Below are 47,845 nucleotides of genomic sequence, written 5' to 3'. Positions count from 1 at the left end.
CTTTTCGGCAACGTCGGTGGTTTCCGAAATCTCATTCTCGTGCCGCGCGACCAGCACGCCGTCTTTTGTCAGCACAAGGTCAGGCTCAATATAATCCGCGCCCTGTTCAATCGCGCGGGTGTAGCTTGCGATGGTATGTTCGGGCCGCTCACCCGATGCGCCGCGATGCGCGATGATGATGGCTTGGCCGTTTAAGGGTTTTTCCATGGCGTGGCTCTCCGGTGTCGCGCAGGCGGGCAATAAGAATAAGGCGATGAAGAGGGCGCGCAGGTTTTTCATACCGCCTTCATGGCCGCGCAGCATTTCATTATTGCGACAAGACAGGTTCCCATTCGGATTCCTTGAACCCAACCAGCAAAGTCGGGCCGCCTTCGACCACGGGCCGTTTGATCATCGACGGGTTGGCGACCATCAACGCGATGGCTTTGGCCTCGTCAATGTCGGCCTTGTCGGCGTCGGGCAATTTCTTGAAGGTGGTGCCGGCCTTGTTCAGCAGCTTTTCCCAGCCAACTTGGCCCACCCAGCGCGCCAGATGCGCTTCGGTCACCCCTGCCTTTTTATAATCATGAAAGACAAAGCCAACGCCGCGCGCATCCAAATATGTCCGCGCCTTTTTGACGGTGTCGCAATTGGGAATGCCGAAGAGGGTGATGTGTGACATGGGTTTCTTTCTGGTTCGCGATGGTTTGGTCGCAAAGCGCCCTTTAGTTTTTCTGTGGGGATTTCGCCTCAGGAAACAATGGCCACGCCAATTGTTGGCCTAAAGTCGCGTCTGGCAGATTCTCTACCCCATAGCTTTGCGGATAGCTGCGGGTGATTTTCGCTGTGCCGAACAGAACGTCCCAAAAGAACAGCAGATTTCCGAAATTGCCTTTATAGTTCACGGCAGGGTCGCTGTAATGACGCCCATGATGGGCATGGTGGGTAGCAGGCGTCGATATCGTGCGTTCGACCACCCACATGACGGGCGAAAGCCATTTGATTTTGAGCAGCTTCGCATCCCAAGCCACATCGCTATGCGCCCCGATGATCACAAGTTGTTTGACCACAACATAGCCAGCATAGACCCAGCCCAAGCCCATGTAGACCAATACGGCCGAGAACCAGATGCTTGGCATCAGCGCGTAATAAAAAATGTTGTTCCGGTAGACCAACCGGATGCTCATATAGCGGGCGTTGTGGTGCGCGCGGTGCATGTTGTAGAGCCACGCGAAGCTATGCGATGCACGGTGCTGCCAATATTGCATCATATCGTCCAGGATCAGGAACAACCCGATCGCCAAAAATATATTTATACCCGACAACATTCCACGCCATTCGGGACGCAGCGCGCCGAGCGCATAGTCGACAAATATCAAAATGGCGGGCTGGGTGAAAACCAACAACAAAACGGTGCTGACCACTTCGACAATGCCGTCGTCGCGGGTTTGCTCATTCTTCGAAAAAAGGCGGGTGCGAAATAATTCAAGCAGGCCAAAAGCCACATAAATGGCCAGAACGGCGTAGGTTGAAGTCGGCATCTTAGTCGTGCTTTCTTGGAATGATTACGGTCTAGGCCCAGCACCCATGCACGGACGCAGAAGGCAATAGCAACAGCGATGCGGATGACCAACAAAAAGGCATCATACAAGCCAACATAGGTTTTTGATCACCCACAAGGGCGCAGATCAATTTGGTTGCCGCAAGAGGGTGATGCTCGCTCTGGCGCGCCTTCATTGGGGTGGTGAAGCGTCATCGCATATTGTCTAGGCTGGCTCGATGACCGCTGTGCGCGCAATCGTCAAAAAAGCAGCCTGTCGGGATGTGCCCAATTGCCGACATGTGCCTGTCGGTATAGCTACGCGATATGCAGACCATCAGACCCGCGACCCAACATGATGCCGCAGCGCTGCCGGACATTGAGCGATCGAGCGGTGCGGCGTTTCGCCAAATTCCCCATCTTGCATGGATTGCAGATGACACGGTGACATCTCAGCAGCGTCATGAGGCGCTCATTCGCTTGGGTGCAGCATGGGTCTCGCACGATGCCAGCAATATGCTCACCGCGTTCCTGACCGCTGAAGTGCGTGAGGACGTGCTGCATATCTGGCAGATGTCGGTGCGGTCCGACCAACAGAGAAAAGGGATTGGACGAAATCTCATCAAGGCAGCGGAGCATTGGGCACGGTCGCGACATCTCGCCGGGCTGAGCCTCACCACGTTTCGTGATGTTCCCTGGAATGCCCCATTCTATCGGTCCTGCGGCTTTCACCATGTTGATCCGCAGTTTTTTCCGGCGCTGCAGGCGACGCTTGAGGCCGAACGACAGGCGGGCCTGCCGATAGAGCAACGATGTGCTATGATATGGCTGTTTTAAGCACGCTTAAGGTAAAAGCAGAATGTCCGGGACGCTCCGACTTCCTGACATTCCCCCCGATCTCCCGCTAGATAGGCAAGCAGCCACGGCAATCGCCCTCGCTGCATAGGCGTCACTTATAATGTTCGCGCCGGTCGCCGAAATCGCGCACGCGTTTGCGCCATGCGCGGTAGCTGCCGGGTTTCAGCTGCGTGCGCATGATTGCTTTTATCTCGTCGGGTGTAACGCCATGCTGCGCCGAAATCTGTGTGAAACTGATATGGTCGGACAGCGCCATCTCGACGATTTCGCTGAGCGCCGCGGGTGATAATTCTGCCGCCATGCGTTCAGAGCCCGAACAGATTCTGCCAGCGCGGGTCCGACTTTGCGACCTTTACCAGAAACGAACAGGTCGGCCGCGCTTTGACGCCCATCGCCTCGATCTGTTCGAACACACCCGTGGCCAGCCGCGCCCCCGCGCCCGTCCCGCGCAAGGCGGATGGCACTTCGGCGTGCGGCAATATCATGACGTCATTGTCCCAGCGGATGGTGACATAGGCATCGCCCGCGTCCGTCGGCATGTTGAATCGGTTGCGTTCGGGTTCGTAGGCGATGGTCATGGCTGTGTAAGCCTTATTCCCACTCAATGGTTCCCGGTGGCTTTGATGTATAATCATAGACCACGCGGTTGATGCCCTTGACTTCGTTGATGATGCGCGTCGACACACGGCTGAGGAAGGCGCTTTCGAACGGGTAGATGTCGGCGGTCATGCCATCGGTGGATGTGACCGCGCGCAAGGCGCAGACATTGTCATAGGTGCGGCCATCGCCCATCACGCCGACGGTGCGGACGGGCAGCAGCACGGCAAAGGCCTGCCAGATCGCGTCATACAGCCCGGCGTTACGGATTTCTTCGAGATAGACCGCGTCCGCCTTGCGCAACACGTCGCACCGTTCCTTGGTGACTTCGCCGGGAATGCGGATCGCGAGGCCGGGGCCAGGGAAGGGGTGGCGGCCGACAAATTGGTCATTCAGGCCCAATTCGCGGCCCAAGGCGCGGACTTCATCCTTGAACAGTTCGCGCAAGGGTTCGACCAATTGCATGTTCATCCGTGCGGGCAGGCCGCCGACATTATGGTGGCTTTTGATCGTAACCGATGGCCCGCCGGTGAAGCTGACGCTTTCGATCACGTCGGGGTAGAGCGTGCCTTGCGCCAAGAAATCAGCGCCGCCGATTTTCTTCGCTTCTTCCTCAAACACGTTGATGAATTCGCCGCCGATGAATTTGCGTTTCTTTTCGGGGTCAGTGACGCCCGCCAATCCCGCCATGAAGCGTTCTTCGGCGTCCACCACGACGAGCGGGATGTTATAATGGTCGCGGAACAAGGTTTCGACCTGTTCACGTTCATTCATGCGTAGCAGGCCGTGGTCGACAAAGACGCAGGTCAATTGCGCGCCAATCGCTTCGTGAATGAGGATCGCGGCAACCGAGCTGTCGACGCCGCCCGAAAGCCCGCAAATGACGCGGCCCGAACCAACCTGCGCGCGGATTTCGGCAATCTTGGTCGCACGGAATTCCGCCATCGTCCAATCGCCGGCAAGTCCGCAGATTTTGTGTACGAAGTTGGAGATTAATTTCGCGCCATCGGGTGTGTGCACGACTTCGGGGTGGAATTGGATGCCATAATATTGCCGCGCTTCGTCGGCGATGAAAGCATAGGGCGCGCCATCGCTGGTGGCGACAACTTCAAAACCGGGGGCAAGGCTGGTGACCTTGTCGCCATGGCTCATCCACACCTGATGCTTGTCGCCGGTCGCCCATAATCCGTCAAACAATGCGCAGGGTTTTTCGACCTCAATAAAGGCACGGCCAAATTCGCCGCCGTCGCCTTCGCTGACATGGCCGCCCAGCTGCATCATCATGGTTTGTTGGCCATAACAGATGCCCAATATGGGCAGCCCGCTGTCGAAAACACATTGCGGTGCACGCGGCGAATCGGCTTTGGTCGTCGATGCAGGGCCGCCCGACAATATGATGCCCTTTGGCTTCATACGTGCAAATGCGGCTTCGGCGGAATTGAACGGCGCGATTTCCGAATAGACCCCGGCCTCGCGCACGCGGCGGGCAATCAATTGAGTCACTTGTGACCCGAAATCGATGATCAGGATGGAATCGGAAGGGTGGGCGTGTGTTTTGGATTCAGGCATGGCCAGCCGATAGTGATTGCCGCCGCCGCTGTCCAGTTACCCCGATGACTTTGCCCTTTGCCCTGATGTGTTTCGGTGCGCTATAGTGTCAGCGTGATAAAACCTGACACCAAACGCGCAGATATCATCCAGCGATTGACCGCTTATGTCCTTGCGCAAGGGCTTTCGGCGTCGAGCCTGCGTCCGTTGGCCAAGGCTGCGGGCACCAGCGACCGGATGCTGCTATATTATTTCAAGGATAAGGCCGAGATTATCACCGCGGTGTTGGAACAGATTTCGGCGCAGCTGGTGGAAATAGTCGGGACGCACGCGGCGGCCGAGCCGCTGCCCGTGGACGCGCTGCGCCGCAAATTGGCGGGCATTGTTTTTGAAGACGCGCTGTGGCCCTATATGCGGATCTGGCTTGATGTTGCCGCCCGCGCGGCGATGGGCGACCCGTTTTACCGCGCGGTGGGCGAACAAATTGGCCGCGGATTTCTCGAATGGGGCAAGGCGCAGTTGCAGTCCGACAGCGAAGCGCAGCGCGACATTGATGCCGCGCGGCTTCTGGTCAGCATCGAAGGGATGCTGTTCCTGAAAAGCATTGGCCTTGACGATATAAACGCCAAGGCGCTTTAGCGCGCGCGTGCTGCCCGCGACGGTCCGAGCAACATGGCGGCAACATCGCCTTTGGTGCGATAGCTGTGGATCAGCAGATAGCCTGCCAAAAACGGCGCGCCAAGATTAAAGGCCGCAAATCCCAGAGCCAACCCCGCCACGGTAAATTCGTGCCGCCATGCGACCCAGAATCCGGAAAAGATCAGAAAGAATAAAAAGTCGAGATTGAACTGCCCGGGCCACGCCATTTCGGCGATGTCGCCGAAAAATATCGGATACAGCCCCATGCCATGGTTGGCGATGGTGACGGACGTATAAGCGCCGACGATGGCAATGACGGCAACGAGGAAAAGGCGAAACAAGGTCATGACAAACTCCCCATAAAGTGTGGGAACTTGATACCAAAATGTAGCGACTGCTACAATATCTATTTTCAGGTCTGGTGGCGACGTAAAAAAACCGACCTTCGTCATCCTGAACTTGTTTCAGGATAACAAACAACGGTGGCGCGTTATCCTGAAACAAGTTCAGGATGACGATTCTTTGGTGTCGGGGATGACGACTCTTTCGTGTTGGGGATGCCTTAGTCCGTCAGTTCGACCCAGGTCGGCGCGTGGTCGCTGGCCTTTTCACGGCCGCGATGGTCCTTATCCACACCGCATGAGGACAAGCGGTCGGCGACAACGGGGCTCAGCAACAGATGGTCGATGCGAAAGCCATGGTCGCGTTGCCATGCGCCGGCCTGAAAGTCCCAAAATGTCCAAATGCCGCCTTGCGGATAATGCGTCGCCAGCGCGTCGGTCCAGCCTTGGCCCAATAAAGCGCGATAGGCGGCGATGCTTTCGGGTTGGCGCAAGGCATCGTCCAACATCGCTGCGGGCGCCCAGATATCATGCGTGTGCGGGATGACATTATAGTCGCCCGCCAGAACGGCAGGGATTTCCGCCGCCAATAATTCCGCGGCGCGGTCGTACAAGCGTTTCATCCAAGCAAGCTTATAGTCGAATTTCGGTCCGGGCAGCGGATTGCCATTGGGCAAATAAATGCTCGCAACGCGTATACCGAAAACATCCGCCTCCAGATAACGGGCATGTTCGTCTTCGGGGTCGCCGGGCAAGGTGCGCTGTGCTTCGACAGGCTGTGCGCCCTTGGCGAGGATGGCCACGCCGTTGAACGATTTTTGCCCGTGCCAGATCGCGCCATAGCCAGCGCGTTCAAATTCTTCGATCGGAAAGCCCTCGTCCTGTGACTTGACCTCTTGCAGGCAGGCAATGTCGGGTTGGGTTTCTTCCAGCCATTCGAGCAGTCGGGGGAGGCGCGCTTTGACGCCGTTGATGTTGTAAGTCGCTATACGCATGCCCGCGACCCTAGCCGCGCATCGCTATTGCATCAAACCGAAAAGCTGGAGCCGCAGCCGCAACCGGCCTGCGCTTGCGGATTGGTCACCTTGAAGCTTTTGCCGCCAAGCGATTCGACGAAATCCACCGCAGAGCCACGCACCAGATCGAGGCTTATGGGATCGACGACCAAAGATGCACCTTCGCCTTGCGCGGTGATGTCATCCGCCTCAACACTGTCGGCGAGGCCGAAACGATATTGAAAGCCCGAACAGCCGCCACCTTCAACCGACAACCGCAGCACCGGATCTTTTCCAAGCTTGGTTGCGATTTCGGCCACGCGGCGCGCGGCATTGGCGGTCATGGAGATGACTTCAGTTTCGCTCATATCGGATATGTAGGCCATGCAGCAGTTAAAGAAAAGGGGCGGCGCAGTATCCCGCGCCAGCCCCCAAGATTACACCCTCTCCCAAAGGTGATGCGTTTTGGCCTGTCTGCTTACTCGCCTTCAGCAGGGCCACCGATAGCCGTGCTATCAACAGTTTTTGCAGCAAGCAAGATTTTTGCGCCGCTTGGGTCAGATTTCATGGGCGACAGAAATGCCGTTGGGTTGATCGCTTCACCGGCAATGCGCACTTCATAATGCAGGTGGCTTCCGGTTGAGCGGCCAGTCGAGCCCATATAGCCCAAAATGTCGCCCTTGCGGATGCGCTGACCTGGCGTAACATTCATCGCCGACAAATGGCCGTAACGTGTCTGCACCGCGCTGCCGTGGTTGATTTCTACGAATTTACCGTAACCGCCAACCCATTCCGCGCGGCCGACAATGCCATCTGCTGTTGCGAAGATCGGTGTGCCGATTGCGCCGGGAATATCGATGCCCTTGTGGTTGCGGCTGGCGCCACGCGTCGGTGCGCTGCGATATCCATAGCCGCTGGAGAATTTCATGATTTCAACTGGGTTGATCGATGGAACGGCAACTGCAACCTTGGTTGCGGTGCCGTTGATGCTGCCCCAGCTGTCATTCAACGCACGGAATTCAGCGTCCGCAACGCCAAGCGCGCTCTGGTTCGCGCGCAAATCTTCTGCCGAAATACGGAAAGTGTCTGATGAGGCGGCGGCTGAGTTGGCAAATGATGGTGTTGCTGCGGTGAAAGCGGCGACCATTACCAAAGCAGATACAGCTTTAAGGATCAGTGATTGGCGATGTGCCAAAGCGCTGGATGCCATATTGTGTACTACCTTAAAATGCGACCCGCGCTTTTACGCAGTTCAGAAGTTTGACCAAGACAGAGGATCTGCCCACTCATTACGAAAATGGTGGTGTCCGATGGCTCAAACGAATGCAACATGCCTGTCATAATCGCGGGACAAACCGCCGCTCAAACGCGTTGAGTCGTTGAATGGAGGGTTCAACGGCGCATTAAAATGGCGGTTTACCGACAATTTCCAAACTGGCTTGGGCAATATCTGGCGCTGTGAACAACGCGTCATACACCCGTTTGTTCCCGCCAAGACCCGCAAAATTTCGTTATTATAGATGCGATTGACCGTCCGAGCGGTGACCGAATCGGTTGCAGTTCGAATCGTCCGCTTCAACTCCCGTCACCCTGAACTTGTTTCAGGGTCTTACTTCTTCAATCCGTCCGAAATTAAGACCCTGAAACAAGTTCAGGGTGACGGATGTGAGAGAAAATCGTGCGAGGGCACGAACTGCCCGTTCAAAAAAACCGTAGCCCTGAGCAGCAGACGCGCAGCGTATGCGACCGTCGAAGGGCGGCTCTCGACAGCAGCGCAACACCGGTAACCGCCCTTCGACAGGCTCAGGGTTTCGGTTTTGTAATAGGATTCGCGCGGTTTAGCCGAGCGCTTTGGCCGCGGCCAAAACCTCTGCGGCGTGGTCCTTTACCTTTACCTTGCGCCACACTTGCGCAACCTTGCCATCTTTGCCGACCAGATAGGTTGACCGGTCAATGCCCATATAGCTTTTGCCGTACATCGATTTTTCGACCCACGCGCCCATTTGCTCGGTGGCATCGCTGGCTTCGTCGGACAGCAAAGTGACGTTAAGTTCATATTTCGCCGCAAATTTCGCAAGCTTGGCGGGCTTGTCCTTGGACATGCCGTAGACGGGGCAATGGAGCGCGGCGAAATCCGCCGACAATGCGGTGAAATCCTTGGCCTCATTCGTGCAACCCGGCGTGTCGGCCTTTGGGTAGAAATAGAGCACCAGCGGGCCTTTGAGCGCCGCCAGATTGACCGCATTGCCTGCGCTATCCGCCACATTGACGTTGGGCAGGGTGTCGTTGATATCGGTCATCATGGGTTCCTTTTAAAAATCGCGTGGTCCAAATAGCCGCTGCCATTCGGTCATGACAACCCCGCGATAATCCCTAATCGCCGCCATCAAGCCATCCCAATCGGCAAAGCCAAGGCTGCCCGCAATCAACGCCTGCGCGGCCACTGGCGGGGTGGCGCAATCGGGCGCGATGAGGCGCACCATGACCAACAGGCGCGCGAACAATGCATAAGCGGCGGCAAAGTTTGCAGGCAGATGTCCGGCTGTCACTAGCGCATCAATGGCGGGGCCAAGCTGCGGCACCAAACCGTCATGTGTTTCCAACTGAAGCCGGTGAATGATAAATTCCATGTCGACCAAGCCGCCGGGCAACAGCTTCACATCCAGTTCGCCCTTTGGCGGTTTATGCGCGGCCATGTCCTTGCGCATGCTGGCGATATCGACGCGCAGTTTTTCAGGGTCGCGCGGGCCATGCAAAACGTCCGCAACAATAGCGCCCACCTGCGCACGGGCATCGGCGGACCCGAAAAGCACGCGTGCCCGCGTCAACGCCATATGCTCCCACGTCCAAGCATTTTCGCGCTGATATTGGTCAAAGCTTTTCACCGACGCACACAACAGGCCGTCGGCGCCCGATGGCCGAAGCCGTGTGTCGACCTCATATAAAGCGCCCGATGCGGTGGGCACCGACATGGCGGCAATCACGCGCTGCGCCAGCCGGTTGAAATATTGCGTCGCGCCTAAGGCACGCGGCCCATCGGATTCGGCGAGATGGTTGCCCGTGAACAGCAATATCAGATCAAGGTCCGACGCATGCGTCAACGCTTCGCCGCCCAATCGGCCCAATGCCAAAATGACCAGCTCGCCGCCGTCAATGCGGCCATGCGCCTTTTCAAATTCGGCGACCGTCGCGGCGGTGAGCGTCTGCAACGCTGCCTCCGCCAAATGGGCGTAGCTGCGTGCGATGTCGCTTGCGTCGCTTCGGCCCTCAATCAACTGCACGCCCAGCGCAAAGCGTTTCTCGCCGACATAATCGCGGACAATATCAAGCATCGATTGATAATCGGCATCGCCAATCCGGCGCGCCATCGCGTCGTGCAAAGCGGCCATGTCGCCGGGCAAGTTCATCGCGCTCGTGTCAATCAACGCGTCCAGATACCGGCTCTGTCGGCCAAGATCGTCGGCCAGCGTCGGCGCATAGCTCAATATGTTGGCGACCAATTGCAACAGCCCGGGCCGCGCCTCCAGCAAGCGGAAGACGTTGATGGCACTGGGTATCGCCTCGATCATATTTTCGAACCGCGCGATGGCACGGTCGGAATCTGGGGCCAGCGCCAATGCTTTCATGATCGCGGGCAGAACGGCTTCAAATGCGTCACGCGCCGATGCGCTGCGGATCGCGCGAATCTTGCCGCTGCGCCACCGGGCCATGCGCTGCATGATGGCGGCCGGGTCGGTATAGCCCAAATCGGTCAATTGTTCTTCAAGCGGCAGGCCTTCATCGGCCATGCGCGGCCCTTCGCTGCCGCCCGCGTCCACCATCCGGTCGTAAATCGCAGCGACTTGCGCGGTGATCGGGCGGATCGCGTCAATCAACGCGTCGGCGTCCGCCAGCCCATGCAAGCGCGCGACGGCATCGGCGGTTTCGCGGTTCTGCGGTATCTCGTGCGTTTGCCGGTCGCTGTGCATTTGCAGACGATGTTCAAATGTCCGCAACTGTTCATAAGCGGAGGACAAGGTCTCCGCCTCTTGCGGGCTAATCGGCCCAGCCGCCGCCAGCCGTTTCAGCGCCTCGCGGGTGTCGGGCACGCGCAGCACCGGATCGCGTCCGCCATGGATCAGCTGATGCGCCTGCGCGAAAAATTCACATTCGCGTATCCCGCCATGGCCACGTTTCAGGTCGAACCCAAGGCCCATTTTCTGACCCTTGGCATAATGGTCACGAATTTGCGCGGTCATTGCGGTAATGTTCTTCAACTGCCCAAAATCGAGCGATTTGCGCCAGATGAAGGGTTGAATGGCATTCAGGAAATATGCGCCCAGCGCGCGGTCGCCTGCGCAGACCCGCGACCGGATGAATGCCGCTTGCTCCCACGCCAGCGCGCTCGATTCATAATAGCCGATGGCCGCTTCGACGGGCAGGGCGATGGGGCTGACCTCCGGCGATGGCCGCAGCCGCATGTCGACGCGAAAGACATATCCGTCGCCGTCCAATGCGGACAAAAGTTCGATAACGCGGCGGCCATAGCGCACGGCGGCCTCCGCCACATCGTCGCGTTCGCGGTGGGGTAGGGTTGTGGGATCGAACAGGAAAATCGGGTCAATGTCCGACGAATAATTCAGCTCGCGCCCGCCATGTTTGCCCAGCGCAATGACGGCAAAGCCTTGGTTGGGCGCGCCGGGCACGCGTTCTGCGATGGCGGCGGATATGGCTTGGTCGAGCGCATGGTCGGCAAAGTCGGACAGGATGCGCGTGACGCGGCTGAGGTCCCAAACGCATGCGAGGTCCGCAATCGCGGTGACAAGCGCGACGCCCTGCCGCTGTTGGCGCAAGGCGGTGCCGACATTGTCCGCCGTTCGGGCAAGGGATTGCGCCAGCGCCGCGTCAAATTCGCCCGCCTCTACCATCGCCATCAGGTCGGGGTTGCGGTCCATCAATCCGGCAAGAAACGGACTGTTGGCCTGTGCGCGTGTGATGGCTTCTGCGACGCGCGTCATGATTTCAACCCTGATCTTTTCCGCGGACATAATCCCGCCGGAAATCGGAGGCGAATGCCGCGAACCGTCCTTGCGATATCGCCGCGCGCATGCCTGCCATCAGCATTTGGTAATAATGCAAATTGTGCTGCGTCATCAGCATCGCGCCCAGTATTTCGCCCGACCGGATCAGGTGATGGACATAAGCGCGGGTCCATGTGGCGCACACCGGGCAGGTGCATTGGTCGTCAATCGGCCCTTGGTCTTCGGCAAATTTCGCATTGCGGATGTTGATCGGGCCATAATGGGTAAAGGCTTGGCCATTGCGGCCAGAGCGGGTGGGCAGGACGCAATCGAACATGTCGATGCCGCGCTCAACCGCGCCCACCAAATCGTCGGGCTTGCCCACACCCATCAGATAACGTGGCCGGTCGGCGGGCAATTGATCGGGTGCATAATCGAGGCAACCAAACATCGCCTCTTGCCCTTCCCCCACCGCAAGGCCGCCCACGGCATAGCCATCAAAGCCAATGTCGATCAACGCATCGGCAGACCGCTTACGCAATTCTTCGTCCAATGATCCTTGCTGAATGCCAAATAAGGCCGCGCGCGCGGCATGTTCGCCGCCGCTGTCGAAGCCGTCGCGTGAGCGCTTGGCCCAACGCATCGACAATTCCATCGACTTGATCGCTTCGTCGCGGCTGACGCCATTGGCGGGGCATTCGTCAAACGCCATGACAATGTCGGAACCCAATAGCCGCTGGATTTCCATTGAGCGTTCGGGCGACAGCATATGTTTCGACCCGTCGAGATGGCTTTGAAACGCCACGCCCTCTTCAGTGATTTTGCGCAACGCCGAAAGGCTCATCACCTGATACCCGCCGCTGTCGGTCAATATCGGCCGGTCCCAGCCCGAAAACTGGTGCAGCCCACCCAGCCGCGCCACACGTTCCGCGCCGGGCCGCAGCATCAGATGGTAGGTGTTGCCCAATATGATGTCCGCACCCGTTGCGCGCACTTCGGCAGGGCGCATCGCCTTGACCGTGGCAGCGGTGCCGACGGGCATAAACGCCGGCGTGCGAATTTCGCCGCGCATCATCTGAATGCTGCCGGTGCGTGCCTTGCCATCAGTGGCGGAAATTGAAAACTGGAATCGCGTGGTCATTGGGCGGCTTTAGGGGGGTTATGCGCTGGAGAAAACCAACTTTTCTGAACGGGACATCGTCCTTACATAAACCGAAGCCCTGAGCAGCGGGCGCGCAGCGCCTGCGACCGTCGAAGGGTGTCCAAAGTGAAGGCGCTGTGCCGATGGGCGCCCTTCGACAGGCTCAGGGCTGCGGTGATGATGAATGTGTCAGTATGGGCCCGTCCACCCATCGTCATCCGAACCCAAACCCATCGTCATCCAAAGCCAAACCCATCGTCATCCTGAACTTGTTTCAGGATAACAAACGAATGTTGCCTGTTATCCTGAAACAAGTTCAGGATGACGAGGCGGAGAGGATTTGCGCATCATTGATACAAATTACGCTTTCAACCGCCGCCACATCGCCCCATATACACGGCATGACTTATACCGATCCCCGCTCATATCTTTACCAATCCGGCCTTCTCGACCCTGACGCCGCGCAGCGTATTACGCGTGATGCGTTGAAGGCGTGCGATGATGGTGAGCTGTATTTGCAATATAGCGCGACCGAGAGCTTTGGTTTTGATGATGGCCGATTGAAAATGGCGGATTATTCGACGGGTTCGGGCTTTGGCCTGCGCGGTGTGTCGGGTGAGATGACCGGGTTCAGCCACGCCAATGACATGAGCGAGGCCGCGATTCGCCGGGCAGGGGAGACGTTGAAGCTGCTCGATCCCGCGAAGGAGCAACCCGCCCCGCCGCCGCGCCAGAACAACCGGCATTTATATACAGACGGCAATCCGCTTGAACTCGTGCCGTTCGCGCAAAAGGTCGCCTTATGCCAACAAATTGACGCCGCCGCCCGCGCCCGTGACCCACGCGTCGCGCAAGTGAGCGTCAGCCTTTCGGGCAGCTGGAGCGTCGTCGAAATCGTGCGCGCCGATGGCTTTGTCGCCACCGACGTTCGCCCCTTGGTGCGCCTCAATGTATCCATCGTCGCGCAAGACGGTGACCGCCGCGAAACCGGCACTTATGGTTTTGGCGGGCGTTATCTCTACGACAAATTGTTTGAAGATCATGAATGGGAACATGCCATTGATGAAGCATTGGCGCAGGCGCTGACCAACCTGCGTTCGGTCGCCGCACCCGCTGGCGAAATGACCGTGTTGCTAGGGCCCGGCTGGCCCGGCGTATTGCTGCATGAGGCCGTCGGCCATGGTCTTGAAGGCGATTTCAACCGCAAGGGCAGCAGTGCCTTTTCCGGCAAGATTGGCCAGCGCGTGGCCGCACCCGGCGTGACCGTTGTCGACGATGGCACCATGATGAACCGCCGCGGTTCGCTGTCGATTGATGATGAAGGCACGCCGACGCAGGAAAATGTCCTGATCGAAGACGGCATCTTGCGTGCCTATATGCAGGACCGCATGAACGCCCGCCTGATGGGCGTTGCACCGACGGGCAATGGTCGCCGCGAAAGCTATGCCCATGCACCGATGCCGCGCATGACCAATACATTCATGCGCAGCGGCAATGACGACCCTGCCGAACTGTTGAGCCGCGTCAAAAACGGTATCTTCGCCAAAAGCTTTGGCGGCGGGCAAGTCGACATCGTGTCGGGCAAATTCGTGTTCAGCTGTACCGAGGCCTATTTGGTCAAGGACGGCAAGCTTGGCGATCCCATCAAAGGCGCGACATTGATTGGCGACGGCCCAACCGCGCTGAACAAGGTCATCGGCCTTGGCAACGACATGGCATTGGATGATGGCATCGGCGTGTGCGGCAAAGGCGGGCAAAGCGTTCCGGCGGGCGTCGGGCAACCCACAACTTTGGTCAGCGCGCTTACGGTAGGCGGCACGGCGGGTTGATGGGCGCATATTTCGGTCCAAATTGCGATATGGCCGAATGAACCGCATGACCCCGATATGAGCCACGCACTCAAGGTTGCGACCTATAATATTCGCAAGGCGGTTGGCCTGGACCAACGGCGCAACCCCGAACGTATCTTGGCGGTGCTCAAGGAAATCGACGCAGACATTATCGCGCTTCAGGAAGTGGACCGCCGGTTCGGCGCGCGTGTCAGTGCATTGCCGCTGGCGATGCTGGAGGCGGAGACATCGTGGATGCCCGTGCCGCTGGCTTTCCGTCCTGCCGCCATTGGCTGGCACGGCAATGCGATTTTGGTGCGCAAGGGCATGGAGGTGCGCCTTTGCCACCCGATTGACATGCCAACGCTTGAGCCGCGCGGCGCGGTGATGGCGGAACTGTCGGTTGCCGGACATGCATTGCGCGTCATTGGCGTGCATCTCGATTTGTCGGGGCTGTGGCGGCGCAAGCAAATCCGCGCGTTGCTGGCGGCGATTGATGGCAGCCCGCGTCATATGCCCACCGTTCTGATGGGCGATTTCAATCAATGGTCGGACAGCGGCGCATTGAACGAACTTGCGTTCCACCATCACCGGCTGGTGCAAACGCCCAAAAGCTTCCACACATCGCGCCCAGTCGCGCGATTGGACCGGATCATTGTCAGCCATGACGTGAACGTCACCGCCGCCGACAGCCATATTTCAACATTGTCCAAACAGGCGTCGGACCATCTGCCCTTATGGGCATCGATCCGCATTGGTTGAATGCCTAATATTTAGGCAGTGATAATATGCTGATTAAATTTTAGGCAGTATGGAAGGTGGTGGCGCTTATGTCGGCTGTCCCTATCGCCTGTAATCGGCCTATTTAGGTGCATTTTCCGTTTCTGGCACGACGTTTGCATATTGCATTGCACAACCAATATTGGGGGCGTGCATGAAATATATTATTGCCATTATTAAGCCGCACAAGCTGGACCCGGTGCGCGAAGCGCTCACGGCGCTGGGCGTGTCGGGTATGACCGTGACTGAGGTCAAAGGCTTTGGCCGACAAAAAGGGCAGACCGAAATTTATCGCGGTGCCGAATATGCAACCAACATGGTGCCCAAGGTGAAAATCGAGGTCGCATGCGCGTCCGATCAGGCCCCTGCCGTGGTCGAGGCCATTCAGCAGGCCGCCGAAACAGGCGCCATTGGTGACGGCAAGATATTTGAATTCGAACTTGCCGGTGCCCTGCGCATCCGCACGGGCGACACCAACGAAACCGCGCTTTGACGCGATAATAGCAAGCTAGGGGAACCAGAAAATGTCCAAGACACTCAAGTTTCTAGGCGCGGCGGGGGCGACATTGTTCGCCGCTTTGCCCGCCTTCGCACAGGAGGCAGCCGAAAAAGCTGCTGATGGCGCGGCAGCGGTGGCGGTTGCCGTCGCCGACGGCCCGATTAAGGCACCGACCGTTGAACAAATGGCGGGCATGGTCGACAAGGGCGATACGACGTGGATGCTGATTAGCTCTGCATTGGTATTGCTGATGTCGATTCCGGCGCTCGCGCTGTTTTACGGCGGCCTTGTCCGCACCAAAAATATGCTCAGCCTGCTGATGCAGGTGTTCATGATCGTGTCGGTCGCGGCGCTTGTCTGGGTCACTTATGGCTACAGCCTGGCCTTCACCAGCGGTAACGCCTTCATCGGTGGCTTTTCAAAGATATTCCTTCAGGGCGTTGATGCGACAACCTATGCCGCCACGTTCAGCAACAATGTCTACATTCCCGAATATGCCTTTGTCGTGTTCCAGATGACCTTTGCCTGCATCACGCCGGCGTTGATCGTCGGCGCATTTGCAGAGCGTATCAAGTTCACACCCTTGATGATCTTCACGGTGCTTTGGCTGACGTTCGCATATTTCCCGATCGCACATATGGTGTGGTACTGGGCTGGACCAGACTTTCTGGTTGATGCACCGACCGACATGGGTCTGCTGTGGGGCTGGGGCGCACTTGACTTCGCTGGCGGCACTGTCGTGCACATCAATGCCGGTATTGCTGGTCTTGTCGGTTGCCTCATCGTTGGCAAGCGTGTCGGCCATGGCAAAGAAGCAACCCCGCCACACTCGATGACCATGACGATGATTGGTGCGTCGCTTCTGTGGGTGGGCTGGTTCGGCTTTAACGCTGGCTCGAACCTCGAAGCCAATGGCCTTGCTGCCCTTGCCTTCATCAACACCTTTGTCGCCACGGCTGCTGCTGCGGTTGCATGGTGCCTGATTGAACAGTTCCACCATGGTAAGCCTTCATTGTTGGGTGCGGTTACCGGCGCGGTTGCGGGTCTGGTTGCGATTACGCCGGCCAGCGGATTTGCAGCGCCCATGACATCTATCCTCCTCGGCTTTGCAGCATCGGGTCTGTGCTATGTCTTCGTCGCCTATGTGAAGAACAAGCTTGGCTATGACGATACGCTTGACGTCTTCGGTGTTCATGGCGTTGGCGGTATTGTCGGCGCGATCGCCACCGGCGTGGTCGCTGACCCCGCATTGGGCGGTCAGGGCTGGATCAATTACACCGTCTTCCCCGCCATCCCCGGCGAATATGACATGGCTGGTCAGGTGATGACGCAGGTTTGGGCCGTCGGCACGACAGTCTTGTGGACGGCGGTTGTCTCGGCAATCCTGTTCTACGGATTGAAATTCACCACAGGCCTGCGTCCCGCAGAAGATGCAGAACGCGAAGGCCTGGACATCACCGAACATGGTGAGCGTGCTTACAACTATTGAGTTTTACAGCTTGGCGGCGGGGCGTTCTCTCCTTTCCTCATACGCTCCGCCCCCTCCCGATGTTCCTCCCGCGAACATCCAACTCATGGCCCGAACCCGCGATGGTTCGGGCCTTTTTTGTGCGCGGGTGAAAAGTACTTTCCTACAAACCTCCTCCTGTCTCCCTCCCACTCGTCATCGTCCACACCCACCGTCACCCTGAACTTGTTTCAGGGTCTTAATTGTCGACGTTGAAAAAGTAAGATGCTGAAACAAGTTCAGCATGACGACAGGGGGTTGGGGGGGTGTGCAAAAACCACTTTCCTACAAATAACCATATCGGTTATTCGAGTCGCGTCAGTCAGGCGGCGGTCCGGAACGCTGGTCGGGATGACGGGAACGCTGGCGGGGAAATCCGTTGGCACGGTCGGCGCGATAGGGTGCGTGCTTCAGCTTGAAAAAGGGCCTGTTGCATCAAGCTCTGAACAGCGCGAACATGGTTGGATGTGGCGGAAAACCGTCCTGTCCGTGCGGACAGCCTTTGGGGGTTTACGAACCTTTCCCCCGATGGACAGCATGCCAGCCAGCAAAGGCGGCCCGGGGGCATTAGCCTGATGGAACAAGCGGGCCTTAATCAACCAACACCATCAGCCGGAAGCACGCACCAGCGCTTCCGCGCCGGCCGTCCCCCTTTTTGAACGCAGCAGGACCGCGTGCAGTTTTTGTAGGAAATAATCTTGCCGATGTTGGAAATCGTTTAGATGACTTTGGATTCAACCCCAAGAACCAATGGTTCGACTGGCTTGGCAACATTGGCGGCCGGGCGCGCGGTGGTTGGCGCTCCCTTCGATGATTTGTGCCGGAACTTGCCGTCAATCTGACCGCCGGGGGCGATCGTCAGATTGCTGTACACGACATCGCCCACGATACGCGCGGTGGATTCGATCACCAGATCATTGGCCTCGATCGAACCTTCGACATGGCCGGACAGCTTGGCCGATTCGGCAATGACCTTGCCTGCGATAATGCTGCCTTCGCCTTGCACCAAATTGCCGCATGTCACGTCGCCCTGCACCTTGCCATCAACGTGCAGATCGACGCGGGCGGTGAGGTTGCCGACGATTTCAACATCGGAAGCTATGACGGAAAATGTATGACCCGAACTATTGCGCACGTTGTTATAATTCCTTTGCGGCGTTGCCGGCGCGGTTTCCGGCGACTGTTTGGACTTTGAGAACATCAGGGTTGGCCTCCAAAAACTTTCTCGGGTTGATCGCCCGACCATTCAGGCGGACCTCGAAATGCAAATGACTGCCCGTCGATCGCCCTGTGCTTCCCATTCTTCCGATTTGCAAGCCACGATCAACCTTTTGACCTTGCGTGACATTCAACCCGGAAAGATGGGCATAACGCGTTAATAGCCCGTTGGCATGTGTAATTTCAACTGTCTTGCCATATCCGCCGTTGAAGCCCGCAAAAGTCACACGGCCTTCGGCGGCAGATAGGATTGGCGTACCAACAGGGCCCTTGAAATCCAAACCGGCATGCATTGCGCCCCCGCCGGTGAACGGATCGCTGCGGAAACCAAAGCCGCTCGACATCATCATGACGGCTGCGGGCATAGATGTCGGGATCGCGGCCAGCGCGCGCTCCATGGCATCCATGCGGCTCAGCGATGCGGCCAGTTTCAAAAAGCGCGGGTCGCGGACATCTTTTTTGGCGCTACCGAAAAAGGGTTCAAACACACCACCCTGTGCGTTGCGGGCCTGCCGCGCGAGGACATCGGGGTTCAGGCCGAACTGCCGGATGGCGGCTTCTGCCTTTGACGTGCGGGCCAAGGCAACCTTGGTCATATTTTCGGCGAACTGGATTTGGCGGACTTCAATCCGCGCAAGACCAGCGGCCTCAGGCACCAGCGCGCTGATGGTTTTTACGGTCTTGTCTTCATCGATGGGCTTGGCCGTTGCAGGCGTTTGGGCCTTGGCATCCGGAACCTCGCCCAGATATTGATCGCTTAGGCTTTCCAGCATTTTCTGCCGCCGATCGAGGTCCTTGGTCACTTCATCGATCGAATCGCGATAATTGGCGACGCGTTCTTCGGCCGATTCAACCTTCGCCTCTTGCTGGCTGAGCGCCATACGCTGCGCGGTAACGCTCAGTTGATTGATGGCCATGCCCAGCGTGACGACCAGCCAAAGGCCAACGACAGACGCGACGGTCCCCGCAACGCGGCGTTGCAATTGTGCACTCAGTTTTAAGAACCGGACTTGGCCATTGGCCCGCATGAAAAATTCGCGGTCAATAAACCATCCAGCTATCCGGTTTTTCCACCCGGACATTCTGGTTTTAAGCGACACGTCCCACCCCGTTTTTATTCTGTTGAGCGCGCGTAGCAGAGCAAAATGACCGGGGCGAATCGCCGAGGCCGGACTCGTGACGAGTCGAATGAGTCACACGATGAGCTGTGGAAAACTGATGCAAATGTTACAAATTGTGAATTATTGATGCCTGCAAATGGCGCGCGCGCGGCGCAAAATACCGCAAAATCAAAGCTTTTCCGCCGATTCGCAATAAAGGCAGCGCTGACGCCGTTGAAATGAACGCTATCTTTCCCTTTTGCGGGCACTTCTCTACGGGTTGAATTTATGACCGATTATCAGTCCCTGATGGCATCGATTGCCACCAAAGCGCGCGCTGCAGCGCGGCAACTGGCGGCGGCGGATGATGCGGCCAAGGCCAAGGCGTTGAAAGCTGCGGCTCAGGCGCTGCGTGACCAATCGGCGGATATTCTCGCGGCGAATGCCATCGACGTGACGGCAGGGACGACGGCTGGCCTGTCACCCGCCATGCTGGATCGCCTGAAACTTGACGAGGCGCGCATTACGGCCATGGCTGCGGCGGTGGAACAGGTTGCTGTGCTGGCCGATCCCGTCGGTCAAATCATCGACAGCAGCACGCAGCCCAATGGTTTGCAGATGGCGCGTATCCGCGTGCCGATTGGCGTGCTTGGTATCATTTACGAAAGTCGGCCCAATGTGACGGCGGATGCCGCGGCCTTGGGGCTGCGTTCGGGCAATGCCGTCATCCTGCGCGGCGGTAGTGAGGCTGTGCACAGCAACCGTGCGATATATGCTGCGATGCTGGCTGGCATCCGTGCGGCCGGATTACCCGCCGACGCGGTTCAGCTTGTGCCCACACAAGACCGCGAGATGGTCGGCCTAATGCTGCGTGCACAGGGTGCAATTGACATGATCATTCCGCGTGGTGGCAAATCGCTGGTCGCGCGGGTGCAGGATGAAGCCCGCGTTCCCGTGCTCGCGCATCTCGACGGTATCAACCACAGCTATGTCCATAAGGACGCCGACCCGGCGATGGCGCAGGCGATTGTCGTCAATGCCAAGATGCGGCGCACCGGCGTTTGCGGGGCAACTGAAACGGTCCTGATTGACCAGGATTATCCTGCTGCTGCCGAATTGATTGGCGCGCTGATTGATGCCGGATGCGAAGTGCGCGCGGATGATGTGCTGATGGAACTGGATGCCCGCACCGTGTCTGCCGATGCGGATGATTGGGACACCGAATATCTCGATGCCGTTATCTCGGCCTGCGTCGTATCCGGATTGGACGATGCGATTGAACATATCGCCCGGCACGGGTCGCACCATACCGACGCGATCATCACCAACAATGCCGATGCCGCAGCGCGCTTTTTGTCACAGGTCGACAGCGCGATTGTGATGCACAACAGCTCGACCCAATTTGCCGATGGCGGCGAATTCGGCTTGGGCGCCGAAATTGGCATTGCCACCGGCCGGCTGCACGCGCGCGGCCCGGTCGCGCTTGAGGGCCTCACGACCTATAAATGGGTTGTGCGCGGAAACGGGCAAATCCGCCCTTGAAAACCATTGGCCTCATGGGGGGATCGTTCAACCCCGCGCATGGTGGCCACCGGGCGATTAGCCTGTTCGCAATGGATTCGCTGTGCCTCGACGAATTTTGGTGGCTGGTGTCACCGGGCAATCCACTGAAACCCACAAAAGGCATGGCCCCATTGCCCGCGCGGCTGGCATCGGCGAAGGACCAGACGCGGCGCACGCCGATTAAGGCAACCGCCATTGAGCGTGACCTTGGCACCGTGTACACCGCAGAAACCCTGAAAAAACTGGTCGCGCGATATCCCAAAGTCCGCTTTGTCTGGATCATGGGCGCGGACAATTTGTTGCAATTTCACCACTGGAAACAGTGGCGCGACATTGCACGATTGATGCCGATTGCAGTTATCGCCAGACCCGGCTATGATGCAGGTGCTGTTGCGGGTCCCGCAATGGCCTGGTTCAGACGGTTTGTCCGGCGTCCGGACCAGCTTCATCACTGGACAAAATGGAGTACGCCAGCGCTTGTCTTTTTGCGCTTTCGTCCAGATCCGCGTTCAGCAACCGCAATTCGGCGTGCTGACCCATATTGGTTTCACCGATATAAGGAACATGGAACGCGTGACGGCGTTACCCGAAATATTGTGCTTTAAGGAGCAATCTTGATCGATACCGCATCCGTTCCGACTGCCGGCAATCTGGCCGCCAAGTCCAAGGAACCCACTTTGACCCCGGACGCCCTCCACGCGCTTATCCTGCAATCGCTCGACGATGATCAGGCGCAGGAAGTGGTGACCATCCCGCTTGAAGGCAAAAGCAACATCGCCGACCATATGGTCGTCGCATCTGGCCGTTCATCGCGGCAGGTGGCGTCGATGGCGCAAAAGCTTGCCGAGCGTATCAAAAAAGCCGGACGTCATGCCCGCATCGAAGGTTTGCCATCGGCAGACTGGGTGTTGATCGATGCCGAAGATGTCATCGTGCATCTGTTCCGTCCCGAAGTCCGCAGCTTCTACAATCTGGAACGCATGTGGGCATTTGGCGACGCGCCCGAAGTTCCGGCCCAATAAGCCCGAACGACCGCGCGGATGGCGATGCGCCTGCACATCATCGCGCGCGGCAAAATCGGCCGCTCTGCAGAAGCGGAGCTGGTCGACCGATATCTAAAACGGATCAGCTGGCCGACGCGGCACAGCGAAATGCCCGATAAGGGCGGCGATCTGCCGCATTCGGACAGCCCCTGCAAAACCATCATCCTCGATGAAAAGGGCGAACAGCTCGGCTCGGTCGAACTTGCGCGCTTGCTGGAACGCTGGCGCGACGATGGCGTGCGCGAAGTGCGTTTCCTCATTGGCGCTGCCGACGGTTTTGATGACGAAGCCCGCGCTGGCGCGGATAAGCTAATTGCCTTTGGCAAAGCGACGTGGCCGCATTTGATGGCCCGTGCGATGCTGGCCGAACAATTGTTCCGCGCAACATCGATCATTGCCAACCACCCCTATCATCGGGAAGGATAGGGGCATGCGGTTCTGGTCCGTCTTTTTGCTCTTGATGCTCACGCCCTTTGCCATTGCGAGCAGCCTGATGGCGCAAAGCGCGGGCAGCAGCGGCGCGCAACAAGACGCGCTGCGCGAGGCACAAGAAAAAGCGTTGCGTGCGGAACGGCGCAGCGAGCTGTTGCGGCAGGAAGCAAGCAATGCCGAAAGCACGGCGGGCCGGCTGATCGCGCAAAGGGCCGTGCTGTCTGCCGAAATCGACGCCGCCGAAGCCCAGATTGCCGCAGCGACCATCCGGATTGCTATCATTAGCGGTCGTCAAAAACTTCAACGGGCACAGCTTGGTGTTGAGAGCGAACCCGTGCTGCGCCTGAACGCCGCGCTTCAGCAAATGACGGGCCGCCCGGCGGTGCTGATGATGATGCAGCCCGGGCAACGCGAAGATTATGTGCATGTGCGCGCGGTCATGGCGACGGTGCAGCCTCAGATTATTCGCCGGACTAGCGCCTTGCGCCAACAGATTGCGGTGCAAAGCGAATTGCGGGGGCAGGAAATACGCGCGCTGAAATCGCTGGGCGATGCGCGCGGCCGGTTGAAAAGCCGCCAGACAGATTTGGCCAGACTGCAAGGCGAAGCCGGTGGCAAGGCCGGCGCACTGTCCGCCAACGCGGCCATCGCATTTGAACAAGCGATCGCGCAAGGCGAGCGGGCACGCGATATTGTCGGGCGCATGGATATACAGCGGCTAAGCGCCGAAAAGGCAGATGAACTGGCAGCATTGGACGGACCGATGTTACGCCCCGGGCGCGCGACCAAGGCTGCGGCGGCGGGGACGGCCTATATCTTGCCCGCGCGGGGCAAGCTGTTGTCCGGTTTCAATGAACTGAATGCCACCGGCTATCGGGAACGCGGCGTTCGGATTGCGCTTGCCGACGATATGCGCGTGGTCGCGCCAGCGGCGGGGACGATTTCCTTCGCTGGCCGCTATCGCAGCTATGGCCAGATTGTCATTATCGAACATGGCAATGGCTGGAACAGCCTGATTACACATCTGGGCCGCACGCAGGTCAAAAAGGGGCAGGCGGTGAAGCAAGGCGCGGTGCTGGGATCGGCCACATTAGACGCGCCCGAAATCGGCGTTGAACTGCGCAAAAATGGCCGTGTGATGGATATTGCCACGATATTGGGATGAACTATGTGCGTTCTTGTCGATGTCCGCAGGGTGTTCGTGCTAATCATGCTTTCACCGTGGGTTAAGGCGGGATATAGCATCGACGAAATGATGAAATGGATTGGTCTATGAAGAACCGTTTGCTGCCCGCGACTTGCGCCCTTGTTTTGGCGCTGTCGATCCCTGCGACTGTGCTGGTCGCGCAAAGCGTTCAGCAGCAACAGGCCGAGGCCGACCGTTTCAAAGAGCTTGAGGAATTCCTCGCGGTCTATCGCAAGGTTAAATTAGGCTATGTCGACAAGGTCGATGACAAGCAATTGATGGAAGGCGCGATTCAGGGGATGCTCGCCAGCCTCGATCCGCACAGTGCCTTCCTCGACAAATCCGACTTCAGCTCGCTGCAAACGCAAATTGATGGCGAATATGGCGGCCTTGGCCTGACAGTTACGCTTGAGGATGAAGCGGTGAAGGTCATTGCGCCTACCAAGGACACGCCCGCTGACAAGGCCGGCATCAAGTCGGGCGACTTTATTACGCATTTGGACGGCAAGTTGATCCTTGGCGGAACGCTCGACGAAGCTGTCGAAGCGATGCGCGGTGCGCCGGGCACATCGATCAAGCTCACCATCTACCGCCCGGGCCGCGATGCGCCGTTCGACGTGACGATAACGCGCGCGGTCATTGATTTGAAACCTGTGCGGTGGGAAGTGAAAAACCGCATTGGCGTCATTTCGATTACTGGTTTCTCCGAACAAACCGGCGCTGACGTTGTCGCTGCGGTCTCCGGCATAAAGAAAACGCTTGGCGGAAATCCGCTGGGTTACATCATCGACCTGCGGTCCAACCCCGGTGGCATATTGGACGAAGCTGTTTCCGTTTCTGATGCTTTCCTTTCGAGTGGCGAGATTGTTTCCGAACGTGGCCGCGACAAAAGCGATATCCAACGCTGGTGGGCCGAACGCGCTGTTCCGGGCGATGTCACCGGCGGCGCGCCAATCATCGTTCTGGTCGATGCGGGCTCTGCTTCGGCGTCCGAGATTGTCGCTGGCGCATTGCAAGATCATCATCGCGGCTTGGTCATGGGTGAACGCAGTTTCGGTAAGGGATCGGTGCAGAGCGTCCTGCCGTTGACGCGGGACACCGGCCTTCGCCTCACCGTTGCGCGTTACCATCTGCCATCGGGTCGTTCGGTGCAGGAAGGCGGCATCAAACCCGATATCCGCGTACCGCAATTGACCGATCCCGATTATAAAAAGCGCGTGTCCGTGCGCGAATCCGATTTGCGTCGTCACTTGGTCAATGAATTGAAAGACAATAACAAAGACCTTGAAGAAGACCGCATTGACGATCCACGTTTTGCCATGACGGCCGAACAGTTGAAGGCCAAGGGCATTGACGATTTCCAGCTTTATTACGCGATGGAAACCTTGCAGCGGCTTGGTTCCAAAACGATGAAGCTTGCCGCAAAGCCCGTAAAGGGCAGGGCGCAGAATTGAGTTTCACCCAACCCCGTCATGCTGAACTTTTTTCAGCATCTTACTTTCTTGACGGTGCTGAAGTAAGATCCTGAAACAAGTTCAGGATGACAATGATGCGGAGTGCAGTGCGTACATGACGTCGAAATTTGACAAGGCCCATTGGCTCGCATTCCTGTTACCCGCAGCATTGCTCGGGGGGGCATATGGCTCGCAATATATTGGCGGGCTGTTCCCGTGCGAAATGTGCTGGTGGCAGCGTTATCCGCATTTCGCCGCGGTCGCGATTGCGGCCATTGCCTTTGGCGTCGGCAACGGTGCCTTTCGCAAAACATTGGTTGCGCTTGCGGCATTGGCCATTGCGACCAGCGGCGGCATCGCGGGCTTTCATGCTGGCGTTGAATATGGCTGGTGGGAAGGGCTGACCGCCTGCACCGCGACGATTTCGGGCAGCGGGGATGATTTGCTTAAGTCGATCATGAACGCACCATTGGTCCGCTGTGACGTGGCACCCTGGTCTTTGTTCGGCATTTCGCTCGCGGGCTATAATTTCCTCTTGTCGTTGGGCGGCGCAGTGGCCATCTTGGGTATGACATGGCGCAACCAGAAACCCTGAAAACCGCACCGCAGCGTAAAGCGGCCATCGACCGGATGATTCGCGTGAATCAGGCGGGCGAATTTGGCGCGAAACGGATTTACGCAGGCCAGCTTGCGGTGATGGGCGACCGGACGCCGGCCGCGCGCAGCATTGCGCATATGGCCGAGCAAGAGGAACGCCACCTCAGCGCCTTTGACAAGATGATGGCGGAGCGCGGCGTGCGCCCAACGGCTTTATACCCGATTTGGAACGCCGCCGGTTTTGCGCTTGGCGCGGTGTCTGCCGCAATCAGCCCGGAGGCTGCAATGGCCTGCACCGTGGCGATCGAAACCGAAATTGACCGCCATTATAGCGAGCAGCTTGAAGAAATCGGTGATAGCGATCCCGAATTGTCGGCGATGATTGCCGATTTTCAGGCGGATGAGCTGGAACATAAAGCCACCGCGCTGGCCGAAGGCGCAGAGCGCGCATTGGCCTATCCGGTCATGAGCGCGCTGGTCCGCTTGGGTTGCCGCACCGCGATTGCAGTGTCGAAACATATTTGAGCTTCATCGCGCATTCAGCCTGCGACGTTCAAGCCAGAGCATAGATTTTTGGAGAATATCCCGTGAACGCAATGGCCCATATTTCCGTCGCCGCTTTGGCACTCATGCTGTCGGCGCAAGCACCGGCACAAAATGCCCCCGCCACGCAGCAAGGTGAAGAGAAGATCAACCAGTTGATCATCTATGGCGACGACAAATGCCCCGAAAGCAAAGGCGACGAAATCGTCGTCTGCGCGCGGATGGGGGAGGCGGACCGGTACCGCATTCCGTCGTCTTTACGCGACGATCCCAATGACCCGCGCAATCAGGCGATGTCCGAACGGATTAAATCCTACGAATATGTGGGCGCCAGTGGCACGATGAGCTGCTCGGCATCGGGTGCTGGCGGCTTTACCGGATGTGGGCTGAAAGAAATTGACCGCGCTTATGCCGAAAAAGCGCAAGACCCCGGCATTGTCTTTGGCCGCCTGATCGCCGCCGAACGCGCCAAGCGCATGGCGGGCATCGATGCAGAGGCAGCCGAAGTCGAAGCACGCGTGGCCGAATTTGAAAAGGGCCGCGCCGAACGCGAGGCGAAGTTGCAAGCCGAACTGGATGCCAAGGAAGCGGCATCTGCCGACGCAGAGCCGCTCCCTGAGCCGAAATAAGCGGGCCTAGCCCTTCGCTTTTTCTGCGGCGACCCAATCCTTAATCTGCTGCTCCAACACATCGAGCGGGACGGAGCCTTGGCCCAATACCGCGTCATGGAACGCCGCAAGGTTGAATTTCGGTCCAAGCTCTTTGGTCGCCATGGCCCGCAATTCACGGATCTTCAGCTCGCCCAATTTATACGCCAGTGCTTGGCCCGGCCAGCTGATGTAGCGGTTGACTTCGGCTTCGATATTGGCGGCCGACAGCGCGCTGTTGTCGGTCATGAAGTCGATCGCCTGCTGCTTGCTCCAACCCTTGGCATGAATGCCGGTGTCGACGACCAAGCGGCATGCGCGCCACATTTCATAGGACAGCCGTCCCATGTCTTTGGCCGGCGTATCATATAGGCCCATTTCGATACCCAACCGTTCGGAATAGAGGCCCCAGCCTTCGGTAAAGGCGGTGAAGAACGCGCCATATTTGCGGAAGTCCGACAAGGGCAATTCTTGCTGCAACGCGATTTGGTGGTGGTGCCCGGGGACGCCCTCATGCACCGACAAGGCCGGAATTTCCCAGAACGGGCGCTGGTTCAGTTTCGACGTGTTGACGAAATAGGTTCCGGAAATGCCGATTTCGGGCGATCCCTGATTATAATAAGCCGTCGTGGTGCCTTCGGCGGTTTCCGCCGGAATTTCCTTTATGCCATAGGGCAGGCGGGGCAGGCGGCCGAACAGGCTGGGCATTTTGCCATCGATGATCTTGGTCACCCGCGCGACCTTTTCCATCAGCTCTTCGGGTGTCTTGGCGTAATATTGCGGGTCCGTCCGCAAATGTTGGATAAACGCCTCGCGGCTGGGATATCCCGCCTTTGATGCGACCTCGACCATTTCGGCGCGAATACGTGCCACTTCGTTCAGCCCAATTTGGTGGATTTGCTCTGCGGTCAGGGACGTCGTTGTTTCTTCACGAACGCGGGACGCATAATATTTGGCACCGCCCGGCTGCGCCGACACGCCGGGTGCTGTGGCGCACGCTGGCTTATAGCTTGCGGTATACCACGCGAGTTGCTTGTTCAGCGCGGGGTGAATGACCGTGCGGATCGTGGCTTCCGCTGCCTTGGCCAAGCTTGCAAAGTCGGCTTCGGAAATGCCCGCAGGCCGCTTTCCCGCATAAGGTTCATAGAAACGCGACTTGTTCACGTCGGTCGTAATCAGCCCGCTGATGGTTCCTTCAAAGCCCTTTAGCGTGACGCAGGGCTGGGTATATTTGCCCTTGATCGCGACATTGGCCACCGCGATATTTTCATCATTCACCCGCGCATATTGGGCGAGCCGCGCATTGTAGCTTTCAAAATCCGTCTTGGTGCGAAACGGCAGATTTTGCGCCATGCCGGCAAGCTGCTGGTGCCAACTGGAATAGGTCGTGAAATTGATCGCGCGTTGCCCGAAACTGTTGCCCTCGATTGTTGAGTTCAGCGCGCGGCGTAATATGCCCGCCTCCACCTTTGATGCGGCATTCAACGAATCAGACGGGATGGCATTTAGGCGGGCGAGAAACTTCGCGGCATCGGCGGCGCGGCGGTCCTGTGCGGCCAAGGTGTAGTCACCCAGTTCCGATGCATAATCATTCACGCCCAGCGCGCTGGCATAGACCGGCTGTTCCTTCAGCGCATTCGCCCAGACATCATTCACCAGCGTGACAAGGTCGCCATTGGCGTCGGCATGTGCCGGAACGGCAAGGGCCAAAATCGATCCAGCGAGTAACAATGTGCGCATAGGGCTTCTCCTCAAAACAACAATGTGCGGACTAAAGCAGGGGCGAACGCAATTGACCAGACCCTTAAGCAAGTCCTCTGCGTGCTTTGCTGGTGGCTGTGTGGTCAGCGGTAATTGTCGACGATGGCGAACATCGTGGTGATTTGATCGCGCTCGCTTTGTGAAAGCTCGGGCCGCCAGATATCGAATATCAACACCAGCCGGTCATAGGCGCTGTTGTTCCACGCTTCATGTTCGACACTGTCATCAAAGGCGATGACTTTGCCTTCCTGCCATTCAATGGTCGAGCCGCCAACGCGAAAGCCGCAATCGGGCGGAACCACCAAAGGCAAATGGCAGATAAAGCGGCTGTTCAACATGCCGCTATGCGGCGGGATTTTTGCGCCGGGCCGCAAAAGCGAAAGCATGACCGACGGCGCGCGCGGGCCAATGTGACATAACGGCACATGGTCCATCACCGCGCGATAAATGTTGGGGCAACGCTGGATATGTTCGTCCACCGCCGCGCCATTTTGCCACAGATGCAGCGTGCTCCAGTCCGCATTTTCCAACAGGCCATGATGGTCCTGCTGCGGCCGTGCGTTGGCCAATTTCATATAAGGCTGAAAACCGTCATGCTGCGCCAGCAAGGCCAGCGCCTCGCGCTGCATGTCGGGGAACACAGCCTCCAGCTTTGCCACCCAGTCCCACGCGGTGGTGTCGGCAAATTCGACATGCGCCATATCGGGGTAATAATGCGCCATCGGCTTTTGCGGAAATTGCCGATATTCCGCAGGTCGTTGCACATCGCCGAACATCATATCGAGCGATTGGCGAAAACGCGGATGCTGCTGTTCGCGGGTAAAGCCTGCGGCGCGCATGCCATCGATCAGCGTTTGACGGAACAGGTCCGCCAGCCATGCGACCGCGATGTGCGCGCGCGCGATTTCGGTGGCGACGGCCGGGTCGGATGATGGCCGCGCGGCGGCGGTGCGAATGGCGGCGCTGTAATACGCATTGGCGGCGCGACGGTCACCGGCCTCGCGCCGTCGGTCGGCTTTGGCAATCAGCGCGATGATGTCAAAACGGTCCGCCGTCAGCCGCGCCTCTGCCTCCGCCTCGGACGGGAAACCGGCTGGGGTCTGGGGTTCTGCGGACGACATTGCCAAGCATTACGCCATTGCAAGGCGCTTTGGCAATGTCAGCCGCCACCTATTCCGCAGCTTCCAGCACCTCATGGTCGGAAAGCGGCTGGCTTAAGCGGGTCAGCATTTCCTTCGGGCATATCTGCCAGAATTCACCGCGTCTGCGGTCCCAATCTTCCAGCAATGATTGCGACCATGCGCTGTCCGTGGCTTGGGCATGCGCGGTGATCAGCGACTTCAGCTGGTCTTCCCAATAGGCGCTGTCGAGCCGTTGCCAGACAATGCTGTCCGGGTTCGCCATCTTTGCAAAATCGCCTTCGGTGTCGAGCACAAATGCCATGCCGCCGGTCATCCCTGCGCCAAAGTTGCTGCCAACCTTGCCCAATATGACCGCCATGCCGCCGGTCATATATTCGAGACCGTTTGATCCGCAGCCTTCGACCACGACATGCGCGCCGGAGTTGCGAACGGCAAAGCGCTCGCCGGCCTGTCCCGCCGCCAATAGGCGTCCCGACGTTGCGCCATAGAGCACCGTGTTGCCGATAATGCTGTTCTGTTGGCTGGTGAGCGGGCTGCTGACCGTTGGCCGCACGATGATAGTCCCGCCCGAAAGCCCCTTGCCGACATAGTCATTGGCATCGCCAAATACTTCCAAGGTAATGCCCTGACACAGGAATGCGCCAAGCGATTGTCCCGCCGAACCACGCAAGCGCACATGGACATGTCCTTCGGAAAGGCCCTTCATCCCGTATAGGCGCGTGATTTCGGAACTGAACCGCGTGCCAACCGCGCGGTGGGTGTTGCGGACATTATATGTCAGCTGCATTTTCTCGCGCCGTTCGAACACCGGCTTTGCATCATGGATCATCTGCGCATCAAGGCTGTCTGGCACTTCATTGCGGAATGTCGGGATGCTGAAGCGGCGTGCGCTGTCGGGCGCGTCGACCTTGGCAAGGATGGGGTTGAGATCGAGATCGTCCAAATGCTCCGCGCCGCGGCTGACTTGGCGCAGCAGTTCGGTGCGGCCAATGACTTCATCAAGACTGCGATAGCCAAGCTTGGCCAGAATCTCGCGCACTTCCTCGGCAATGAAGGTCATCAGGTTGATGACCTTTTCGGGCGTGCCCGTGAACTTTTTGCGCAAGGCTTCGTCCTGCACACAGACCCCGACGGGGCAAGTGTTGGAATGGCACTGGCGCACCATGATGCAACCCATGGCGACAAGGCTGAGCGTGCCGATGCCAAATTCTTCCGCGCCCAAGATCGCGGCAATCACAATGTCGCGTCCGGTTTTCAGGCCGCCATCGGTGCGCAGCTTGATACGATGCCTAAGGCCGTTGAGCGTCAGCACCTGATTGGCTTCGGACAGCCCCATTTCCCATGGTGTCCCTGCATATTTGATGCTGGTTTGCGGGCTTGCGCCCGTGCCGCCAACATTGCCCGAAACGAGGATGACGTCGGCATGCGCTTTTGCCACACCAGCGGCGATTGTGCCGATACCCGCTGCACTGACCAGCTTGACGCACACCCGCGCGCGCGGATTGATTTGCTTCAAATCGTAAATCAGCTGGGCAAGGTCTTCGATCGAGTAAATGTCATGGTGCGGCGGCGGTGAAATGAGCGTGACGCCGGGCGTCGAATGCCGCAGACGCGCAATCATTTCGGTGACCTTGAAACCGGGCAATTGCCCACCTTCACCGGGCTTTGCACCCTGTGCGACCTTGATTTCAATTTCTTCGCATGCGCCAAGATATTCGGCGGTTACACCAAAACGGCCGCTGGCGATTTGCTTGATGACGCTGTTGGCATTGTCGCCATTTTCATAGGGCTTGAACCGCTTGCTGTCTTCGCCGCCTTCGCCGGATACGGCCTTTGCGCCAATCCGGTTCATGGCAATGGCCAGCGTCTCATGCGCCTCAGGCGACAAGGCGCCAAGCGACATGCCCGGCGTGACAAAGCGTTTGCGAATTTCGGTGATCGCTTCGACTTCATCAATCGCAACGGGTTCCTTGGCGAAGTTGAACTCCAACAAATCGCGCAAGTAAATCGGCGGCAGTTCCCGCACGCCTTGGGCAAATTGTGTGTAGGTTGAATAGCTGTCATTCGCGACCGAGCTTTGCAAAAGATGCATCAGACCTGCCGAATAAGCATGCTCTTCGCCGCCATTGCGTTGCTTGTAAAAGCCGCCAACTGGCAAGCGAGCAACCGCCGTGTCAAACGCCTCTTCATGGCGATCACGCGCGTTCACATAGAGCGAATGATAGCCTTCGCCCGAAATCTTGTTCGGCATTCCGGGGAAGAAGTCGTTGACCAAGGCACGCGACAGGCCAACCGCTTCGAAATTATAGCCGCCACGATAGCTGGAGATGACCGCGATGCCCATTTTGGACATGATCTTCAACAGCCCTTCATTAATGGCGGTGCGGTAATTCTCGACCGCTTGGGTCAGGGCAAGTCCACCCAATAGCCCGCGCGCATGGCGGTCGCCAATCGCGGCTTCGGCCAGATATGCGTTTACCGTGGTTGCGCCAACGCCAATGAGCACCGCGAAATAATGCGTGTCGAGACATTCGGCAGAGCGGACGTTGATTGACGAATAGCTGCGCAAACCATTGCGCACCAAATGCGTGTGCACAGCGGCAGCGGCAAGGATCATGGCAATGCCCACGCGGTCGGCGCTGATATTTTTGTCGGTCAGGAACAATTCGGATTTGCCCATGCGCACGGCGGCGACGGCTTCTTCGCGGATCCGCGTGATGGCAGCGCGAAGACCTTCTTGTCCTTCGGAAATGTCATAGGTGCAGTCAATTTCTGCGCCCGCTGCGCCAAAGGCAGACTTTAACCGGCGCCAGTCATGCGACGTGAGGACGGGGCTGGCAAGGACAAGCACGTCGGCGTTCTGGCTCTTTTCTTCCAAAATGTTGGCAAGGTTCGAGAAACGCGTTTTGAGGCTCATCACATGCCGCTCGCGCAGGCTGTCGATGGGCGGGTTTGTCACTTGGCTGAAATTCTGGCGGAAGAATTGGCTGATGAGGCGCGGCTTGTCGCTGATGACGGCGAGCGGCGTATCATCGCCCATCGAACCAATGGCTTCCTTGCCATCTTCGATCATCGGCGCGAGGATCATTTCGACATCTTCCAGCGTCATGCCGGCGGCGACCTGACGCTTGGTCAGTTCCGCGCGCGACCATGCCGGGGCATCATCCTGCCCTATGTCGGGCAAGTCGGTGATGGCCCGGAAACCACGCACGAGCGCGCCATAATCCTGCTCTGCCGAGATGCGGTCTTTCAACTCGCCATCGCGGTACAATTTGCCTTCGTCGAGGTTGACGGCAATCATTTGGCCCGGACCAAGGCGGCCCTTTTCCAATATTGTCGTTTCGGGAAGAACGACCATGCCGGTTTCAGAACCGATGACGAGCAGATTGTCCGACGTGCGGCTGTAGCGCAATGGGCGAAGGGCGTTGCGATCAACGCCTGCAACCGCCCAATGGCCATCGGTCATGGCAAGTGCTGCCGGGCCATCCCATGGCTCCATCACGCTGGACATATATTCATACATCGCGCGGTGCGACGCGGGCAGATTGGGGTTTGACTGCCACGCTTCGGGGATCAGCATCAGCTTTGCCGTGGGCGCTTCCTTGCCCGAACGGACCAAGGTTTCGAACACGGCATCAAGTGCTGCAGTGTCCGATGAACCTGCCGGAATGACGGGTTTGATGTCGTCCGAATGCGCACCAAAGGCGATGCTGGCCATTTTGATTTCGTGGCTCTTCATCCAATTCTGGTTGCCACGGATCGTGTTGATTTCGCCATTATGGGCAAGGCCGCGGAACGGCTGCGCCAACCACCATTGGGGGAACGTGTTGGTCGAATAACGCTGATGGAAAATCGCAACGCGGCTTTCAAAACGGTCATCCTGCAGGTCGGGGTAAAAGACCGAAAGGCTCTCGGCGAGGAACAGGCCCTTATACACAATCGACCGGCACGACAGCGAGCAGATGTAGAAATCGCGAATTTGCGCGGCGATGATCTTCTTCTCAATCCGGCGGCGGACGAGATACAGATTCTTTTCAAACTCGGCCGCATCAACCGCATCGGGCATTGGGCCCGCGATCATAATCTGTTCGATTTCGGGCCGGGTGGCCTGCGCCTTGTCGCCGATAACCGACACGTCGACCGGCACCTGACGCCAGCCATAAATGGTGTAGCCCGCGTCAATGATTTCCGCCTCGACAATCGTCCGGCAGTTTTCTTGTGCGCTCAGGTCGGTGCGCGGCAGGAACACCATGCCGACCGCCAAACGGTTTGGCATCGGGCGATGGCCGCTGTCGGCAATGGCATCGTCAAAGAAGCGGACCGGCAAGTCGATATGCAGTCCCGCGCCATCACCCGTTTTGCCGTCGGCATCAACGGCACCGCGGTGCCACACGGCCTTGAGCGCCTCAATCCCCGCGGCCACCACGCGGCGCGATGGCTTGCCATCGGTCGCGGCAATCAAGCCAACGCCGCAGGCATCGCCTTCGGATTCCGGATAATACATGCCCTCATTGGCGAGGCGTTCATGTTCGGGGGTGGGGTAGAATATGGTCATGCTGCAACCTTTTCACGGCTTGCTTTTGATTTCAGATAATTGTGCATATGCTGCGTCACATCGCGGCCATCACGGATCGCCCAGACGACAAGGCTCGCGCCGCGCACGATGTCGCCAATGGCGAACACACCGTCGAGGTTGGTCATCTGCGTATTATGGTCGACGCGAATGGTGCCCCAGCGGGTGACGTTCAGGTCAGCCGCGCCGAACAATACCGGCAGGTCTTCGGCTTCAAAACCAAGCGCGGTAATCACCAAGTCGGCATCGAGTGTGAAGTCACCTTGCGGATCATTTTCCGGCGCGCGGCGACCCGATGCATCGGGCGCACCAAGGCGCATTTTCGAAACCTGAACACGCTCGATCTTGCCATTGCCTTCAAAGCCCTTGGGGCCCGAAAGCCAAACAAACTCGACGCCTTCTTCTTCGGCATTGGCAACTTCCCGCTGCGAACCTGGCATATTTTCGCGGTCGCGGCGGTAGAGGCATTTCACCGACTTGGCGCCTTGACGGATGGCGGTGCGCACGCAATCCATCGCGGTGTCGCCGCCGCCAATGACGACGACATTCTTGCCCTCGGCATTCAGCGCGCCGCTTTCGAACGCGGGCACAGTATCGCCAAAGCCCTTGCGGTTCGACGCGGTCAAATAATCCAATGCCGCCACCACGCCATTCAGGTCGCCGCCCGGTAACGACACCGCGCGTGCCTTGTACACGCCGGTCGCAATCAGCACGGCGTCATGCTTGGCGCGCAATGCGTCCAGCGTGGCGTCACGGCCAACTTCGAAATTGGGATGGAAATGGATGCCCGCATCCTCAAGCCGCTTTAAGCGGCGCATGACGACGTCTTTCTCCAGCTTAAAACCGGGAATGCCATAGGTCAGCAGACCACCCATGCGGTCATAGCGGTCGTACACATGCACGTCATAGCCCGCGACGCGCAGATATTCAGCGGTGGTCAGGCCACCGGGGCCGCCGCCAATGATGCCGACCGATTGCCCGCGCGATGGGCCGACCGCAACGGGTTCGACCCAGCCCTGTTCCCAAGCGGTGTCGGTGATATATTTTTCGACCGAGCCAATGGTCACAGCGTCGTGACCGGAAAATTCAATGACGCAATTGCCCTCGCACAAGCGATCTTGCGGGCAGATGCGGCCGCAAATTTCGGGCATCGTGCTGGTCAGATTGGAAAGCTCATACGCCTCACGCAAGCGCCCTTCGGCGGTCAGGCGCAGCCAATCCGGAATGTGGTTGTGCAATGGGCAATGCACCGAACAATATGGCACGCCGCATTGCGAGCAACGCGATGCCTGATCCGCGGCGTCGTCGGACGCATAGCGCTCCGCGATTTCGGCAAAATCTTCTGCACGAAGCTGCGCCGCCCGCTTTTCAGGGTAGGCCTGCGGTTTTGAGATAAATTTCAGCATCGGGTCTTTGGCCACAGCGCACACTCCTTGAATATGCGCCGCGCCTACCGCGGCAAACGGCGGATGTCACCCATAAAACCGAATAATAGGACAGCTAAACTGTCATATACTGTATATTTTGTGCCTAAATGAGGGGCTCACGCAATATTATTTCATATATTTATGACCGTTTCGGCCCTTACCGCATGGCCAGCCACAGCAAAGCGGCTGAACCCACAATGATTCGGTAATAGGCAAATGGTGCGAAACCATATCTGCCCACCAGCGCCACGAACGCTTTCACCACAATCACGGCAACGACAAATGCGGCGGTGAACCCAATGGCAATCATGTCCAGATCATCGGCACTCAGCAGCGCCCGGTCTTTCCATAGCGCGTAAACCGTCGCGGCCATCATCGTTGGCACGGCGAGGAAAAACGAAAATTCGGCCGCCGTTTTGCGTTCGACGCCCATCATCAGCCCGCCCATGATGGTTGCACCTGACCGGCTCACCCCGGGCAGCATGGCGGTGCACTGTATGAGGCCGATGGATAAAGCCGTGCCGAACGGTATGTCCTCAACCGAATGGAACCGGACATTTTTCACGATCCGCTCAAGAACCAATATGATGATGCCGCCGACGATCAGCGCGATGGCGACAATTTCGGGCGTTTGCATGGCGGCGCGAATGGCATCGTACGCGACAACGCCAATGAGAAGCGCTGGCACAAAACCGAGCAGGATGTTGCGCGTGAACGCGATTGGACCGGGTTGCAGTTTCAATAAGCCGGTGCCGACGGCCCAGAAACGCTGCCAATATACCAGCAACACCGCCAAAATTGCGCCCAGCTGGATTGCAATTTTGAACGCGATCGAACTGTTATCGGTAAATCCGACCAGTTCACCGGCTAGTATGAGATGGCCGGTCGACGATACGGGCAGAAACTCCGTAAGCCCCTCGATAATGCCGAGGAGAATAGCAATCAGCCAATCGTTCACTGACCGCCACCAAAGCGACCATGCCGGCGATAGATGTTCAACCAGTCAGCGCCAATTGTATCAAGCGGCGTGGGTACGATGCCATAGGCCGCAAGCCCATCCGTGCCGGTCACGACATTGTCCTTGCCCAGCATCCTATACTGATCTTCGGTAATCGGGGCGCCCGGCAACCAACCCGTGCCTTTGGCGAGCAGCTTTGCCGCGATGTCGGGGACTTCCACAAACATCGGATCGCGCCCGATGGCTTTTGCGATCCAGCGGTTTAGCTCCATCATCGAGAATATTTCGGGGCCACCCAATTCAAGCGTGCTTCCGTCCTGATGGGCCACGGCCTTTGCAACCGCCTTGGCGACATCGCCGACAAATACCGGCTGGAACTTGGTGTCTGCGCCAATCACGGGAACGACAGGAAGCGACCGGATCATTCCGGCAAAACGATTGATGAACTGGTCTTCGCGGCCAAACACGATGGATGGCCGAAGGATAACCGCCGACGGAAATGCCGCGCGAACCGCAGCCTCGCCGCCTGCTTTGCTTTGCCCATATACCGCTTCGCTCTGCGTATCTGCACCAATGGCCGACACATGCACCAGCGCTTTGACACCAGCGGCGGCTGCGGCCCGCGCAACGATGCCTGCGCCGACATTTTGCACAGCGTCCATATTATGGAAGCTGCCGACAAGATTGATAACCGCATCCGCGTCCATCACGGCGCGTGCCACACTTTCGGGCTTTCGCACATCCGCTGCCATCAATTGAACCTGCCCGACATTGCCGAGCGGCTTGATATGGTTGGCGCCACCGACATTGCGGCAGGCCACACGAATACGTGCGCCTTCGTTCAACAGCGCCTGCGCCACATAGCGGCCCAGAAAACCGCTGCCGCCAAAAATCGTTATCAACTTGCCTTGCATAAATGCTCCATCATGCAGCGTGTGAATTGGTTGGCGCTTTGCACCACCGCCCGAAAGCTTTCAAGGCCGACCTGCGCCCGCTTGCAGATAATTGGTCCGCCCCGTGCCTTATCATTGGCATCCTATTATCTTCTGGGTAACGGAATTTGCTGTGCCTTTATCGAACCCTGTGCATAGAGAGGCGTTAGGCTCGAGAGAATGTCCGTTTGATCCGATTAACTGCCTTTTTGTATCTTGGTTGTGCGGCCGCCCCTTTGCTCGCGCAAAATCTCGCTGCCGGTGCCGTTGCGCCCGTGCAGGGGCCATCCACCGTGCCTACGAAAGTTTTGAGCCCCGCACCCGCTGATCCGCAAACGCCAATCATCGGGGACGCGGAATTCGACGCCGCCATCCCGTCGTTGGACGACGCGCCGTTGGAGAGCATCGACGCGTGGCAGGCCGAACAAGAAGCGCGTGAAGAAGGCGGCACGGCGCAGCAGCAGGCAACACAGACCGCTGCCGATCCGCCGATTGCAGCGGTGCAGGATGGCGATGCCGTTGAAATCCTGCCCGACCCACCCGTCACGGACCCGACGCTGGACGATCCGCTTCCGCCAATTGATGGCTTTGATGCGGAACCACCGCCTGAACCGACGCAGGCCGCCGAACGCGAGGCGCGGGCGTTGCGCTATGTTGTGCGTATCGATGGGCTGGATGCCACAAAGACGACCGATGTTGCCAAAGATGCCGACGGGGTCGCCGTGGAGGCCGCCGTCTGGCGCGACGTGCGCGGACGATTTGATAGCCTGTCGGTGCTCAACGATGGTGATGGTTCGGCGGAAAACCGCGCAGAAATAAGCCAACGCGCACGCGCCGACCGTCAGTTGCTGTTGGATGTCCTAAATGGTCAGGGCTTTTTTGATGCTGATGTGCGTGTCGCGGTTCAGCCATCTGTTGTGGAAGGCGAACCGTTGAACGTCATCCTGACGGTTGTACCCGGACGGCGTTACTATCTCGGGCAAATCGCCTTTGCCGCGCCTGCCGTTCAGCCGGCGGATCTTATCAGCCGCAGCTTTGTTCCCAAAAGCGGCGATCCGATTGTCGCGGATATCATCTTGGCTGCCGAAGCGAATATCTCGGTCAAGTTACCAGAAAATGGCTATCCTTTCGCAAAGGTTGGCGAGCGGGACATATTGCTGGATGGCGACAGGGGCATTGGCGACTACAGCTTGCCTGTGGAAACGGGCGCACGCAGCTATTTCGGGCAATTGCGGACCGAAGGCAGCACGGCTTTTGACGCCGACCATGTCGCGATATTGCGGCGGTTCAAGACCGGCGACCTGTATGACAGCCGGAAAGTTGACGATTTGCGCGCGGCGCTCATCGCCACGGGCTTGCTGTCGACGGTATCTGTTGAACCGGTCCCCGGTGCGGGTAGCGCGCCAGATGGAACGCCTTATGCCGACTTGCTTGTGCGGCAGGAAGCGGCACCGCCGCGCACCATTGCGGGCAGCGCAGGCTATGGCACGGGACAGGGCTTGCGTGCCGACGCAAGCTGGACACACCGCAATCTGTTTCCCCCGGAAGGATCGCTGACCGCAGCGGGCGTGGTGGGGACAAAAGAGCAAGCTGTGAGCATATCTGTCGCGCGCGCCAATGCCGGACGGCGCGACCGCAACATCGACATATCGCTGACCGCTCTGCACAGCAATTACGACGCTTTTGAAGCCTATACCGGGCGTCTGGCAGGAACAATGTCGTTCGTATCGACGCCAATATGGCAAAAGAAATTCACATGGTCGATTGGCGCTGAAATATTGGCGACATCAGAAGATCAGTTCGATTTCGCGCGCGGGCTTCGCGACCGGCAGTTCTTTTATGTCGCGGCACTTCCCGGGCAAGTGGGCTTTGACCGGTCGGACAATCTATTGGACCCGACCAAAGGGTATCGCGTCAATGTGCGCGTGTCGCCAGAGACATCGCTTGGGACCGGAAAGCAGATGTATGCGCGGTCCATCCTTGACGCGTCTTATTATTATCCGGTGAAAGACAATATCGTTGTGGCCGCGCGCGCGCGGGCAGGGACGATATCCGGCATCGCACGCGATAACCTTGCCCCTTCGCGGCGCTTTTACGGCGGCGGCGGCGGATCGGTGCGTGGCTTTGGCTATCAACAGCTTGGCCCGAAAGATCCGAATAATGATCCGGTGGGTGGCCGGAGCATGAACGAATTTTCGCTGGAAGGCCGCTATCGCTTTGGCAATTACGGCGTTGTCGGCTTTGTCGATGCCGGACAAGCATATGAATCGAGCATTCCAAAGTTCAACGACTGGCGCATGGGCGTCGGGGTTGGCGGGCGCTTTTACACCAATTTCGGCCCAATCCGTCTGGATGTCGCAACGCCCATCAACCGGCGGCCGGGTGAATCGCGTGTCAGCGTCTATGTGTCGATTGGACAGGCGTTTTGATGATGTGGCGCCGGGTTGCCATCGGGGCTGGGGCGGTCATGGCATTGCTGTTGCTGGTGATCGCCGGCGGCTATGTGTGGTTGGATACCCAATCCGGACGGAATTTTGTCGCGCGGCAGATTGCTGCGGTCGAAATGGAAAATGGCCTCAACATCCGCATCGGGAAAATTGAGGGTTCGATTTACAGCGATACCATCCTACGCGATGTCCAGTTCCGCGATCCCAAGGGCCGCTTTGCCCGTGCGCCGGAAATCCGGCTTGATTGGAACCCGCTGTCTTATTTCTCCAGCGGCGTAAACATCACCTCGCTGCGTGCGCCCACGCTAAACGTCGCACGGATGCCGGCATTCCGCATGGTGCCCGACCGGGGTGACCCGTTGCTGCCCGATTTGGATATCAATATCGGTCAGCTGCAAATTGACCGTATTGTCTTTGCAAAAGGCATCACCGGCGAGGAACAGGTCGCCTCGCTGTCGGGCAAGGTCCAGATCGCCGATCGCCGCGCAATTGTTACCGCGACGGCGGGCAGCCTTCGGGGTGACCGCATCGTCCTGAAACTGGATGCCGTGCCGGACGATAATCGTTTCGATGTCGACCTGAACCTCGACGCCCCGGCCAAGGGCGTTGTGGCCGGGCTGATGGGACGTGACGTGCCCATGCAGATGACCCTCGCTGGCCGTGGCAGCTGGCGCAAATGGGACGGCGCTTTGTCCGCGCAAATGGGTGCGGAAAAAGTTGCGGACATTGCCCTGACAGCGCGGGAGGGCACCTTTACCGCAAAGGGCACCGCCGCGCCCGTCAAGTTGATGGCGAACAGCTTGTTGATGCGCGCATTATCGCCCGTGGCGAACATCGACATGGCGGCACGCTTTGCCGAACGGTCTGCGAAAATCAGCGGGACATTGCGGTCGGCCGCGATGGAGATGCGCGCAGATGGCATTGCCGACCTGGGCGAAGCGCGTTTCCGCGATCTTGCCCTGGACATCCGTTTGCTTCGGCCCGGCATCATCGGATCGAACGTCAGCGGCACAAATGTGCGCGGCAAGGCACTGCTCAACGGGGCATTTGCCGAACCCAATGTGGCATATTCTGCAACAGCCAAGCGTTTGGCATTCGGCCTTACGACCTTTGAGGATGTGACGCTGAGTGGTGAGGCACAAGGTGCGGCTGACCGCTTCCTCATTCCGGTAAGCGCCCGCGCGCGGCGCGTCACTGGCATCAACCAAATTGCCGGTGGCTTGTTGACCAACGTGCGCCTGAACGGTGATTTGGCGATCGCAAAGGGGCGCCTGCTTTCGGATAATCTGAAGATCCGTTCAGACCGTATCAACGCCACCGCCTTGCTGGTCGGCGACATCAATAAAGGTTTTTTCACGGTCGCGTTGGACGGGAAAGTCGACGGCTTCCAAGTGAACTCGGTCGGGCTGTTTAACGTCGTCGCCGACGTTGATCTCGAAACCACCCTCGGCAAAGATTATGCGCTGGTCGGCACATTAAAGGGACGTTCCACGCGATTGTTCAGCGCGGGCGCGCAAAAGTTTCTGGGTGGGCAGATGTTTGTCGATGCCGGCATTCGATACGGCAGCAACGGCATATTGCAGATTACCCGCGCGACCGTCGTCTCGCCGTTGTTCCGGCTGAATAGCGGCACGGGAGCTTACGTAGCGCAAGATGGCCGCGTACTATTTAACGGGCTTGGCTATTCGAACCAATATGGGCCCGTCACCGTCGCCATGACCGGGACTTTTGACGATCCGGTGTATCGCATCACTGCGACCAATCCGGGCTTTGGCGTTGGTTTGTCGAATGTGGTCGGCGTGGTCACGCAAAGCCAGCGAGGATATGCGGTCGCACTGACGGGCATGACCGATTATGGCCCGATCAGCGGTGATGCCGATGTGCTTTCGGGCGATGGCCCGCTGACGATTGACATCCTACGGGGCGATTTTGCGGGCATCGGCATTACCGGTCGCATCCGGCAAGCCGCCGCAGGTCCCTTTGTCGGCACGCTAACCGGTGCAGGCGCAGGGTTCGACGGTAAAATTGACCTTTCGGCGCAAGGCAGTTTCCAACGCGCGGTCGTTGATGCGGTGGCGTTGAATGCGGAACTCGCCGGCGCGCAAAAACTCGCCATCGGGCGCGGCATCATCAAAACCGATATGATCCTGTATGACAGCCCGCAAATTGTCGCGGATGTTCAAATGGAAAACGCCATATGGAACGACATCGCGATTGCCGCCGCCCGGGCAAAGATCAACTATCGCGATGGGACAGGGACGGGGCAGATATTGGCGGAGGGCCGAAGCGAAGTGCCCTTCCGCGTCGCCGCCAATGCAGATTTCACCCCGCAGCTTTGGCGCATCGCTGCCAAGGGCCGGGCGAACAGTGTCGATTTCGCAACAGCGGGTCCCATACGCATCATCCCGCGCCGTGGCAGCTATGATATTTTGCCGAGCACCATCAAACTGGCGCAAGGTTCGGTCCGGCTTGCCGGTAGCTATGGCGACACGATGACGTTCCAATCTCGGTTGGACAAGGTCGACATAGCAGCTTTGAATCCTCTCTTTCCCGTTCCCGGCCTGAGCGGAACCGTCACCGGAAGCATCGATTGGGCACAAGCATCCTTGGCGGCTTTTCCGCGTGCGGATGCACGGTTGGACATCAGCAGCTTCGTCCGCGCAAATCTGGGGTCGCGTTCGCAAGCTGTCGATATCAGTCTGGTCGGGCGATTGTTGCCCGATGGCGGCAATGCGCGCGCGATTATCCGGCGGCGTGGTGCCGCTGTGGGGCGCGTCCAGATTGACCTGACACCGCTGCCGCCCGGCACAGCCAGTTGGACCGAACGATTGCTTGCCGCGCCCTTGTCCGGTGGCGTGCGCTATAATGGTCCGGCAGATACGCTGTTTTCGCTGGCGGCTTTGGCGGATCAGAGCCTGTCCGGAAATATCGGCGTCGCGGCCGATTTTTCGGGCCGTCTCCAAACGCCGCAACTGACCGGCGTTGTCCGCGCCAATGACCTGACTTATGAAAATGATGTCTATGGCACGCGGTTGACCAATTTGCGCATCCGCGGTCTGTTTACCAACGACCAGTTGGACGTGACCGAGCTGAGCGCAAAGGCGGGCGACGGGACGGTCAGCGGCAAGGGCATTGTCAATCTCAGCTCGGCCAAAGGCTTCCCGGTTCAGCTGAACCTTGATCTCGACCGCGCACGTGTTGCCCGAAGCGAACTGATCTCGACAACGGCAACCGGACAAATCACCGTAACCAATGCGCCGGATGGTTCCGCACTGATCCGCGGCAAGTTGCGCCTGCCCGAAACGCGTTACAAAATCATCCGACAGGGCGCGGCGAAGGTTGCAACACTCACCGGTGTCCGCCGCAAACAGTCCATTCGCCGTCCGCGTGTGTCCGGTGACGCCGATGCGATCGCAAGCCTGCCCAGCAACTGGAAACTCGACATCGCGCTTGAAGCGCCCGGCAACTTATATGTCACCGGCATGGGGCTTGAATCCGAATGGGGCGCCAAATTGCGGATAACAGGCACCAGCGCTGCGCCGTTGATTTCGGGCGATATGGAATTGGTGCGCGGCACATTGGGTTTTGCCGGACGGTCGTTCGAACTGGAAAGCGGCCGGATATCCTTCAACGGCGGCCCCGCCGCTAACCCGTCGATCCGCGTCGCCGCCGCCAGTGACGTCGACGGCACGACGGTGCGCGTCAACATTAGGGGCACGGGCCAAAATCCCGACATCAGCTTCAGCTCGACCCCGGCATTGCCGCAGGATGAGATTATGGCGCGCATATTATTTGGCAATTCGATTGGCGAACTGTCCGCGATTCAGGCGGTGCAATTGGCAGGGTCGCTGAACAATTTGCGTGGCGGACCGGGCGGCCTTAACCCGCTTGGCGTGCTTCAGTCGGCAACAGGATTGGACCGGCTACGCATATTGGGCGCGGATGACGTCACCGGACGCGGTATGGCGGTGGCTTTTGGCCAATATATTACCAATGATGTCTATGTCGAAATCGTCACCGACGCGCGGGGCTATACGGCAACGCAGCTGGAAATCAGCCTGACGCCCGCGCTTTCGATCTTAAGCCAGATCGGCAGCGGCGGAACGTCCAACGTCAATGTGCGGTATAAAAAGGATTATTGATGCGTCGTGTTGCGTTCATTCTGCTGCTCATACTGGCTGGATGTCAGAAGGATTTTGACAGCCAATATGCCGAAACCGAACGCAAGGTGAAGGCGGCCGAGGCCAAGATTGACGCAGAAATGGCCGAGGAAGCCAAACGGGAGCCCGGCGAAGTTTCCAATTCCAACTAATCTATGCGCTTTTATGGCGCACCCCTTCACATTTTGGTTAACCGGCCCTAACAGATACGCATGTGGCATCTCCATCAATATCCGCTGTGTCCCTTTTCGCGTAAGGTACGACTCCTTTTGGGCGAAAAGGGTGTGCCGTACAGCCTCGTGCGCGAAAATCCGTGGGAACAGCGCGACGAGTTTCTACACATGAACCCCGCTGGCCGCACGCCGGTGATGCGCGATCCGGAACGCAATATCACTTTGGTCGATTCGGTCGCGATTTCAGAATATATCGATGAAACCGTTGCCACTAACCCGATGATTACGGGCACTGCGCAATATCGCGCCGAAACACGCCGGCTGGTCGCATGGTTTGACGAACAATTTTATGGCGATGTAACGCAGCCGCTTCTGCACGAACGGATGAAAAAGCGCCTGATCGACCGGCAACCGCCCGAGTCCAAGATATTGCGTGAAGCGATGAAACTGGCCAACGGGCATCTCGATTATATCGATTACCTGATTGACCACCGTGCATGGCTGTCCGGCGCGGTCATGAGCATGGCCGATCTTGCCGCGGCCGCACAAATTTCGGTGGCTGACTATCTCGGCGGCATTGACTGGACGGGGCATGAGCAGACCAAGGCGTGGTATGCGATGTTCAAGTCGCGCCCAAGCTTCCGCCCATTATTGTCCGAGCGGATGGAAGTCATCACCCCGCCCAAACATTATGAGCAGGTGGATTTTTAGGCTTCTGCCAACGCGACCAGTCGCGCCATTGGCTCTCCCTTGGAAAGTTCAGGCCAGCCAACCCTTGCGTTGCCAGTGCCGTGACACCTGCCACTGCACCACCGCCATCACGATGACGAACATCGGGAAGGCGAGCATGGCGATGTCGGATTGTGCACCACTGGCGATCAAGAAGGGGTAACTGAACTGGATGATGATAGCGATCAGGCTGAATGAAAAGGCAAGCGACGCCCAATATTTGCGCATCAGCAGGCCGATGGCACCAAGCGTTCCGACGCCAACGCCGATGGCATAAGCCGCCCACGCCCAGCCCGGCATCGATACCCATAAGTCACGCTGGTTCTGCGGTAGCGCAGCGATGTCTGCGGCTGTCATCGTCCACTGGCTGACAAAGGCGCCGACGCCCATGAGGTTCCAGAGCAGGAAGAGGATGCTGACCCAAGTCAGCCAGCGTGGTGTGGTCATTGCGTTCATATAGGTGCTCCAATTGTGCACTGACGGGCAGTGCAGAGAAGGGGGTGGCGACTCGCGATAATGTGAAAAGCATAACAATTGGTTGGTATCTATCAATCCAAGCATGACGTTCGCGCGGTGTAACCGCGCCGGACGAACATGGTTTCGGCGCAGATTTGATATACCAACGCTTCGTATACGAACCGGCAGCGGTTGCCCTGAGCGGGATTTTTCGCGCATCGCATATGTGTCGACCACTGGACCGGTCGACCGGACCTCCGCTGCAGCTTCATCCCAGTGCGGCGGGGGTCCATATTGAGTCATGCGGGGTAACAATATGGTGTCGATAGTCTCGACGGTTGCCTATCTCGGGCTCGAAGCACGCAGTGTCGAGGTACAATGTCAGATAGCACCCGGCGTGGTGAGTTTTGCGGTCGTGGGGCTGCCGGACAAGGCCGTGGCCGAGAGCCGCGAGCGTGTGCGCGCCGCGATTTCCGCGCTTGGACTTGCGCTGCCCCCCAAACGGATCACGATCAACCTGTCGCCTGCGGACTTGCCCAAGGAAGGGTCGCATTATGACTTGCCCATCGCATTGGCCTTATTGGCTGCGATGGGGTTGGTCGATGCAGAGACGCTGGCCCAATATGTCGTGGTGGGGGAGCTTGGGTTGGATGGCCGCGTTGCGGGATCACCCGGGGTGCTCCTCGCGGCTCTACACGCATCATCACGCGGCATGGGGTTGATATGTCCGGCAGTGCAGGGGTCCGAAGCGGCGTGGGCCGGCGAGATAGAAGTGATCGCTGCGCCGGATTTGCTTGGGCTACTGAATCATTTGAAGGGGCAGTCGCTGCTGCGCACCCCTGAACCCGGTATCGCCGAAGCGCGCAAAGGCGGTCCTGACATGAAAATGGTGAAGGGGCAGGAAACGGCTAAGCGCGCGCTTGAGATTGCGGCTGCGGGTGGCCACAATCTGTGCATGGTGGGTCCGCCGGGTGCGGGCAAGTCGCTTTTGGCGTCGTGCATGCCGGGTATATTGCCCGAACTGACGCCCGCCGAAGCGCTGGAAGTGTCAATGATTGCATCGGTGGCCGGTACGTTGGAGGGCGGGCGGTTGATGCGCACACGGCCATTCCGCGCGCCGCACCACAGCGCATCCATGCCGGCGTTGGTCGGTGGCGGCCTGCGCATTCGGCCGGGCGAAGTAAGCCTCGCGCATCTGGGCGTTTTGTTTCTGGACGAACTGCCCGAATTTCAGCGCGCTGTGCTCGATAGTTTGCGGCAACCGCTGGAAACACGCGAAGTCAGCATTGCGCGCGCCAACAGCCATGTCACATTCCCCGCCAATGTGCAGCTGGTCGCCGCCATGAACCCGTGCCGTTGTGGGCATTTGGGTGATGCCACTTTGGCGTGTAGCCGCGCGCCGCGTTGCGCCGCCGATTATCAGGCCAAGATATCGGGACCGTTGCTTGATCGCATTGACTTGCATGTTGAGGTGCAGGCGGTGAGCGCCGCAGACCTTGTCCTGCCGCCGCCCGGCGAAGGATCGGCGGAGGTTGCTCTGCGCGTCGATGCCGCGCGCCAACTGCAAAGTGCGCGTCTGGCGGGGACTGGCCTGCGCACCAATGCGGATTTGGACGGTGACGCGCTGGCTGCCTTTGCCAGCCCCGACGCCGCTGGCCAGAAATTGCTGGCGCAAGCGGCGGAAGCGATGCGGTTATCCGCGCGCGGCTATACGCGCATCTTGCGGGTCGCCCGAACGATTGCCGATCTTGCAGGGTCGAGCGACGTTGGCCGCATCCATATCGCAGAGGCCCTGAGCTATCGCAGGCAAGCACCGCGCAATTGAGTTCAGATTATGCCGAGTGGAGATTTCTGGGGGGGCGCACGCCGCGCGCCGAGAAAAATGGTGGTGCGGATGGCGGGACTCGAACCCGCACGCCCAAAAGGACAACAGATTTTAAGTCTAGGACCATTGGTTGCCTACAACTACCTAAACTATCCTAATAGCATGGAACTCATAGATTTTTTATAAATCTCATAGCCCAAACATTCCCGGAACTTCCGTGTAATTC

At 58.4% G+C, this 47,845-nt stretch carries 43 protein-coding genes; 20 read left to right on the top strand and 23 right to left on the bottom strand.

Annotated features, from left to right (window positions below; translation table 11 throughout):
- The 3 genes from ACIQZK_RS06420 to ACIQZK_RS06410 all read right to left on the bottom strand — a co-directional run.
- A partial coding sequence (locus ACIQZK_RS06420) for a glycerophosphodiester phosphodiesterase family protein (protein ID WP_397575404.1) occupies positions 1-303 on the bottom strand: 303 nt, incomplete at its 3' end.
- Between the two features lie 4 nt (positions 304-307).
- On the bottom strand, positions 308-661 hold the full coding sequence (locus ACIQZK_RS06415; RefSeq protein WP_397575403.1) for an arsenate reductase: 354 nt from the start codon (positions 659-661) through the stop codon (positions 308-310).
- 43 nt (positions 662-704) lie between these two features.
- Positions 705-1,520: a sterol desaturase family protein gene (locus ACIQZK_RS06410; RefSeq protein ID WP_397575402.1), complete on the bottom strand. Its 816-nt coding sequence runs from the start codon at positions 1,518-1,520 to the stop codon at positions 705-707.
- Between the two features lie 326 nt (positions 1,521-1,846).
- Between ACIQZK_RS06410 and ACIQZK_RS06405 the strand changes: the two genes are divergently transcribed.
- Complete coding sequence (locus ACIQZK_RS06405) at positions 1,847-2,356, top strand: GNAT family N-acetyltransferase (protein ID WP_397575401.1); 510 nt, start codon at positions 1,847-1,849, stop codon at positions 2,354-2,356.
- Between the two features lie 112 nt (positions 2,357-2,468).
- Here the strand turns inward: ACIQZK_RS06405 and ACIQZK_RS06400 are convergent, their stop codons facing one another.
- The 3 genes from ACIQZK_RS06400 to guaA are packed head-to-tail and all read right to left on the bottom strand — an operon-like array spanning position 2,469 to position 4,543.
- The gene (locus tag ACIQZK_RS06400) at positions 2,469-2,678 is read right to left on the bottom strand and encodes a DUF2805 domain-containing protein (RefSeq protein WP_397575400.1); all 210 of its coding nucleotides are present in this window, start codon (positions 2,676-2,678) and stop codon (positions 2,469-2,471) included.
- 4 nt (positions 2,679-2,682) lie between these two features.
- Positions 2,683-2,955, bottom strand: coding sequence for a GNAT family N-acetyltransferase (locus ACIQZK_RS06395; RefSeq protein ID WP_397575399.1), 273 nt, complete (start codon positions 2,953-2,955; stop codon positions 2,683-2,685).
- 13 nt (positions 2,956-2,968) lie between these two features.
- The gene (gene guaA / locus ACIQZK_RS06390; protein ID WP_395636033.1) at positions 2,969-4,543 is read right to left on the bottom strand and encodes a glutamine-hydrolyzing GMP synthase; all 1,575 of its coding nucleotides are present in this window, start codon (positions 4,541-4,543) and stop codon (positions 2,969-2,971) included.
- 93 nt (positions 4,544-4,636) lie between these two features.
- Here guaA and ACIQZK_RS06385 point away from each other — a divergent pair, with 93 nt between their 5' ends.
- Entirely contained in the window at positions 4,637-5,161 is a 525-nt protein-coding gene (locus ACIQZK_RS06385) for a TetR/AcrR family transcriptional regulator (RefSeq protein WP_397575398.1), read from the top strand.
- On the opposite strand, the gene ACIQZK_RS06380 is transcribed toward ACIQZK_RS06385, so the two are convergent.
- The 8 genes from ACIQZK_RS06380 to tgt form a co-directional block, all read right to left on the bottom strand.
- Positions 5,158-5,508, bottom strand: coding sequence for a hypothetical protein (locus tag ACIQZK_RS06380; RefSeq protein WP_397575397.1), 351 nt, complete (start codon positions 5,506-5,508; stop codon positions 5,158-5,160). The genes ACIQZK_RS06385 and ACIQZK_RS06380 overlap by 4 nt on opposite strands.
- Positions 5,509-5,723: 215 nt before the next feature.
- Positions 5,724-6,497, bottom strand: a complete 774-nt coding sequence (gene xth, locus ACIQZK_RS06375) for an exodeoxyribonuclease III (RefSeq protein ID WP_397575396.1) — start codon at positions 6,495-6,497, stop codon at positions 5,724-5,726.
- A 32-nt stretch (positions 6,498-6,529) separates the two neighbouring features.
- Complete coding sequence (locus ACIQZK_RS06370) at positions 6,530-6,865, bottom strand: iron-sulfur cluster assembly accessory protein (protein ID WP_324478608.1); 336 nt, start codon at positions 6,863-6,865, stop codon at positions 6,530-6,532.
- A gap of 110 nt (positions 6,866-6,975) precedes the next feature.
- Complete coding sequence (locus ACIQZK_RS06365) at positions 6,976-7,707, bottom strand: M23 family metallopeptidase (RefSeq protein WP_397575395.1); 732 nt, start codon at positions 7,705-7,707, stop codon at positions 6,976-6,978.
- Between the two features lie 105 nt (positions 7,708-7,812).
- Complete coding sequence (locus ACIQZK_RS06360; RefSeq protein ID WP_397575394.1) at positions 7,813-8,076, bottom strand: DUF455 family protein; 264 nt, start codon at positions 8,074-8,076, stop codon at positions 7,813-7,815.
- A 259-nt stretch (positions 8,077-8,335) separates the two neighbouring features.
- Entirely contained in the window at positions 8,336-8,797 is a 462-nt protein-coding gene (locus ACIQZK_RS06355) for a peroxiredoxin (protein WP_397575406.1), read from the bottom strand.
- Between the two features lie 12 nt (positions 8,798-8,809).
- Entirely contained in the window at positions 8,810-11,494 is a 2,685-nt protein-coding gene (locus ACIQZK_RS06350; RefSeq protein ID WP_397575393.1) for a bifunctional [glutamine synthetase] adenylyltransferase/[glutamine synthetase]-adenylyl-L-tyrosine phosphorylase, read from the bottom strand.
- A gap of 4 nt (positions 11,495-11,498) precedes the next feature.
- On the bottom strand, positions 11,499-12,638 hold the full coding sequence (gene tgt / locus ACIQZK_RS06345; protein WP_397575392.1) for a tRNA guanosine(34) transglycosylase Tgt: 1,140 nt from the start codon (positions 12,636-12,638) through the stop codon (positions 11,499-11,501).
- 401 nt (positions 12,639-13,039) lie between these two features.
- Here tgt and tldD point away from each other — a divergent pair, with 401 nt between their 5' ends.
- The 4 genes from tldD (at position 13,040) to ACIQZK_RS06325 (ending at position 17,235) form a co-directional block, all read left to right on the top strand.
- Entirely contained in the window at positions 13,040-14,467 is a 1,428-nt protein-coding gene (gene tldD, locus ACIQZK_RS06340) for a metalloprotease TldD (RefSeq protein WP_395636041.1), read from the top strand.
- A gap of 57 nt (positions 14,468-14,524) precedes the next feature.
- Positions 14,525-15,229 (top strand): endonuclease/exonuclease/phosphatase family protein, encoded by a 705-nt coding sequence (locus ACIQZK_RS06335; RefSeq protein WP_397575391.1) that lies wholly within the window; start codon positions 14,525-14,527, stop codon positions 15,227-15,229.
- Positions 15,230-15,401: 172 nt separating this feature from the next.
- Entirely contained in the window at positions 15,402-15,740 is a 339-nt protein-coding gene (locus tag ACIQZK_RS06330; RefSeq protein WP_333570320.1) for a P-II family nitrogen regulator, read from the top strand.
- A gap of 31 nt (positions 15,741-15,771) precedes the next feature.
- Entirely contained in the window at positions 15,772-17,235 is a 1,464-nt protein-coding gene (locus ACIQZK_RS06325) for an ammonium transporter (RefSeq protein WP_395636679.1), read from the top strand.
- Between the two features lie 736 nt (positions 17,236-17,971).
- On the opposite strand, the gene ACIQZK_RS06320 is transcribed toward ACIQZK_RS06325, so the two are convergent.
- A complete protein-coding gene (locus ACIQZK_RS06320) occupies positions 17,972-18,388 on the bottom strand; it encodes a polymer-forming cytoskeletal protein (RefSeq protein WP_397575390.1) in 417 nt (138 codons plus the stop codon).
- 4 nt (positions 18,389-18,392) lie between these two features.
- Positions 18,393-19,571, bottom strand: coding sequence for a M23 family metallopeptidase (locus ACIQZK_RS06315; RefSeq protein WP_397575389.1), 1,179 nt, complete (start codon positions 19,569-19,571; stop codon positions 18,393-18,395).
- A 288-nt stretch (positions 19,572-19,859) separates the two neighbouring features.
- Between ACIQZK_RS06315 and ACIQZK_RS06310 the strand changes: the two genes are divergently transcribed.
- From ACIQZK_RS06310 to ACIQZK_RS06270, 9 genes are all read left to right on the top strand, one after another.
- Entirely contained in the window at positions 19,860-21,113 is a 1,254-nt protein-coding gene (locus tag ACIQZK_RS06310; RefSeq protein ID WP_397575388.1) for a glutamate-5-semialdehyde dehydrogenase, read from the top strand.
- Positions 21,110-21,739 carry a nicotinate-nucleotide adenylyltransferase gene (locus tag ACIQZK_RS06305; RefSeq protein ID WP_397575387.1) on the top strand — a complete coding sequence of 210 codons (630 nt, stop codon included), beginning with the start codon at positions 21,110-21,112 and terminating at the stop codon, positions 21,737-21,739. Before ACIQZK_RS06310 ends, ACIQZK_RS06305 begins: the two co-directional genes overlap by 4 nt.
- Positions 21,740-21,784: 45 nt before the next feature.
- Positions 21,785-22,156: a ribosome silencing factor gene (gene rsfS, locus ACIQZK_RS06300; RefSeq protein WP_183941493.1), complete on the top strand. Its 372-nt coding sequence runs from the start codon at positions 21,785-21,787 to the stop codon at positions 22,154-22,156.
- A 24-nt stretch (positions 22,157-22,180) separates the two neighbouring features.
- The gene (locus ACIQZK_RS06295; protein ID WP_333569652.1) at positions 22,181-22,603 is read left to right on the top strand and encodes a 23S rRNA (pseudouridine(1915)-N(3))-methyltransferase RlmH; all 423 of its coding nucleotides are present in this window, start codon (positions 22,181-22,183) and stop codon (positions 22,601-22,603) included.
- Between the two features lie 4 nt (positions 22,604-22,607).
- Positions 22,608-23,774, top strand: coding sequence for a murein hydrolase activator EnvC family protein (locus ACIQZK_RS06290; protein ID WP_397575386.1), 1,167 nt, complete (start codon positions 22,608-22,610; stop codon positions 23,772-23,774).
- Positions 23,775-23,881: 107 nt separating this feature from the next.
- Positions 23,882-25,249: a S41 family peptidase gene (locus ACIQZK_RS06285; RefSeq protein WP_397575385.1), complete on the top strand. Its 1,368-nt coding sequence runs from the start codon at positions 23,882-23,884 to the stop codon at positions 25,247-25,249.
- A gap of 115 nt (positions 25,250-25,364) precedes the next feature.
- Positions 25,365-25,844, top strand: coding sequence for a disulfide bond formation protein B (locus ACIQZK_RS06280; RefSeq protein ID WP_397575384.1), 480 nt, complete (start codon positions 25,365-25,367; stop codon positions 25,842-25,844).
- Entirely contained in the window at positions 25,823-26,371 is a 549-nt protein-coding gene (locus ACIQZK_RS06275) for a demethoxyubiquinone hydroxylase family protein (protein ID WP_397575383.1), read from the top strand. The genes ACIQZK_RS06280 and ACIQZK_RS06275 overlap by 22 nt, the downstream gene beginning before the upstream one ends.
- Before the next feature lie 71 nt (positions 26,372-26,442).
- Complete coding sequence (locus tag ACIQZK_RS06270; protein ID WP_397575405.1) at positions 26,443-27,018, top strand: hypothetical protein; 576 nt, start codon at positions 26,443-26,445, stop codon at positions 27,016-27,018.
- Positions 27,019-27,024: 6 nt separating this feature from the next.
- Here the strand turns inward: ACIQZK_RS06270 and ACIQZK_RS06265 are convergent, their stop codons facing one another.
- From ACIQZK_RS06265 to ACIQZK_RS06240, 6 genes are all read right to left on the bottom strand, one after another.
- Positions 27,025-28,776, bottom strand: coding sequence for a DUF885 domain-containing protein (locus ACIQZK_RS06265; RefSeq protein ID WP_397575382.1), 1,752 nt, complete (start codon positions 28,774-28,776; stop codon positions 27,025-27,027).
- A 104-nt stretch (positions 28,777-28,880) separates the two neighbouring features.
- Complete coding sequence (locus ACIQZK_RS06260; protein WP_397575381.1) at positions 28,881-29,918, bottom strand: aspartyl/asparaginyl beta-hydroxylase domain-containing protein; 1,038 nt, start codon at positions 29,916-29,918, stop codon at positions 28,881-28,883.
- A 49-nt stretch (positions 29,919-29,967) separates the two neighbouring features.
- Entirely contained in the window at positions 29,968-34,494 is a 4,527-nt protein-coding gene (gltB, locus tag ACIQZK_RS06255) for a glutamate synthase large subunit (RefSeq protein WP_397575380.1), read from the bottom strand.
- A complete protein-coding gene (locus ACIQZK_RS06250; RefSeq protein WP_397575379.1) occupies positions 34,491-35,933 on the bottom strand; it encodes an NAD(P)-dependent oxidoreductase in 1,443 nt (480 codons plus the stop codon). The genes gltB and ACIQZK_RS06250 overlap by 4 nt, the downstream gene beginning before the upstream one ends.
- A 163-nt stretch (positions 35,934-36,096) precedes the next feature.
- Positions 36,097-36,897, bottom strand: a complete 801-nt coding sequence (locus ACIQZK_RS06245; protein ID WP_397575378.1) for an undecaprenyl-diphosphate phosphatase — start codon at positions 36,895-36,897, stop codon at positions 36,097-36,099.
- Entirely contained in the window at positions 36,894-37,811 is a 918-nt protein-coding gene (locus tag ACIQZK_RS06240) for a complex I NDUFA9 subunit family protein (RefSeq protein WP_397575377.1), read from the bottom strand. Before ACIQZK_RS06240 ends, ACIQZK_RS06245 begins: the two co-directional genes overlap by 4 nt.
- A 254-nt stretch (positions 37,812-38,065) precedes the next feature.
- Here ACIQZK_RS06240 and ACIQZK_RS06235 point away from each other — a divergent pair, with 254 nt between their 5' ends.
- From ACIQZK_RS06235 to ACIQZK_RS06220, 4 genes are read left to right on the top strand one after another with little or no spacing between them, the layout of a single operon-like run.
- On the top strand, positions 38,066-40,258 hold the full coding sequence (locus ACIQZK_RS06235; RefSeq protein ID WP_397575376.1) for an autotransporter assembly complex family protein: 2,193 nt from the start codon (positions 38,066-38,068) through the stop codon (positions 40,256-40,258).
- Positions 40,258-44,418 carry a translocation/assembly module TamB domain-containing protein gene (locus ACIQZK_RS06230; RefSeq protein ID WP_397575375.1) on the top strand — a complete coding sequence of 1,387 codons (4,161 nt, stop codon included), beginning with the start codon at positions 40,258-40,260 and terminating at the stop codon, positions 44,416-44,418. Before ACIQZK_RS06235 ends, ACIQZK_RS06230 begins: the two co-directional genes overlap by 1 nt.
- Positions 44,418-44,588, top strand: a complete 171-nt coding sequence (locus tag ACIQZK_RS06225; protein ID WP_397575374.1) for a hypothetical protein — start codon at positions 44,418-44,420, stop codon at positions 44,586-44,588. Before ACIQZK_RS06230 ends, ACIQZK_RS06225 begins: the two co-directional genes overlap by 1 nt.
- Positions 44,589-44,648: 60 nt before the next feature.
- On the top strand, positions 44,649-45,320 hold the full coding sequence (locus ACIQZK_RS06220; protein ID WP_183939356.1) for a glutathione S-transferase family protein: 672 nt from the start codon (positions 44,649-44,651) through the stop codon (positions 45,318-45,320).
- A gap of 48 nt (positions 45,321-45,368) precedes the next feature.
- On the opposite strand, the gene ACIQZK_RS06215 is transcribed toward ACIQZK_RS06220, so the two are convergent.
- The gene (locus tag ACIQZK_RS06215; protein ID WP_397575373.1) at positions 45,369-45,794 is read right to left on the bottom strand and encodes a sugar transporter; all 426 of its coding nucleotides are present in this window, start codon (positions 45,792-45,794) and stop codon (positions 45,369-45,371) included.
- Positions 45,795-46,110: 316 nt separating this feature from the next.
- Here ACIQZK_RS06215 and ACIQZK_RS06210 point away from each other — a divergent pair, with 316 nt between their 5' ends.
- Positions 46,111-47,619: a YifB family Mg chelatase-like AAA ATPase gene (locus ACIQZK_RS06210; protein WP_397575372.1), complete on the top strand. Its 1,509-nt coding sequence runs from the start codon at positions 46,111-46,113 to the stop codon at positions 47,617-47,619.
- Positions 47,620-47,845: the final 226 nt, after the last annotated feature.

The sequence above is a fragment of the Sphingorhabdus sp. genome (genome assembly GCF_044338195.1).
GTDB lineage: Bacteria > Pseudomonadota > Alphaproteobacteria > Sphingomonadales > Sphingomonadaceae > Sphingorhabdus_B.
The sequence above is the reverse complement of the archived record's forward strand: the minus strand, read 5'-3'. Positions and strand labels throughout refer to the sequence as shown.

Coding starts and splice junctions, on each gene's coding strand:
- tgt (WP_397575392.1), bottom strand. CDS start 12,638: ATGACCACGCGATTCCAGTTTTCAATTTCCGCCACTGATGGCAAGGCA.
- ACIQZK_RS06230 (WP_397575375.1), top strand. CDS start 40,258: ATGATGTGGCGCCGGGTTGCCATCGGGGCTGGGGCGGTCATGGCATTG.
- ACIQZK_RS06240 (WP_397575377.1), bottom strand. CDS start 37,811: ATGCAAGGCAAGTTGATAACGATTTTTGGCGGCAGCGGTTTTCTGGGC.
- ACIQZK_RS06335 (WP_397575391.1), top strand. CDS start 14,525: ATGAGCCACGCACTCAAGGTTGCGACCTATAATATTCGCAAGGCGGTT.
- ACIQZK_RS06275 (WP_397575383.1), top strand. CDS start 25,823: ATGGCGCAACCAGAAACCCTGAAAACCGCACCGCAGCGTAAAGCGGCC.
- ACIQZK_RS06215 (WP_397575373.1), bottom strand. CDS start 45,794: ATGAACGCAATGACCACACCACGCTGGCTGACTTGGGTCAGCATCCTC.
- tldD (WP_395636041.1), top strand. CDS start 13,040: ATGACTTATACCGATCCCCGCTCATATCTTTACCAATCCGGCCTTCTC.
- ACIQZK_RS06285 (WP_397575385.1), top strand. CDS start 23,882: ATGAAGAACCGTTTGCTGCCCGCGACTTGCGCCCTTGTTTTGGCGCTG.
- ACIQZK_RS06260 (WP_397575381.1), bottom strand. CDS start 29,918: ATGTCGTCCGCAGAACCCCAGACCCCAGCCGGTTTCCCGTCCGAGGCG.
- xth (WP_397575396.1), bottom strand. CDS start 6,497: ATGCGTATAGCGACTTACAACATCAACGGCGTCAAAGCGCGCCTCCCC.
- ACIQZK_RS06410 (WP_397575402.1), bottom strand. CDS start 1,520: ATGCCGACTTCAACCTACGCCGTTCTGGCCATTTATGTGGCTTTTGGC.
- ACIQZK_RS06330 (WP_333570320.1), top strand. CDS start 15,402: ATGAAATATATTATTGCCATTATTAAGCCGCACAAGCTGGACCCGGTG.
- ACIQZK_RS06365 (WP_397575395.1), bottom strand. CDS start 7,707: ATGGCATCCAGCGCTTTGGCACATCGCCAATCACTGATCCTTAAAGCT.
- ACIQZK_RS06355 (WP_397575406.1), bottom strand. CDS start 8,797: ATGACCGATATCAACGACACCCTGCCCAACGTCAATGTGGCGGATAGC.
- ACIQZK_RS06325 (WP_395636679.1), top strand. CDS start 15,772: ATGTCCAAGACACTCAAGTTTCTAGGCGCGGCGGGGGCGACATTGTTC.
- ACIQZK_RS06265 (WP_397575382.1), bottom strand. CDS start 28,776: ATGCGCACATTGTTACTCGCTGGATCGATTTTGGCCCTTGCCGTTCCG.
- ACIQZK_RS06220 (WP_183939356.1), top strand. CDS start 44,649: ATGTGGCATCTCCATCAATATCCGCTGTGTCCCTTTTCGCGTAAGGTA.
- ACIQZK_RS06310 (WP_397575388.1), top strand. CDS start 19,860: ATGACCGATTATCAGTCCCTGATGGCATCGATTGCCACCAAAGCGCGC.
- ACIQZK_RS06415 (WP_397575403.1), bottom strand. CDS start 661: ATGTCACACATCACCCTCTTCGGCATTCCCAATTGCGACACCGTCAAA.
- ACIQZK_RS06400 (WP_397575400.1), bottom strand. CDS start 2,678: ATGGCGGCAGAATTATCACCCGCGGCGCTCAGCGAAATCGTCGAGATG.
- ACIQZK_RS06405 (WP_397575401.1), top strand. CDS start 1,847: ATGCAGACCATCAGACCCGCGACCCAACATGATGCCGCAGCGCTGCCG.
- ACIQZK_RS06350 (WP_397575393.1), bottom strand. CDS start 11,494: ATGACGCGCGTCGCAGAAGCCATCACACGCGCACAGGCCAACAGTCCG.
- ACIQZK_RS06290 (WP_397575386.1), top strand. CDS start 22,608: ATGCGGTTCTGGTCCGTCTTTTTGCTCTTGATGCTCACGCCCTTTGCC.
- ACIQZK_RS06370 (WP_324478608.1), bottom strand. CDS start 6,865: ATGAGCGAAACTGAAGTCATCTCCATGACCGCCAATGCCGCGCGCCGC.
- ACIQZK_RS06295 (WP_333569652.1), top strand. CDS start 22,181: ATGCGCCTGCACATCATCGCGCGCGGCAAAATCGGCCGCTCTGCAGAA.
- ACIQZK_RS06280 (WP_397575384.1), top strand. CDS start 25,365: ATGACGTCGAAATTTGACAAGGCCCATTGGCTCGCATTCCTGTTACCC.
- ACIQZK_RS06210 (WP_397575372.1), top strand. CDS start 46,111: ATGGTGTCGATAGTCTCGACGGTTGCCTATCTCGGGCTCGAAGCACGC.
- ACIQZK_RS06270 (WP_397575405.1), top strand. CDS start 26,443: ATGGCCCATATTTCCGTCGCCGCTTTGGCACTCATGCTGTCGGCGCAA.
- ACIQZK_RS06380 (WP_397575397.1), bottom strand. CDS start 5,508: ATGACCTTGTTTCGCCTTTTCCTCGTTGCCGTCATTGCCATCGTCGGC.
- ACIQZK_RS06395 (WP_397575399.1), bottom strand. CDS start 2,955: ATGACCATCGCCTACGAACCCGAACGCAACCGATTCAACATGCCGACG.
- ACIQZK_RS06225 (WP_397575374.1), top strand. CDS start 44,418: ATGCGTCGTGTTGCGTTCATTCTGCTGCTCATACTGGCTGGATGTCAG.
- gltB (WP_397575380.1), bottom strand. CDS start 34,494: ATGACCATATTCTACCCCACCCCCGAACATGAACGCCTCGCCAATGAG.
- guaA (WP_395636033.1), bottom strand. CDS start 4,543: ATGCCTGAATCCAAAACACACGCCCACCCTTCCGATTCCATCCTGATC.